The 56,928-nt window shown below is 70.9% G+C and carries 50 protein-coding genes, 3 pseudogenes and 1 CRISPR repeat array (1 of these 54 only partly in view); of the genes and pseudogenes, 25 read left to right on the forward strand and 28 right to left on the reverse strand.

The features are described from left to right. The 5 genes in view from ureC to OG413_RS31665 are tightly spaced (at most 52 nt apart) and all read right to left on the reverse strand, a layout consistent with a single transcriptional unit that may run on beyond the window. Positions 1–790 carry the beginning of an urease subunit alpha gene (ureC, locus tag OG413_RS31645; RefSeq protein WP_266811602.1) on the reverse strand. Its footprint begins 935 nt before the window's first position, so only the first 790 of its 1,725 coding nucleotides appear in the window; the start codon lies at positions 788–790; the stop codon falls past the left edge of the window. After that, positions 790–1,284 carry an urease subunit beta gene (locus tag OG413_RS31650; protein WP_266811604.1) on the reverse strand — a complete coding sequence of 165 codons (495 nt, stop codon included), beginning with the start codon at positions 1,282–1,284 and terminating at the stop codon, positions 790–792. The genes ureC and OG413_RS31650 overlap by 1 nt, the downstream gene beginning before the upstream one ends. Continuing rightward, complete coding sequence (locus OG413_RS31655) at positions 1,281–2,147, reverse strand: cobalamin biosynthesis protein CbiX (protein WP_266811606.1); 867 nt, start codon at positions 2,145–2,147, stop codon at positions 1,281–1,283. The genes OG413_RS31650 and OG413_RS31655 overlap by 4 nt, the downstream gene beginning before the upstream one ends. Positions 2,148–2,152: 5 nt before the next feature. Beyond that, positions 2,153–2,458 carry an urease subunit gamma gene (locus OG413_RS31660; RefSeq protein ID WP_266811608.1) on the reverse strand — a complete coding sequence of 102 codons (306 nt, stop codon included), beginning with the start codon at positions 2,456–2,458 and terminating at the stop codon, positions 2,153–2,155. Positions 2,459–2,510: 52 nt separating this feature from the next. Further along, the gene (locus OG413_RS31665) at positions 2,511–3,473 is read right to left on the reverse strand and encodes an urea transporter (RefSeq protein WP_266811609.1); all 963 of its coding nucleotides are present in this window, start codon (positions 3,471–3,473) and stop codon (positions 2,511–2,513) included. Positions 3,474–3,672: 199 nt separating this feature from the next. On the opposite strand from OG413_RS31665, the gene OG413_RS31670 reads away from it, so the two are divergent. Beyond that, the gene (locus OG413_RS31670; protein ID WP_266811611.1) at positions 3,673–4,140 is read left to right on the forward strand and encodes a CrcB family protein; all 468 of its coding nucleotides are present in this window, start codon (positions 3,673–3,675) and stop codon (positions 4,138–4,140) included. Further along, positions 4,140–4,514: a CrcB family protein gene (locus tag OG413_RS31675; protein ID WP_266811613.1), complete on the forward strand. Its 375-nt coding sequence runs from the start codon at positions 4,140–4,142 to the stop codon at positions 4,512–4,514. Before OG413_RS31670 ends, OG413_RS31675 begins: the two co-directional genes overlap by 1 nt. A gap of 86 nt (positions 4,515–4,600) precedes the next feature. Here the strand turns inward: OG413_RS31675 and OG413_RS31680 are convergent, their stop codons facing one another. After that, complete coding sequence (locus OG413_RS31680; protein ID WP_266811615.1) at positions 4,601–4,774, reverse strand: hypothetical protein; 174 nt, start codon at positions 4,772–4,774, stop codon at positions 4,601–4,603. 363 nt (positions 4,775–5,137) lie between these two features. Further along, positions 5,138–6,622 (reverse strand): SDR family NAD(P)-dependent oxidoreductase, encoded by a 1,485-nt coding sequence (locus OG413_RS31685; RefSeq protein ID WP_266811616.1) that lies wholly within the window; start codon positions 6,620–6,622, stop codon positions 5,138–5,140. Positions 6,623–6,845: 223 nt separating this feature from the next. Here OG413_RS31685 and OG413_RS31690 point away from each other — a divergent pair, with 223 nt between their 5' ends. From OG413_RS31690 to OG413_RS31700, 3 genes are all read left to right on the forward strand, one after another. Next, positions 6,846–7,697, forward strand: a complete 852-nt coding sequence (locus tag OG413_RS31690) for an RNA polymerase sigma factor SigF (RefSeq protein WP_266811618.1) — start codon at positions 6,846–6,848, stop codon at positions 7,695–7,697. Between the two features lie 270 nt (positions 7,698–7,967). Beyond that, on the forward strand, positions 7,968–9,224 hold the full coding sequence (locus tag OG413_RS31695) for a PP2C family protein-serine/threonine phosphatase (RefSeq protein ID WP_266813198.1): 1,257 nt from the start codon (positions 7,968–7,970) through the stop codon (positions 9,222–9,224). Between the two features lie 144 nt (positions 9,225–9,368). Then, a complete protein-coding gene (locus OG413_RS31700) occupies positions 9,369–9,824 on the forward strand; it encodes an ATP-binding protein (RefSeq protein ID WP_266811619.1) in 456 nt (151 codons plus the stop codon). Positions 9,825–9,888: 64 nt separating this feature from the next. Here the strand turns inward: OG413_RS31700 and OG413_RS31705 are convergent, their stop codons facing one another. Continuing rightward, a complete protein-coding gene (locus OG413_RS31705) occupies positions 9,889–10,581 on the reverse strand; it encodes a (2Fe-2S)-binding protein (protein ID WP_266811621.1) in 693 nt (230 codons plus the stop codon). A 229-nt stretch (positions 10,582–10,810) separates the two neighbouring features. Here OG413_RS31705 and OG413_RS31710 point away from each other — a divergent pair, with 229 nt between their 5' ends. Next, entirely contained in the window at positions 10,811–12,124 is a 1,314-nt protein-coding gene (locus tag OG413_RS31710) for a DMT family transporter (protein WP_266811623.1), read from the forward strand. A 71-nt stretch (positions 12,125–12,195) separates the two neighbouring features. On the opposite strand, the gene OG413_RS31715 is transcribed toward OG413_RS31710, so the two are convergent. After that, positions 12,196–13,563: a peptidoglycan DD-metalloendopeptidase family protein gene (locus tag OG413_RS31715; protein ID WP_266811625.1), complete on the reverse strand. Its 1,368-nt coding sequence runs from the start codon at positions 13,561–13,563 to the stop codon at positions 12,196–12,198. A gap of 273 nt (positions 13,564–13,836) precedes the next feature. On the opposite strand from OG413_RS31715, the gene OG413_RS31720 reads away from it, so the two are divergent. Continuing rightward, positions 13,837–14,370, forward strand: coding sequence for a hypothetical protein (locus OG413_RS31720; protein WP_266811626.1), 534 nt, complete (start codon positions 13,837–13,839; stop codon positions 14,368–14,370). Between the two features lie 87 nt (positions 14,371–14,457). On the opposite strand, the gene OG413_RS31725 is transcribed toward OG413_RS31720, so the two are convergent. The 3 genes from OG413_RS31725 to OG413_RS31735 all read right to left on the reverse strand — a co-directional run bounded on the left by OG413_RS31725 (position 14,458) and on the right by OG413_RS31735 (position 18,249). Beyond that, positions 14,458–15,090: a TetR-like C-terminal domain-containing protein gene (locus tag OG413_RS31725; protein WP_266811628.1), complete on the reverse strand. Its 633-nt coding sequence runs from the start codon at positions 15,088–15,090 to the stop codon at positions 14,458–14,460. Between the two features lie 246 nt (positions 15,091–15,336). Beyond that, a complete protein-coding gene (locus tag OG413_RS31730) occupies positions 15,337–16,485 on the reverse strand; it encodes a S1 family peptidase (RefSeq protein WP_266811630.1) in 1,149 nt (382 codons plus the stop codon). Positions 16,486–16,734: 249 nt separating this feature from the next. Further along, positions 16,735–18,249, reverse strand: coding sequence for a carboxylesterase/lipase family protein (locus OG413_RS31735; RefSeq protein ID WP_266813200.1), 1,515 nt, complete (start codon positions 18,247–18,249; stop codon positions 16,735–16,737). Positions 18,250–18,571: 322 nt separating this feature from the next. On the opposite strand from OG413_RS31735, the gene OG413_RS31740 reads away from it, so the two are divergent. Together OG413_RS31740 and OG413_RS31745 are read left to right on the forward strand one after the other, a co-directional pair. Next, positions 18,572–19,219, forward strand: a complete 648-nt coding sequence (locus OG413_RS31740; protein WP_266813201.1) for an HD domain-containing protein — start codon at positions 18,572–18,574, stop codon at positions 19,217–19,219. Then, positions 19,216–20,271, forward strand: coding sequence for a GlxA family transcriptional regulator (locus OG413_RS31745; protein ID WP_266811632.1), 1,056 nt, complete (start codon positions 19,216–19,218; stop codon positions 20,269–20,271). Before OG413_RS31740 ends, OG413_RS31745 begins: the two co-directional genes overlap by 4 nt. Positions 20,272–20,276: 5 nt before the next feature. Here OG413_RS31745 and OG413_RS31750 read toward each other — a convergent pair whose 3' ends face one another. Both OG413_RS31750 and OG413_RS31755 read right to left on the reverse strand, forming a co-directional pair. Then, a complete protein-coding gene (locus OG413_RS31750) occupies positions 20,277–21,752 on the reverse strand; it encodes a UDP-N-acetylmuramoyl-L-alanyl-D-glutamate--2,6-diaminopimelate ligase (RefSeq protein ID WP_266811633.1) in 1,476 nt (491 codons plus the stop codon). A gap of 223 nt (positions 21,753–21,975) precedes the next feature. Then, positions 21,976–22,128 carry a hypothetical protein gene (locus tag OG413_RS31755; RefSeq protein WP_158074409.1) on the reverse strand — a complete coding sequence of 51 codons (153 nt, stop codon included), beginning with the start codon at positions 22,126–22,128 and terminating at the stop codon, positions 21,976–21,978. Positions 22,129–22,728: 600 nt separating this feature from the next. Here OG413_RS31755 and OG413_RS31760 point away from each other — a divergent pair. Then, entirely contained in the window at positions 22,729–23,244 is a 516-nt protein-coding gene (locus OG413_RS31760; protein WP_266811636.1) for a DUF5709 domain-containing protein, read from the forward strand. A gap of 94 nt (positions 23,245–23,338) precedes the next feature. Further along, on the forward strand, positions 23,339–24,778 hold the full coding sequence (gndA, locus tag OG413_RS31765) for an NADP-dependent phosphogluconate dehydrogenase (RefSeq protein ID WP_266811638.1): 1,440 nt from the start codon (positions 23,339–23,341) through the stop codon (positions 24,776–24,778). Between the two features lie 165 nt (positions 24,779–24,943). On the opposite strand, the gene cas2e is transcribed toward gndA, so the two are convergent. The 8 genes from cas2e to OG413_RS31805 all read right to left on the reverse strand — a co-directional run bounded on the left by cas2e (position 24,944) and on the right by OG413_RS31805 (position 35,266). Beyond that, the gene (gene cas2e, locus OG413_RS31770) at positions 24,944–25,285 is read right to left on the reverse strand and encodes a type I-E CRISPR-associated endoribonuclease Cas2e (RefSeq protein WP_073721097.1); all 342 of its coding nucleotides are present in this window, start codon (positions 25,283–25,285) and stop codon (positions 24,944–24,946) included. A 36-nt stretch (positions 25,286–25,321) separates the two neighbouring features. Further along, a complete protein-coding gene (cas1e, locus tag OG413_RS31775) occupies positions 25,322–26,323 on the reverse strand; it encodes a type I-E CRISPR-associated endonuclease Cas1e (RefSeq protein WP_266811641.1) in 1,002 nt (333 codons plus the stop codon). Positions 26,324–26,331: 8 nt separating this feature from the next. Beyond that, a complete protein-coding gene (locus OG413_RS31780) occupies positions 26,332–27,120 on the reverse strand; it encodes a type I-E CRISPR-associated protein Cas6/Cse3/CasE (RefSeq protein ID WP_266811642.1) in 789 nt (262 codons plus the stop codon). Continuing rightward, complete coding sequence (gene cas5e, locus OG413_RS31785; protein ID WP_266811643.1) at positions 27,117–27,962, reverse strand: type I-E CRISPR-associated protein Cas5/CasD; 846 nt, start codon at positions 27,960–27,962, stop codon at positions 27,117–27,119. Before cas5e ends, OG413_RS31780 begins: the two co-directional genes overlap by 4 nt. Then, positions 27,959–29,173: a type I-E CRISPR-associated protein Cas7/Cse4/CasC gene (gene cas7e / locus OG413_RS31790; RefSeq protein ID WP_266811644.1), complete on the reverse strand. Its 1,215-nt coding sequence runs from the start codon at positions 29,171–29,173 to the stop codon at positions 27,959–27,961. The genes cas5e and cas7e overlap by 4 nt, the downstream gene beginning before the upstream one ends. Positions 29,174–29,301: 128 nt before the next feature. After that, entirely contained in the window at positions 29,302–30,150 is an 849-nt protein-coding gene (casB, locus tag OG413_RS31795; protein ID WP_266811646.1) for a type I-E CRISPR-associated protein Cse2/CasB, read from the reverse strand. Between the two features lie 120 nt (positions 30,151–30,270). Further along, on the reverse strand, positions 30,271–31,917 hold the full coding sequence (gene casA / locus OG413_RS31800) for a type I-E CRISPR-associated protein Cse1/CasA (protein WP_266811647.1): 1,647 nt from the start codon (positions 31,915–31,917) through the stop codon (positions 30,271–30,273). 364 nt (positions 31,918–32,281) lie between these two features. Next, entirely contained in the window at positions 32,282–35,266 is a 2,985-nt protein-coding gene (locus OG413_RS31805) for a CRISPR-associated endonuclease Cas3'' (RefSeq protein ID WP_323137948.1), read from the reverse strand. An 89-nt stretch (positions 35,267–35,355) separates the two neighbouring features. Beyond that, positions 35,356–38,495: direct repeats of the CRISPR family, unit length 29 nt; unit sequence GTTCTTCCCGCGCAGGCGGGGGTGGTCCG. Between the two features lie 40 nt (positions 38,496–38,535). On the opposite strand from OG413_RS31805, the gene OG413_RS31810 reads away from it, so the two are divergent. After that, positions 38,536–38,877: a hypothetical protein gene (locus OG413_RS31810; RefSeq protein WP_266811650.1), complete on the forward strand. Its 342-nt coding sequence runs from the start codon at positions 38,536–38,538 to the stop codon at positions 38,875–38,877. 412 nt (positions 38,878–39,289) lie between these two features. Then, positions 39,290–39,571 (forward strand): peptidase inhibitor family I36 protein, encoded by a 282-nt coding sequence (locus OG413_RS31815; RefSeq protein ID WP_266811652.1) that lies wholly within the window; start codon positions 39,290–39,292, stop codon positions 39,569–39,571. Positions 39,572–40,109: 538 nt separating this feature from the next. Here the strand turns inward: OG413_RS31815 and OG413_RS31820 are convergent. Both OG413_RS31820 and OG413_RS31825 read right to left on the reverse strand, forming a co-directional pair. After that, entirely contained in the window at positions 40,110–40,961 is an 852-nt protein-coding gene (locus tag OG413_RS31820; protein ID WP_266811653.1) for a helix-turn-helix transcriptional regulator, read from the reverse strand. Positions 40,962–40,971: 10 nt separating this feature from the next. After that, positions 40,972–41,723, reverse strand: a pseudogene (locus tag OG413_RS31825) (DUF6879 family protein). A 171-nt stretch (positions 41,724–41,894) separates the two neighbouring features. On the opposite strand from OG413_RS31825, the gene OG413_RS31830 reads away from it, so the two are divergent. From OG413_RS31830 to OG413_RS31855, 6 genes are all read left to right on the forward strand, one after another. After that, positions 41,895–42,137, forward strand: a complete 243-nt coding sequence (locus OG413_RS31830; RefSeq protein ID WP_266811655.1) for a hypothetical protein — start codon at positions 41,895–41,897, stop codon at positions 42,135–42,137. Then, a complete protein-coding gene (locus tag OG413_RS31835) occupies positions 42,128–42,376 on the forward strand; it encodes a hypothetical protein (protein ID WP_266811656.1) in 249 nt (82 codons plus the stop codon). The genes OG413_RS31830 and OG413_RS31835 overlap by 10 nt, the downstream gene beginning before the upstream one ends. Positions 42,377–42,527: 151 nt before the next feature. Further along, positions 42,528–42,707, forward strand: a complete 180-nt coding sequence (locus OG413_RS31840) for a hypothetical protein (RefSeq protein WP_266811657.1) — start codon at positions 42,528–42,530, stop codon at positions 42,705–42,707. 529 nt (positions 42,708–43,236) lie between these two features. After that, positions 43,237–43,815 carry a hypothetical protein gene (locus OG413_RS31845; protein WP_323137950.1) on the forward strand — a complete coding sequence of 193 codons (579 nt, stop codon included), beginning with the start codon at positions 43,237–43,239 and terminating at the stop codon, positions 43,813–43,815. Between the two features lie 1,428 nt (positions 43,816–45,243). Continuing rightward, positions 45,244–46,314, forward strand: a complete 1,071-nt coding sequence (locus OG413_RS31850; RefSeq protein WP_266811658.1) for a Dyp-type peroxidase — start codon at positions 45,244–45,246, stop codon at positions 46,312–46,314. Beyond that, positions 46,314–47,111 (forward strand): family 1 encapsulin nanocompartment shell protein, encoded by a 798-nt coding sequence (locus tag OG413_RS31855; RefSeq protein ID WP_266811659.1) that lies wholly within the window; start codon positions 46,314–46,316, stop codon positions 47,109–47,111. The genes OG413_RS31850 and OG413_RS31855 overlap by 1 nt, the downstream gene beginning before the upstream one ends. Before the next feature lie 25 nt (positions 47,112–47,136). On the opposite strand, the gene OG413_RS31860 is transcribed toward OG413_RS31855, so the two are convergent. After that, positions 47,137–48,573, reverse strand: coding sequence for a M64 family metallopeptidase (locus tag OG413_RS31860; protein WP_266811660.1), 1,437 nt, complete (start codon positions 48,571–48,573; stop codon positions 47,137–47,139). 214 nt (positions 48,574–48,787) lie between these two features. On the opposite strand from OG413_RS31860, the gene OG413_RS31865 reads away from it, so the two are divergent. From OG413_RS31865 to OG413_RS31875, 3 genes are all read left to right on the forward strand, one after another. Beyond that, positions 48,788–50,197, forward strand: coding sequence for a helix-turn-helix domain-containing protein (locus OG413_RS31865; RefSeq protein ID WP_266811661.1), 1,410 nt, complete (start codon positions 48,788–48,790; stop codon positions 50,195–50,197). Positions 50,198–50,308: 111 nt separating this feature from the next. Continuing rightward, positions 50,309–51,955: a helix-turn-helix domain-containing protein gene (locus OG413_RS31870; protein WP_266811663.1), complete on the forward strand. Its 1,647-nt coding sequence runs from the start codon at positions 50,309–50,311 to the stop codon at positions 51,953–51,955. Positions 51,956–52,064: 109 nt separating this feature from the next. Further along, complete coding sequence (locus OG413_RS31875) at positions 52,065–53,441, forward strand: diaminopimelate decarboxylase (protein WP_266811664.1); 1,377 nt, start codon at positions 52,065–52,067, stop codon at positions 53,439–53,441. A 441-nt stretch (positions 53,442–53,882) separates the two neighbouring features. Here OG413_RS31875 and OG413_RS31880 read toward each other — a convergent pair whose 3' ends face one another. The 3 genes from OG413_RS31880 to OG413_RS31890 form a co-directional block, all read right to left on the reverse strand. Next, positions 53,883–54,236: a GNAT family N-acetyltransferase gene (locus OG413_RS31880; protein ID WP_266811666.1), complete on the reverse strand. Its 354-nt coding sequence runs from the start codon at positions 54,234–54,236 to the stop codon at positions 53,883–53,885. A gap of 40 nt (positions 54,237–54,276) precedes the next feature. Continuing rightward, positions 54,277–54,702, reverse strand: coding sequence for an aspartate 1-decarboxylase (gene panD / locus OG413_RS31885; protein WP_266811668.1), 426 nt, complete (start codon positions 54,700–54,702; stop codon positions 54,277–54,279). Between the two features lie 169 nt (positions 54,703–54,871). Next, a complete protein-coding gene (locus OG413_RS31890) occupies positions 54,872–55,198 on the reverse strand; it encodes a nuclear transport factor 2 family protein (RefSeq protein WP_266811669.1) in 327 nt (108 codons plus the stop codon). 66 nt (positions 55,199–55,264) lie between these two features. Between OG413_RS31890 and OG413_RS31895 the strand changes: the two are divergent. From OG413_RS31895 to OG413_RS31905, 3 genes and pseudogenes are all read left to right on the forward strand, one after another. Continuing rightward, positions 55,265–55,447: pseudogene (locus OG413_RS31895) on the forward strand (hypothetical protein); the annotation flags it as partial. A 462-nt stretch (positions 55,448–55,909) separates the two neighbouring features. Beyond that, positions 55,910–56,041, forward strand: a pseudogene (locus OG413_RS31900) (chlorite dismutase family protein); the annotation flags it as partial. A gap of 222 nt (positions 56,042–56,263) precedes the next feature. Then, complete coding sequence (locus OG413_RS31905) at positions 56,264–56,833, forward strand: DUF4240 domain-containing protein (RefSeq protein WP_266813203.1); 570 nt, start codon at positions 56,264–56,266, stop codon at positions 56,831–56,833. The last annotated feature ends 95 nt before the right edge of the window (positions 56,834–56,928 follow it).

Below are 56,928 nucleotides of genomic sequence, written 5' to 3' on the forward strand. Positions count from 1 at the left end.
CGAAGAAACCGCTCTCGTTCAGGCTGTCCGTGTGGATGGACACCTGGATGTCGTACCGGTCCGCGACGTTGAGCGCGTTGTCGATGACGGCCGGGGTGGCGCCCCAGTCCTCGTGCACCTTCAGGGCGCAGGCTCCGGCTTCGATCTGCTCGTCGAGGGCCTCCGGCAGACTGCCGTTGCCCTTGCCCATGATGCCCAGGTTCACCGGCCAGCCCTCGGCCGCCTGGAGGAACCGGGCGATGTTGTAGGGGCCGGGGGTGCAGGTGGTGCCGTTGGTGCCGTCCGAGGGACCGGTGCCGCCACCGATGAGCGTGGTGATGCCGTTGGTCAGCGCCTGTTCGGCCTGCTGCGGGGCGATCAGATGGACATGGGTGTCGATGGCCCCGGCGGTGGCGATGAGGTGTTCGCCCGCGATGGCCTCGGTCCCCGGGCCGATGACGAGGTTCGGGTCGACGTTGTTCTGCGTCTGCGGGTTGCCGGACTTGCCGATCCCGGCGATCATCCCGTTCTTGATGCCGATGTCACATTTCACGACGCCCACCACCGGGTCGATGACCACGACATTGGTGATGACGGTGTCGAGCGCGCCCTGTGAACTGGTGGCCTGTGGGGAGGCTGCCATGCCGTCACGCATGGTCTTGCCGCCGCCGTAGAGGACTTCGTCGCCGTACTGACCCTCGCTGAAGTCCTTCTCGACCTCGACGACGAGGTTGGTGTCGGCGAGATGGAAGCGGTCGCCGACCGTCGGGCCGAACATGTCGGTGTACTGCTTGCGGGGCAGGATGGGCATCAGCGCGAACCCTTCTTCTTGGCCTTCGCGCTCCTGGCGCTCGGCGTGCTCTTCGCGCTCTTCGCGCTCGCCTTGCCGCGCGGGCTCTTCGCGCGCGGGGAGACCATGGCCTTCGGGGGCTGGTCAGCGCCCTGGAAGCCCCGCTCGATCGCCTTGCGGACGGCCTCGACCTTGGCCGGGTGGGAGGCGAGGCTGCCGTTGAGCAGTCCGCTGAAGCCGACGAGGCGGCCCGTTCCGGCGTACGCGCAGAGCTCGACCTCGCGCGAACCACCGGGTTCGATCCGTACGGAGGTGCCCGCCGGGATGTTGAGGTGCATGCCGAGGGCCGCCTGCCGGTCGAACGACAGCGCGGAGTTCACCTCGAAGAAGTGGTAGTGCGAACCGACCTGGACCGCGCGGTCGCCGGTGTTGCTGACGGTGAGCGTCACCGTGCGGCGCCCGGCGTTGATCTCGACCGGGTCCTCGCCATAGATGTACTTCTGTCGGAACGTCATGCGGAGCTCCTGAGAACGTGGCCCGCGCCGAGGGTCTGCGGGTGCCGGTGCGGGTGCGGGTGCTCGTGACGGTGGTCGTGCCCGTGATCGTGCCCGTCGTGCTCGTGGCCCGGTGCGTGCTCGTGGCCCGTGCCCGGCGGGTGGGTGTGGTGGTGGCCGTGATTGTCGGCCGCGCCCAGTCCGGCGGCGATGCCGTCGTCGCCGCGCTCGTGCCGGCGACGCAGCGCGTCGGCGACCCGTTCGGCGAGTACGCGTCGCAGTGCGGAGCGCGCCAGCGGCGGACCGGCGACCGTGACCTGCGCGTCCGGTACCTCAGGGGCCTCGGGCACCACGAAGGCGGCGGGCAGCAGCACCACCCGTGCGGCACCCAAGGACACACAGCGCCGGACTCCCGGCGCGAGGTCGGGATCACCACCGGTGAGGGCCACTTCGACCAGCGCGTGGTTGCCGTAGCTCCGTACGAGACTCGCGACGCGGTACAGCTCCGCGTCCTCGAACGGGCCGCCGGAGGGCGCCGTGACGAGCAGTGCGTCGGCGGCGGGCACCCGGCGCGCGGCGCCCCGCAGCCAGCCGACGAGGTGCTGGGCGGTACCGAAGGGCTCGGCGAGGACGGTCCCGGCTCGCTCGTCCTCGGGTACCGCCCGCAGGGTGCGCGCCGTCTCGGCGACGAGTTCGGGGTCGCGCCCGAGCGTCATCGGTACGACACAGCTCTCCTCGCCCCGCCGGCTCAGCCCGACGACGGTCCGGAACAGCTCCCGCCCGTTCGGCACCACGATCACGTCCGGGCCGATCAGCTCCGCCGACTCCCGCCCGTACGCCGCCTCGTGACCGCAGACGGCGATCACCCGGCATCGCTCGGCCACCGGGATCAGCCGCCGATGGGGTCGTGGCAGGAAACGAGCTTCGTACCGTCGACGAAGGACGCCTCGACCTGGAGCAGGCCGAGCATGTCGCGTACGCCGGGCATCGTGTCGTCCTCGCCGACGACATGACGGCCGAGTTCCATGCAGTCGGCCACGCTCCTTCCGTCGCGGGCGGCTTCGAGGATCGCCTCGGTGATCAGCGCCACCGACTCGCTGTAGTTGAGCTTGAGACCGCGGCCCTGGCGTTTGCGGGCCAGGTCGGCCACGACGTACACCAACAGCTTGTCGATCTCGCGGGGAGCGAGGTTCATCGTCGGTACCTTCCTCGGGGATGTACGGAACACGCGGGCGGGCGGTCGGGCTTCAGCCGCTCCGGCGGAAGCGCGGCAGGAGTGGCACGGCGGCCATGAGGACCCAGGTCGTGAGGATGAACGGCCAGGTGAAGGTGTGGCCGCCGAAGGGTTTGAACAGGGAGGTCAAAGAGGCCGTCAGCCCGGTGGTGGCCGCGGCCCCGAACAGCGCGTACGCCCCGTTCCAGACGGTGCCGGCCAGGAAGACGGCGCCGACCGCGACGGCCACGAGGACCGCGTTGTAGCCGTAGATTCCGTTGGCGATCAGATCGGCGGGAGCGCCCAGCGCCCAGGCGGTGAAGATGCCGACGACGCTGCCCGCCGCGGCGAACAGGACCACGCGCACCCCGGCGAGTGCCAGGCCCACGAGCATGGTGAGTCCGACGTACCACTTGTCGATCAGGAAGACCTGCGCGACGTTGCTGAAGAACGCGTGCCACAGGTCGTCCCAGGACAGTCCGGCATGCCCCGCGGTCGTGCTGGACACCGGCGCCGGGGCGCCGTGCCAGACCCGGCCGAAGGAAGGTGCCCCGAGCACCATGACGCCGGAGACCAGGCAGAACGGCGCGGTGAGCGCGGTGAGTCCGTAAGGCGCGAGGAACGTGGTGAGGGCCGCCATGAGGAGCACGCACATGATGGCGCCGACGACGGTGAGCACATAGGTGGCCGGGTGGTGGCCCAGCGAGGTGACGAGGGCGATGCCGGTGAGAGCGCCGCAGTAGCCCTGGAGGCCCTGGGCGATTCCCGAGCGGTCCACGCCGAGGGCATAGGCGGTCGCGGTGGCGAACAGGGTGCCGAGGGTGGCGAAGAGGCCCATCTCCCAGCCCGCCGCCCACAGTGCGAGCAGGATGACCGCACCGGTCCACGCTCCGGGCTGGAGGTCCACCTGGCCGACTCCGCGCACCGAGGCCAGTAAGTACGACAGGGGCTGTGGCGCCTGAGGCTCGTGACGCTGTTGCGCTTCGGCGGACGGCACGAGCAGCTCCGTAACTCGGCAGGGGACCGGCGGCGATGCCACCACCCGGTGGCAGGCGGGACAACCGATGCCAGATATATCCCATATGCATACTTGTGCTCCACCGGGGAGGCGGACCGATCCGCCGTTGGAGTGGAGAGCGCCAGGCCTGACGCACCGCCGCACACAGGCCGCGGACAGGGCCTCATACGGTCCCCAGATGTCCCTCAAGTCCCTTTTACTCGAACACCGTCACCCCGATCACGCTCCCGGGAGACAGGTCCCGGTGGTCGCCGCCGTCGCCGTCGGCGGGGCCATCGGCGCCGGGGCGCGTTACTGGGCGGAACGCCTGTGGCCGAACGGGGAATCGTCCTTCCCGTGGACCGTCCTGCTGATCAACGCCGCGGGCTGCCTGCTCATGGGCGTCCTGATGGTGGCCCTCAAGGAACGGTTCACCGGCGCCGCCGCGCTCCTGAGCCCCCTGCTGGGCACCGGCATGCTCGGCGGCTTCACCACGTTCTCCCACTACACGGACGACGTGCGGCAGTTGTTCGAGGAAGGTTCGCCGGGCTACGCGATCGGCTGCCTGGTCCTCACCGTGGTCGCGGCCCTCGCGGGCGTGACCGTGGGCGCGTTCGCCACACACGCGGCGCTGGGCCGCCGGAACGCCGCCGGCGGGACGACGTGATGCTCGACTGGCTGCTCGTCATGGCCGGGGGCATGGCGGGCGCCCCAATCCGCTATCTGACCGGCGTCGCGGTCAAGGCGCATACGCACTCGGCCTTCCCCTACGGCACCCTCGCGGCGAACGCGCCCGCCGCCCTGCTCCTCGGATTCTTCGCCGAGGCGGCGTCCGACGGAGATCTGGGGTCCCGGGTCCATCTGCTGGTCGCCACCGGCTTCTGCGGTGCGCTGTCGACCTGGTCGACCTTCTCGTACGAGCTGCTGACCCTGGCCTCCACACGCCGCGTCGCCACGGCCGGGGCCTATCTGTTCGTCAGCGTCGGCGCGGGCGTGGGGCTGTCCTTCGCCGGGGCCGCCCTGGCCCGCGCGGCCTGGTGACACGACCGCAGTGCGGGAAACACGGAGCCCCGCTCCCCGCAGTGCGGGAAACGGGGCTCCGCTCAATGCCGTGCGGGCTACGCGTGTCAGTCGACGCTGGGCAGGATGTGCGGCTCCGCGAGGTCGTCCTCGTAACCGGCCAGCCGGATCGGTGCCGACCTGGCCCAGACTTCGATGTTCCGGAGCTTCTCGGGCCGTGCGGCCCGCTCTCCGTGTCGTTCGGCAGGCCGCTTCTCGTGCTTCGTCAGTTCTGGTGTCACCGCGCACTCCTCTGTGTCGCGTAACCCCGGACAGTCGCGGCGCGACCACTCGGCCGTGGGCCGACTGCCCTCGGGGGCAGGGGCAGGAACAGTTCGGTCGCGGTGGCGCCGGCGTTGGGCGGGACGGCGGCCTGGTTGCAGACCTGTCCCAGGACGGTCGAGGAAGGTTCGTGGATCCCTCGGTGCCGTCCGTTCACTTCAGAGTAACCAAATGAGCGCCGTCGCGCTCGACGGAACGTGTGGCCTGGGTCACTTTCCGCCATCGGTGAGCTGCCGGCCCTGCGCCTGAACCGCCGGTCACCCGGTGATCCCGCCCGTTGGCGGGGGCAGCGTGGGCGGGGGCAGCGTGGGCGACGGGCGGGATCACCAGCCTGCGGGCGCGTAGTCCTTGAGGAAGCAGCCGTACAGCTCGTCGCCCTCTTCACCGCGCACGATCGGGTCGTAGACCCGGGCAGCGCCGTCGACCAGGTCGAGAGGAGCGTGGAAGCCCTCGTCGGCGAGGCGCATCTTGTCGGGGTGCGGACGCTCGTCCGTGATCCATCCGGTGTCGACGGCGGTCATCAGAATGCCGTCCTTCTCGAACATCTCCTGGGCGCTGGTGCGGGTCAGCATGTTCAACGCGGCCTTGGCCATGTTGGTGTGCGGGTGCCCCGCGCCCTTGTAGCCGCGGCTGAAGACCCCCTCCATCGCGGAGACGTTCACCACGTACGCGCGCTTCGCGGCCGTCGCCGCCATCGCCGGGCGGAGCCGGCTGATCAGGATGAACGGCGCGGTCGAGTTGCAGAGCTGGACTTCCAGGAGCTCGATCGGCTCGACCTCCTCGACCGTCTGGATCCAGCTGTTGGTGTCGTGCAGGTCCGGCACAAGGCCGCCCGCGTCGATCGCGGTGCCCGCGGCGATGCGCTCCAGCGACGCCGAGCCCGTGACCAGGGCCAGCTCGGTGACGTCCTGCGCGCTCAGCCCCTCCTTCCGGGCGGCGGGCAGCGCCGCGACCCGGTCCACGGTGCCGCTGCCGAAGGTGCCGATGACCTGGGCGGCGGGCAGTTCACCCGCGGGCAGCGGCGCCGACTCGGCGTTGACCAGCTCGCTGTACGCCTGCGGGGACCGGCGCACGGTCTGCGCGGCGTTGTTGATCAGAATGTCCAGGGGCCCCTCGGCCGCGACCGAGTCCGCCAGGGCCACGACCTGGGCGGGGTCCCGGAGGTCGATGCCGACGATCTTCAGCCGGTGGATCCACTCGTCGCTGTCCGGCATCGCCTTGAAGCGGCGGATCGCGTCGTTGGGGAATCGGGTGGTGATGGTGGTGTGCGCGCCGTCGCGCAGCAGTCTCAGCGCGATGTACATGCCGATCTTCGCCCGGCCGCCGGTGAGCAGCGCACGGCGCCCCGTGAGGTCGGTCCTGGCGTCGCGCCGGGCCCGGTTCTCCTTGGCGCACCGCTGGCAGAGCTGGTGGTAGAACGCGTCCACCTCGACGTACCGGGTCTTGCAGATGTAGCAGGACCGGGGCCGCTGGAGCACTCCGGCGATCTCGGCGGCGGCCGAGGACGACGGCAGGACGCCCTGTGTCTCGTCGTCGATGCGCTCGGCGGAGCCGGTCGCGGTGGCCTCGGTGACGGCCTTGTCGTGCGCGGTCTTCGCGGCCCGGCGCTCCTGGCGGCGGCGCTGCTTCACCGTGCGGTAGATACCGGCGGTGGCCCGGCGTACGGCGATGGCGTCCGGGTGGTCGACGTCGATGGTGTCGAGTTCGTCGAGCACGCTCAGGCAGACGGCCAGGCGCTCCGGGTCGATTCCGGCACCGAACTCATCGATTCCGGGAGCGAGCTCCGGACTGTCCTCTGTCACCGTCATTGCCGTTCCTCTGCCATTTGTCCCTGCGGGCCACATGTCACCGCAGGCCGATACACCCCGGTCAAGTCTGCCATGCGCCGGACGCTGCTCCATTCGTGGCTTTCCGGCTTGATTCGGCCGGTGTGTCCGGGCCGGATCGAGAAAAAACGCGTTCAGGTGGCATGGCCCCCGGATTGCCGGGCAGGCGCGGATCGACACATCCGACGGCAGGGAGGGCGACACCATGGCGGCCATGTCCGTGCGAACCACCGGAGCCGACCCGGGCACACTGCCCTGGATCGAGGAGACCGGAAAGGTCGCGCCTCAGGACGCCCGCGCGTTGTCGAAGGTCTTCTTCGACCGGCTCCAGGTCCTTGAGGAGGGCACGCACGAGTACCAGTACGCGCGCAACACCCTCATCGAGATGAACCTGTCGCTGGTCCGTTTCGCCGCCTCCCGGTTCCGCAATCGCGGCGGTGACGACACCGAGGACATCATCCAGGTCGGCACCATCGGGCTGATCAAGGCGATCGACCGCTTCGACCTCTCGCGCGAGGTCGAGTTCGCCACCTTCGCCGTGCCGTACATCGTCGGCGAGATCAAGCGCTTCTTCCGCGACACGACCTGGTCCGTGCATGTCCCGCGGCGGCTCCAGGAACTGCGGGTGGACCTCGCGAAGGCCAAGGAGCAGCTGTCGGCGGAGCTGGACCGCGAGCCCACGGTCAAGGAGCTCGCCGCGCGTCTGGACCTTCCCGAGGAAGAGATCATCGAGGGTCTGGTGGCGGCCAACGGCTACTCGGCCGGTTCCCTCGACACACCGTCGGCCGACAGCGACTCCGGTCAGGAGCAGCGGGCCTACGCGGATCTGCTGGGCGAGCGTGACCCCGCCATGGAGACCGTCGAGAATCTGCAAACCCTGGCGCCGCTCCTGGAGCAGCTGGACGCGCGTGAGCGCAGAATCGTCCAGATGCGGTTCGGGGACGAGATGACGCAGTCGCAGATCGGCGCGGAACTGGGGGTCTCCCAGATGCATGTGTCCCGGCTGCTGTCGCGGATCGTGCAGCGTCTGCGCAAGGGCATGTCCGTGGAGGCGTGACTCCGCCTCACCACCGCCGGTCCGTACGCCGCTTCCCGCCACCGCTCTCCGTCCGCCCCGCCCCGTCCCCTTCTTCATGCGCTGCCCCGTCCCGACCCGCCGCCTTTGTCCGTCACTGTTCCGCTCGTCCTCCCCGCCCGCCCGTCGCCCGAGCGCATCGGGTCGCATATGCTGCCCTGCGGTACGGCGCGGCGCGACCCGCGCCGCCGCGCGAGGGGGTGGAGGGTGGCCGAGCTCCCGGCAGACGCCGTGGTGGCTCACTCCGGCTCGGTGGGGCTTCCCGAGCAGTCCGGGGTGTGGCGGGCGGGCGGCGGTTCCGTCTGGGACGTCGACGCCGCGATCCTGCTGATCGAGGACGGCTCCGGGGACGCGGTCCTGATCGCGGAGATGCTGGCGGACAGCGAGCTGGATTCCGGCCTCACCTGGTGCAGGACCCTGGCTGAGGCGAGGCGGTTCCTGAGCACCTGCCGGACACCCAGCTGTGTGCTGCTCGATCTCCACCTTCCGGATGTGCACGGCCTCGATGCCGTCACCCAGCTCCTCGACTCCTCGCCGGACGCCGCGATCGTCGTGCTGACCGGCAGGGCCGAGGCCGACGCCGGTCTCTCCGCGGTGGCGGCCGGTGCACAGGACTATCTGGTCAAGGCCCGGCTCGATCCGGAATCGCTGGGCCGCGCGGTCCGCTACGCCCTCCAGCGCAAGCAGGTGGAACGAGCGGCGGCCGCGTTGCGCGTCAACCGGCTGACAGCGCAGGAGAACGCCCGCCTGGAGCGCGGTCTGCTGCCCGTGCCCCTCCTGCTGGACGGCAGTTTCCAGGCGGTGGCGCGGTACGAACCGGGGCGGGCCCACGGCCTGTTGAGCGGTGACTTCTACGACGTGGTGCAGACCGCCGACGGGACCGTGCACGCGGTGATCGGGGATGTCTCGGGGCACGGGGCGGCCGAGGCCGCGCTCGGTGTGTGTCTGCGGGTCGCCTGGCGCACGGCGGTCCTCTGCGGCACGGACCAGCGGGAACAGATGGGGCTGCTGGAACAGATGCTGGTCGCCGAGCGGGCCGATCCACGTGTCTTCGCCACCGTGAACTCGCTCGTCTTCTCCCCGGACCGCCGTCAGGTACGGGCGCTGCGGGCCGGGCACCCCGGGCTGCTGCTGCGCGACGGTCCGGACGTTCGCTGGATCGAACCCGCGCACGGGATGGCGCTGGGCCTGCTGCCCGGCACCTGCCGCTGGACCACCACGGTGGTGCCGCTGCCCGTGGACAGCCACATCGTGATGTTCACCGACGGGCTCTTCGAGGGGCACACGGGGCCGGATACGCGGCTCGGCGAGGACGGTCTGCTGGCGATGGCCCAGGAGTCCGGGACGCTGCCCGCCCGCGCATTCGTGGACACCCTCGTCGCCCGTGCGGCTCACGCCGCGTCCCCGTACGGCGGTCTCGCCGACGATGTGGCGGTGCTGCACCTGGGCTGGCTCGGCGACGGCGCCGAGGGCGGATCATCCGCCGGAAGCACGTCGGCGGCCAGGTGATGGAGCGGACCGGGACGGACCCCGTAGGATTTCGCCGTCACGGTCCGAGGCTGCCGGAATCCGGCCGGAGTGAGATGTCCGGACGCGGGTAGACGACCGGCGAGAAAACGTATTCGACCATCCGCAGCGTCCTGGCTGGAGAGCATGAACGAACAGGTCACCTCGCGACCGGCCGGCCGCTCCGAAGAGTCACGGCCCACCGAGGTTCTGCACAGCGCCGAGGTGTTCGGCGGCGAGCCGGGCTGCATTGCGCAGGCCCGTGCCCTGGCCGACCGTTTCCTGGCGCGGCTCACCGCCGAGTGGCTGGCGGTGCTGGGGGAGCACACCCGCAACGATCTGATGCTTGCGGTCAGTGAACTGGTCACCAACGCCGACCGGTACAGCCACGGCCCGTATCTGCTGGAGCTGGAGGGCACCGCCGAGCGCATCAGCGTCACGGTGTACGACAGCAGCACGGCGCTGCCGGTGATCTACGCGCCCGACCCGACCCGGCCGGGCGGCCACGGCATGGAGATCGTCTTCGCCGTGTGCGACCGGCTGACCGCCGAGCGGGTGCCGGTCGGCAAGCGCATCCGGGCGGAGTTCGAGCTGAGCAGCTGAACGCCGCGGCCCGCCGGTTTCAGCGCCGCCGGTTCAACGCGGGCAGGTTTCAACGCGGCCGGTTTCAACGCGCGGCGGGCGGCGCGTCGAAGACGCAGTCGCCGCACAGACCGCCGTCCGGGCAGCGGTAGTACAGGCAGCAGCTGCGCCGCCGGAACGCCGGACCGTGCGGAGCCCCGGTGGCCCGCAGGTCCGGGTGGTCGAAGAGCTCGGCCGCCAGCGCGCGGGCCCGCGCGGCGACGTCCGGGCGGGAGTTGACGCGCGACCAGGCGACGAGTTCGCGCACGGCACCGGCGAGCGCCGAGCCCGCGTTGCCCCACAGCAGCCGCGAGGAGATGTTCCCGTCGCGGCGCATCGCCTCGGCGAGCGGTACGAGGTGCCCGTACTGGACGGCTTCACGGAGCCGCTCGGCGGTGCCCGGCAGCGCGGCGGGGTCCGGCAGCCAGAGGTCGTCGGGCGAGGTACGTCCCGGGTCCCACCGCAGGGCGCCGGGCGCGATGTCCGGGAAGCGTCCGGACAGCGCGGCCGGCCCCAGCGCGACGGACCAGAGCCGGGCCGCGAGACCGAGGTGGGCGATGGAGGCGGCGACCCGGCGCTCGGGCGCCCGGAGCCGGGCGGCGACCGTGTCGATACGGGCCGTGAGCGGTGCCGTCTCCCCCGCGTACAGCCGCGCCAGCGGGCGGTGCGCGCCCTCGGACACCGGGACGGTGCTGAGCGCGAAGAATCCGCCCACCGACGCCGCTCGGGTCAGATCCATGCTCGGCTCCCCTGGGACCACCACGGCCCGTCCGTCCGGTTCCGGCCACTCGATGTGCCGGATCAGTGGCTCACCGTATCCGCAGAGGTACAACTTCTGAGCCCCGGGGGCAGGAGGACTACCGTCAGGAGGAGGACGTAGGGCTTACGTCCGTACTACTAGAGCAGTACGCCAAATCGCCGCCTCAAGGACGACGACGCGGCGGCCTTGACGGGACATCGTGGTGTACATGAGTTCCCTCGCGCTGTCTGTGCTGCTGTCACTGATCTCCGCGGTCGCCTATGCGGCCGGGGCGATCGTCCAGGAGCGCGTGGCCGCGGCCGGTGACGGCCGCTCGTACGCACCCCTGCGCAACGCCGCCTGGTGGGCGGCGGTGGCCCTCAACGGGGTCGGCGCGCTCCTGCATGTGGTGGCCCTGGCCTACGGACCGCTGAGCCTCGTCCAGCCGCTCGGCGCCCTCACGATCGTGTTCGCCCTGCCGATGGCGGCACTTTTCGTACGCCGCAGGGCGGGCGCCACCGCCTGGCGCGGCGCGATCATGGCGACGGTCGGACTGGCCGGTCTGCTGGCGCTGACCGGGAACGCGGCGTCGCACACGCTGGGCGGGCCGGAGCAGCTGATGCTGGCGACCGTGACGTTCGGCGCGGTGGTGGCGCTCTTCCTCCTCGCCCAGGGGCTGCACCGGCCGATGCTGCGCAGCGTGGTCCTGGCCACCGGCGCCGGGGTCGCGTTCGGTATGGCGTCGGTGTTCACCAAAACCGTGGCCATGGAGTGGACGTCCGGCTCATTGCGCTCGGGTCTGCCGCCGCTGCTGGTGATCGCGGGGCTCGCGGCAGCGGGCCTGCTGCTGTCCCAGGCCGCGTACCGCGGGGCCGGGCTGACCGCTCCGCTGGCGACGGTGACCGTGGTGAACCCGGTGGTCGCCGCCACGGTCGGCATCACGCTGTTCGGCGAGCACTTCCGCTACGGATGGACGGGCACCCTGCTGGCGCTCTCCTGCGGTGCGCTGGCCGCAGGTGGCCTGATCCTGCTGACGACGGAACGGCTCGGCGCCGAGCGCGCGAGGGCGGTGACGGGGACGGGGACGGCGGAGTGGACAGGGGCGCAGACGGACCTCGCGGAGGCCGGGAAGGCCGGCGAGGGCATGAGGAGCACCGCGGACGCCGGGGGCGGCGAGAGGGCCGCTGAGGGCCCGGGGAGCAATGAGGGCGCCGCCTCCGGTACGGCGTCCGTGCCGCCGGTGACGGTGAGAGGTGCCGCGCCGGGAAGCCGGTCGGTCCTCCGCCTGCCCGAGCCGCCCCGGCCCGCCTCCACCGATTACGCCGGAACCGGTAGGGCGAAGACCGCTGCCTCCGCCGACTCCGCTGCCTCCGGGGAGGGGGCCCCTTCGACAGGGCCGTTTCCGGCGCCGCACTCCCTGCCGCTGTCCGTGACCGTGCCGCTGGGACGTGGCGCGCGGCGCGTGGTGTTCGGCGACGCCCTGCCCGCCGCGGGCCGCGCACGCCACGAGGAGTTAGCCGCCGCTGTCGGCACGGAGACATAGCGCACCGGAACAGGAACGCACCGCGCGGACGCGCACCGGAACAGGAACGCACCGCGCGGACGCGGACCGTCTCAGACGTTGACGCCGCCCGCCCTGAGGTAGGCCAGCGGGTCGACGTCCGACCCGTAGCCGGGGCCCAGACGGATCTCGAAGTGCAGGTGCGGGCCCGTGCTGTTGCCCGTGGAGCCCGAGCGGGCGATGCGCTGCCCGCTGGAGACCTTCTGCCCCTCGCGCACATGGAGCGCGGAGAGATGCGCGTACTGGCTGTACTTGCCGTCGCTGTGCCGGATGACGACCTGGTAGCCGTACGCTCCCGCCCAGCCGGCCGAGACGACCTTCCCCGAGGCGACGGACTTCACCGACGTGCCGGTGGGGACCGGGAAGTCGACGCCCGTGTGGTAGCCGCTGGACCATGAGCCGGCCTGCCGGTACTGGGTTCCGGTACGGGCGGACACGGGGGCGCTGAGGCCGGAGTGCTTCTCCGCGCGCTCCGGGGCCCGGTGCTCCTTCTTCGGCTCCGGCTTCCTCTTCGGTTCGGCCTTGCTCTTCTGCTCGGGCCTGCTCTTCGGTGCGGGCTCGGCGGCCTGCCTGACGGGCGCCTTGGTCCCCGCCGCGGCCGCCTGCTTCGGCTTCTCCTCCGGCGCGGCCGACTGCTCGGGCTTCGCCTGCTCGGCCTTCTCCGCCTGCTTCTTCGGCTTCGGGACGGGCTTCGCCCGCTCCGTAAGGGAGCCGCCGTCGGCTGTCGGCTTCGCCCCGGCCTTCGGCGCACGGGCCACGTCGAGGCTCAGCCGCTGGCCGGGGAAGATGAGGTCCGGATCGCCGCCGACGACCGTGCGGTTCGCCGCGTAGAGCCGCTGCCAGCCGCCCTGGAGTCGTTCGGTGGCCGCGATCCCGGAGAGCGAGTCACCGCTCGCCACGGTGTACGACTCGTGCTTGCCGGGCACCGTCGTCGGTGAGGTGGACACCTTGCCGGTCTGCGACTGTCTCGGCGGGGCGGCCTTCTTCGGGGCCTGGACCGGCCTGCCGCCCCCGGCCTGCGGAGAGATATCGGGGGCGTCGCCGCCGCGCGTGAGGCCCGCGCTCACCGAACACGTGGGCCAGGCGCCGGGCCCCTGCCCGTCCAGCACCTTCTCGGCGACGGCGATCTGCTGGTCCTTGGTCGCCAGATCGGCGCGCCGCGCGAAGGCGGTGCCGCCGTACGCCGCCCAGGTGGAACCGGTGAACTGGAGGCCGCCGTAGTGGCCGTTGGCGGTGTTGATGTGCCAGTTGCCGCTCGACTCGCAGGCGGCGACCTTCTCCCAGACATCGGCGGAAGCGGCCCCGGCGGAGGCGGCGGTGATGAGCGGGAGCGCAAGGCCCGCACTCCCCGCCGTCACCGTGAGCGAGGCTCGGTTGATCCGACTGGGCTGATACCGGCGGTGCCGTCCGTTTGCGGCCATGACTTGGCTCCCCCACTGACAGGTAGGACACGTCGCAAGCGGCCAACTTAGGCCCACCTGAAGGACGGTGACAAGGGACCGAATTGTCTCGGCCGCCTCCGGCGCGTCCATGGCCGGTTTCCGCCCCCGCCGGGAGAGCGGGCACCGGTCAACAGCCCTGTGCGGGAAGGCCGTACGGCGGTCGGGGCGGACCGGCACGTCACGGCCCTCACACCCCGCCCATGACGGCGCCCCGCGTCGGCCGCGTCGCGACGGTACGGCTTGAACACCGTCATGGACTCACCGATCTGGGCCGCGCTGCCTGCCACCGCGCGCTCCGCCGTGGACGCTCTGCTCGAGCAGGACCGCCGGCTGTGGGCGGTGTCACGCATGCGCGAGGAGTCCCCGGCCGGGTCGGTTCCGGGCCTGCGCGAGGCCCTCGAAGTGGTGGCCGAGCGCTATCGGGAACTGGGCCTGCGGTTCGAGCGCCACCCGACGCCTCCGCTCGACCCTGCGGTGCTCGCCGACACGGTGGCGGTGCCGCCGGGCCGTCCGGTGGCCTTCGAGGCGGAGTGGGACGGCGATACGGACGGCTGGTTCGTTGACCTGCTCGTCCGCACGGAGGATCCGGCCGCGGAACACCGGCTGGCGACCATCCGGCACGGCAGCGGCCTGCGGCTCTTCAACGGTACGGTCCCGCCGTGGCCCGAGGCGCGGGAGGCGGACTCCGTCGGCCGCGCCCTGGCCGGGCGGCTGGGAGTGCCGTTCCGATTCGCCCACCCCGATCACCCCGGCGACAGCACCCCGGACGGCCCGAACGGCTCATGACCGGACCCGTCGCGACCGAGGCTCGCCCGGCCTGTGCGCCACGGTCGGTGCGCGGTCAGTGGCCCGCGCGGCACGGCGCGATGACACTCATCCCCGTACCCGCGTCCGCTCTCGGGCGGTCCCGTCGTCCTCGTCGCCACCGTCCGCGTGCGTCGTGGACGGCCAGCTCTCCAGGACGACATGCAGCGCTTCGACGGACCGCTCCCAGGACGCGTCCACGCCGCGGGCCGCCCGGAAGGCACCGTCCGCCTCCAGGTCGCTGAAACCGTGCAGCGTGCTGCGCAGCAGCCGTACCGCGTCGGTCGGATCGGGCTCGGTCAGCCGGTAGGCGCGCATCATCGCGTAGAAGGTCCCGACGGTCCGGTGAAGGGCGCCGGACTCTGCGGCATCGGCCGGATCGATCCTCATCCGGGTGGCCCGGTAGCGACCGGGCCGCTCCGTCGCGAACTTCCGGTAGGCATCGGCGAATCCGACCAGGGCGTCCTTCCCCGCGCGTCCCGCCACCGCCTCGCTCAGCCGGTCGGCGAACTCGCCCGCGGCCAGCAACGCCACTCTGGTACGCAGGTCCCGCAGGTTCTTCACGTGGGAGTACAGACTGGCGTCCTTGACGCCGAAGCCACGTGCCAGCGCGGAGACGGTGACGTTGTCGAAGCCGATGGAGTCGGCCAGATCGGCAGCGGCCGCCACCACACGTTCGGTCGTGAGACCTGCGCGAACCATCCGCCACCTCCACGGGGGCTCCCTCTGCTCACCTGGGAACTCTAGGCATTCTCCTAACATACAGAGGAAGAGCGCCGCTTCTCCGGGATCTCCGGGCGGCACGGAGCAGGTGGAGCGGACGGACGGGGACGGGGCAGCACGGAGCGGGACGGAGCGCAGCCCCGCCCCGGAGGCCGCTCCACCGCGCTCGGCTCCCCGGACGGACGGGAACCCGCGTCGCCCGACGGCGACGCGGGGCCCGGTGGATCAGGCGGTGTGCAGCGTCAGCCCGTAGCGATTGAGGATCTCGTTGATCGGCTGGTGCCAGGTCTCACCGCCGCCGCTGCAGTTGCCCCAGCCGCCCGAGGTGACGCCCTGCGCCTGGTCCCCGCTGATGAAGGAGCCGCCGGAGTCGCCCGGTTCGGCGCAGACGCTGGTCTTGGTCATCTGATAGACGGCGCCCTGGCTGTAGTTGACGGTCTCGTTCTTGGCCAGCACATTGCCGCAGTGCCAGTGCGAGGTGGAGCCCGAGCGGCAGATCGAGGCGCCGACGGGAGCCTCGGCCGAGCCGCGGACCAGCTGGTCGGAGATGGTGCCCCAGCCGAGGACCACGGGAACGGTCCACCAGCCGTTGCCCACGCTCACCCAGGCGTAGTCGTCGCCCGGGAAGGACGACCCCTGGAAGTTGCCGATCGCCGAGCCGTCCCAGCCGCTGACGCCCGCGCCCGCCTGACCGCAGTGTCCGGCCGTGACGAAGCCGCCGTGCACCGAGAAGCCTATGGAGCACCGGACGTTGCCCGTGTAGTACGGGTCGCCGCCGACCGTTCCCGCGGCGAAGGTCCGCGGGGCTGCGGCCGTCTGCTTCACCGTGACGGGACCGGCCTTGCGGGCCTGCGCGACAAAGGTTCGGACATCGTTGTCAGCACGTGCGGACGCGACGACGTTCACGACGACGCTGCTCGCCTCGGGATCGACGTGCCAGCTGCTCACGCCGCGCGGTGCGGACAGGGCGTCGATGCGCTGCTTGGTGGCGTCGAGGCGCTGCGCCGTGTGCTCGACCAGCCGCGTCTCGGCGCCGGTCGCCCGTACGGCACGGATCTTCCCGCCGTCGGTGACGGCGACGGTCAGCTTGCCGCTGTCCGCGTCGAACCAGGAGCCGCCGTACGAGGATCCGGCCGCACGCCGCGCCTTCGGCTCCAGCGCCGTCGCCGTCTTCTCGTCGGCCAGCCTCGCCCGTGCCTGACTTTCCGTCAGTCCGAGGTCCTGCCGCATCGCCGAGAGCAGGCCGGCGGAGGCGGGAGCGGTGCCGGTGGAGGGAGAATCCGCCGCGGAGGCCGAGGGCAGACCGACGGCCGCCCAGGCGCCGAGGAGGAGGAGCGCGGACAGTCCGGTCCGCACAACTGTTGCGTGTCTCAAGGGAATGACCCTTCCTGTTGTCCAGCATCGTGGGGTGGAACAGGAGGCGTCCGGGAGCGCATCCGGAACAGTCGATTGGGAGCGCTCTCAGATGTACCGCAACGGACTGTAGCCCAGAACGATAGGCAGGTCCATGCCAATGGAAGGGGTGCCGGGATGAGAGGGGTGCCGGACGCGGGGCGCACGCGGCGCGAAGGTTGAGCAGGCCGGACCCCGGACTTTGCCCGACCGGTGTCACCCCCGCCCCCGTCAGGGAGCCAGCAACGGGAAGCCGGACGTGCGCCACAGGTCGCGGAAGTCCCCGCTCGCCGCGGCGCCCTCGTCCTCCCCATCCGTGCGCCAGAGCCGCACCGGCCGGGAGGGGGTGTCGGCCCGCGGCCAGCCGGGCTCGCCGTGCGTGGCGAAACCGGCCCAGGCGCTCATCATGCGGCGCGACAGTTCGTGGTCGTCCTCCCCCGGCGGGCCTCCGATCAGGAAGTGGACGCTCTCCTCCTCCAGGTTGCCGAAGGCGAACGGGATGTCCGCGCAGTGCCAGGCGCGCACCCGTTGCCCCCGGCCTCCGCGTTGCCGGGCGAAGCGCGACAGGAACACGGTGCCGCCCGCGTCCGCGTGGGAGTCGGCGAGCCTGTTGCTGTACTCGGCGAAGAGCAGGTCCGCGTGGACGGCCAGATAGAGGTCGAGTACGGATGCTTCCGGCATGCGGAGCCGATAGCCGTCGACGAGCGCGGTGGACAGCCCGAAGTCCTGCGCGAAGGCGGTCAGTTGCTCCTCGGAGGTGATCTTCGCGCTGCTGCCCACGGCATCCAGGAGCCAGTACTCCTCCGTGGTGTGGCAGACCAGCAGGTCCACCTCACGGGTGAGTCCGGCCGCCGAGGCGGTGATCGGGTCGGCGGGAAGGGTGTGCCCGTCGGCGACCGGCCCGTAGATCGCCGGATCGTAGTGGCGCTGCCCGGAGGCGGGGTCTCGCCGGTACCGGTCGACGACCTGGTCACCGGCGGCGACGAGGGCCTGCGGCGACGCGGAGAGCAGTCCCGCGCGGGTGGCCGGCACACCCGCCGCGGCGGCGACTTCGGCGGTGGTGCGCGCGGCTTCCGCCACGGACGCGCAGGCGTTGACGGCACTGTGGAGGATGGCGCGGCGGAACAGCCCGTGTGCCCGGTCCATCGCCGTCAGGCAGGCGACCGAGGTGGCTCCCGAGGACTGACCCGCCACCGTGACATCGCCGGGTGCGCCGCCGAAAGCGGCGATGTTCTCGCGTACCCACTCCAGGGCCGCGATCTGGTCGAGGAGCCCGCGGTTGTCGGGGCAGGGCGTCTCGCCCTCGCCGGCCGGAACATGTCCGAAACCCTCGAACCCCAGACGGTAGTTGAGGGTCACGACGACGAGGCCCGTACCGGCGAGCGCCGTGCCGTCGAAGTCCGGCTGCGCGGAGGAGCCGAAGACGTAGGCACCGCCGTGGATCCAGACCAGGACCGGCAGCCCGTCACCTTCGGTGCCGGGGGTCCAGATGTTGAGGTTGAGCACGTCCTCGTCCCCGGGTGACCAGGTCGGCGAGCCCGGAAGTTCGGCGGACTGGGGGGCCACGGGGCCGAACGCCACGCAGTCCCGGACCCCGGCCCAGGGCCGCGCCGGGCGGGGTTCCCGGAACCGGTCGACGCCGAACGGCGGGGCGGCGTACGGGATGCCGAGCACGGCGACGACCGCGTGGTCAGGCACGGCCGTCCGCCCCCGTACCCGTCCGGACTTCGTCGCGTACACGTGCACCGTCACCCTCCAGTCCGTGACCGGGGGTCGAATGTCCGGGCACGGGTTCAGCATGTCAGCGGGCCGGCCGGGTGGGCCAACACCAAGATCACCACGATTGACCCGCCCCTGATGTGAATCAAAGGGCCCGCCCGCGGGTGTCCGAATCTGTGGGATGTATGGCCCAGTGGCCATGGCGCCGCATCCGCCGTGCGCCGATGCTGGAGTGGTCCGGTCGCGACGCCGCGACGGACCGCCCGGAGAGGTCCCCGGCCGGGTCGCCTCCATTGACGGACCGAACGGCCGCCGACACGGCCCACGACACGGAAGGCCGGTGAGCACCATGCCGATCGACGCACCCCTCGCAGCCGGTGTCCACGTACCCGACACCAAGCTCGCGCGCGAAGCGACCGAGCTGGTACGTGACACCACGAGCGAACTCATCTATCACCACTCGCGCCGCGTCTTCTGGTTCGGCGCCCTTCAGGGCCGTAACCGCGACCTCGGTTTCGATCCCGAGCTGCTCTACATCGGTGCGATGTTCCACGACCTCGGGCTCGGCGAGCGGTTCCGCTCCAGCGGCAGGCGCTTCGAGGTGGACAGCGCGGACGAGGCGCGCCGTTTCCTCCAGGCGCATCACGTGCCCGAGGACAGCATCCGGCGGGTGTGGACGGCCATCGCCCTGCATACGACACCGGGGATTCCGTCGCACATGGAACCCGAGGTGGCCCTGGTGACCGCCGGTGTGGAGTACGACGTGCTGGGCATCGGCTACGGGGACATCTCCGAGGCCGACCGGGCGGAGATCGTCGCCCTCCACCCGCGTCCGCACTTCAAGCGGGACATTCTCGCCGCGTTCACGGACGGGATCAGGCCCAAGCCGGAGACGACGTTCGGCAATGTCAAGGCCGATGTGCTGGAGCACTTCGTTCCCGGCTTCGAACGCGGTGACTTCGTGCGCACGATCCTCGACTCCCCCTGGCCCGAGTGACCGCCGCCGTCACCGGCCCGGCGCATCTGGTGGCCGTGGTGGCGTTCGACGGGGTGCAGCTCCTGGACGTCACCGGGCCCGCGGAGGTGTTCACGACGGCCCGTGCGTTCGGAGCCGGGTACGAGGTCAGGATCGTCTCCGTCACCGGTGCGGACGCCGTGACGTCCGCCGGGGTACGGATCGGGGTGGACGGGACCCTGGACGGGCTGCCGGGGCGGCCCGGGACCCTGCTGGTGCCGGGCCGGCGGGAATGGCGTCGGGCGGTGGCGGACCGCGAACTGGTCGTCCGGGTCAGGGAGTTGGCCGTTCGGTCCGGGCGGGTCGCCTCGGTCTGCGCGGGCGCGTTCCTGCTGGCCGAGGCCGGGGTGCTGGACGGCCGCCGCGCGGCCACGCACTGGCGGCTGGCCGGGGAGCTGGCGGGGGCCTACCCGGGGGTGACGGTCGAAACGGACCCGCTGTTCGTACGCGACGGCAACGTCATCACCTCCGCGGGGGTCACCGCGGGCATGGATCTGGCGCTCGCCCTGGTCGAGGAGGACCACGGGGCCGCCCTGGCCCGCGAGGTCGCACGCGAACTGGTCGTGTTCATGGCCCGTCCTGGCGGCCAGTCCCAGTTCAGCGCGCGGCTGCGACCCACGGAGGCGCGGCACCCCGTGGTCCGGTGGGCCATGGACGCCATCGGCGCCGACCCGGGCGCGCCGCACAGCATGAGCGTGCTGGCCCGGCGGGCCGGGGTCTCCGCCCGGCACCTGAGCCGGCTCTTCCGTACGGACACGGGCATGACGCCCGGCCAGTACGTCGAGTCCGTACGGCTGGAGGCGGCCCGGAATCTGCTCGCCTCGGGCACCGATCCGGTCCAGACGGTGGCCGAGCAGGCGGGGTTCGGGTCGGCGGAGACCATGCGGCGGACGTTCCAGCACACGCTGGGCGTCTCGCCGACGTCGTACCGCGCCCGGTTCCGTACGACGGTGACGGCGACCGCCAGAGCTCCGACGCGGACGGCTACAGCTACAGCTACAGCTACAGCTACAGAAAAGGCTGCGGCCACGTAGGGGATCTACGCCCCCATCAGCTCACGCACCGTCGCCATGTCGCTGAAGGGCACCAGTTCGTCGCCGACGATCTGGTACGGCTCGCTGCCCTTGCCCGCGATGAGCACGATGTCGTCCGGGCCCGCCTCCGCCAGGGCGAAGGCGATGGCCCGGCGCCGGTCGGCGAAGCGTTCGAACGGGGTGCCGGTCGCCGTCAGGCCCGGGGTGATCTGGTCCAGGATGGCCTGCGGGTCCTCGTACCGCGGGTTGTCCGAGGTGAGGACGCACAGGTCGGAGTGGGTACCGGCGATGGTCCCCATGTCGGCACGCTTCGTGGTGTCGCGGTCCCCGCCGCAGCCGAAGACCGTGATGACCCGGCCACGGGCGAAACCCCGGATCGTGGTCAGGACCTTGTTGAGGGAATCCGGCGAGTGGGCGTAGTCCACGATCACCGAGGTGCCCTGCGGGGTGTGGAGGCGTTCGAACCGGCCCGGAATCTGCGGCATCCTTTCGAGCGCCTCGACCAGCCCGGCCAGGTCGTGCCCCAGGAGGTGGCAGGCCGCCACGGTCGCCAGCGCGTTGGACACCGAGAACCGTCCCGGCGAGGGGATCGCCGCCGGGTACTTGCGCCCGTCGTGGTGCAGGGTGAAGCGGGTGCCCGCGGCGTCGACGAGGAGGTCGGTGGCCCGGTAGTCCGCCTCGGCGTCCAGGGCGTACGTGGTCACCGCACCCGGCATCATCGCCTTGATCCCGGCGCCCACGGCGTCGTCGGCGTTGATCACCGCGCGCCGGCAGAGGCCCTGGAAGAGGCGGAGTTTGGCGTCCCGGTAGTTCTCCATCGTCCCGTGGTCGTCGAGGTGGTCCTGCGTCAGGTTCGTGAAGACGCCGACGTCGATGAACGTACGGTCCACCCGGTGGTTCAGCAGACCCATCGAGGTGGCCTCCAGGACGACCGTGCCGGTCCCCCGGTCCCGCATGCGTCCGAGCAGATACTGCAGGTCCGGCGATTCGGGCGTGGTCAGCACCGACGGCGGCATCGGGATCAGTTCGTCCCCGATCCGGCTCCCGGCCGTGCCGATGACGCCCACCCGCGCGCCCTCCGCGATCCGGAGCACCGACTCGACCATGTACGACACGGACGTCTTCCCGTTGGTGCCGGTGATCGCCACCAGGTCCATCCCGCGTCCCGGTTCACCGAAGTACCGTGCGGCGATGACCGCGGCCGCCTTCCGGGCGTCCGGTACGCGCACGGCGCACACGCCCTCCGCGGCCGCCGGGAGCGGCGGTGCCTGCTCGTCGACCAGGACGGCCACCGCACCGCGGGCGACCGCCGGTGCCACGGATTCCGGGCCACCGGCGAGGTGGCCCGGCACCGCGACGAACAGCGAGCCCGGAGTGACCCGGTCCGCGTCGAACGTGGTTCCGGCGGTGATGTCCGTCTTCTCCGGCGCGCCCTGGAGCACGTGGTGTTCCTGCCCGGCCAGTAGTTCGCTCAGCTTCACGTTGATCCCTTCGAAGTCGGCTCGGGCCCGGTCGTGCGGCCGTCGCCGGGCAGCAGCACGGGCGGTACGCCGAATGCTGCGGTGATGCTGTGGAGCCGGTGACGTGGATCTCGCGCGCGGCGATCGCCGGGCGCGACGGTTCAAGCCCGGCGGAGGCGCTGCCGGGTACGTGGAGAGACAGCGGGTCAGGGGCGGTGCCCCGGACAGGAACCGCTGAAGATCGCTAACCGTGGCCGTGCAGAGCGGTGCGGCCCGTTCCGGGGGCACCGTCGGCGGGCGCGATCGCCGCCGCGGGGGCTGCCGGAGCGGCAGCGGCCGGGCGCAGCACGGAGGTGGCCTCTTGCAGGCACTTCCTCACATCAGCGGTGCGACCCATGGACCGAGTGTACGTCCGGCCGGGCGCTGCCGAGCCCGCGCGGGACGTGCGACGGGGAGGCCCGGCGCGGGTCCACCAGGGGTGTCCTGGTGGACCGCACCACGGTCGGGGCCTTCTTCGACGACGGCCGCTTCACCCACTCCCGGTCAGCCAGAGTTCAGGAGGAGTTCAGGAGGCGTCGTCCATCAGGCGGACCGTGCCGAGGATCTTTCGCACCGCCGACTCGGGCACCTCGTCCGCGACCCCTCGCACCCCGACGAAGGTCCAGCGGTGTCTCTTCGGGGTCGCTGCCGCCGGGCGCGGGCGGCGGCGGGTCCGACGGGGGGTGATCGGCCCCGGGCGACTGGTGTCCTGACCACATGGGCGGCAACCCCAAGGGCTGTCCCGTAGAGGGTGCCCGGCCGGTCGTGGCGGGCCCCTGAGCTGCGGAGGAAGGGACGGGCGGCCCGCCGCGGGCGGGACGGGCGCTGAATCTTCCCTTTGCGGCGGCCGCCCGACCGGAGTGGAATTGCGTACAGGGGACGGTAGAGCCCTCGCGCTGTTCGGCATCAAGCTGCCCGCACCGCCGAAGGTGGTGACGACGGGCAGAAAGGACACACCATGAGCGACACCGACCGGGGGGACGACGTCTACCAGCCCCAGGAGCCGGAAGCCTCCGACCCCGCCGACCTGCTCGATGCCGAGGACACCCTGGACACCACCGGAGTCACTGATGTCCTGGACGAGGGGTACTCGCCGCCCGACCGTCCGTGGGCGGTCGACGACCAGGGCACGACGGCGGCCGAGCAGCACTCCGGAGAATCCCTCGACAGCCGTCTGACCAGGGAGCGCCCCGAGATCTCCGACTCCACCGACGACGGCCCCGGTGACCTGACGGACGGGGACGGCGAGCTCTGGGACACCGAGGTGGGCACCGACCGCGCGGGGCGCCTCACCCAGCAGGCGGACGGCAGTGTGCCGTCCACACTGACCGCGCAGGACGTCGGGATCGACGGGGCGGCGGCATCGGCCGAGGAAGGGGCCATGCATGTGATCCCGGACGACGAGGACGACGGTCTGCCCGGCGAAGAACCGCTCCCCACCGGAGAGGACACAGCCGCCTCACCGGCACCGTGAGGCGGGCACGGGTACCCGTTGAACGCGCTGTCCTCCCGGCCCCTGTCCATACTGGATCCATCCCGGCATCCCCAAAATTTGCAGGAGCACACAGATGAGCGGCACTGCGCAGATCGGCGTCACAGGGCTCGCGGTGATGGGCCGCAACCTCGCCCGGAACTTCGCGCGCAACGGCTTCACCGTTGCCGTGCACAATCGCACCACCGCGAAGACGGACGCCCTGGTCAAGGAATTCGGCGACGAGGGCACCTTCGTCGCCGCGCGTACGCCGGAGGAGTTCGTCGCCGCCCTGGAGCGCCCCCGCCGCTTGGTGATCATGGTGAAGGCCGGGGATCCCACCGACGCGGTGATCCAGGAGTTCGCCCCGCTGCTGGACGAGGGCGACATCGTCATCGACGGCGGCAACGCTCACTTCGAGGACACGCGACGGCGCGAGAAGGAGCTGCGCGAGCGCGGGATCCACTTCGTCGGAGCGGGGATCTCCGGCGGTGAGGAAGGAGCGCTGAACGGGCCGAGCATCATGCCCGGCGGCTCCGCCGAGTCGTACGAGTCGCTGGGGCCGATGCTGGAGAAGATCGCCGCGAAGGCCGAGGACGGCACCCCGTGCACCACCCACATCGGCCCGGACGGTGCCGGGCACTTCGTGAAGATGGTCCACAACGGCATCGAGTACGCGGACATGCAGCTGATCGCCGAGGCGTACGACCTGATGCGGGCCGTCGCGGGCTACTCCCCCACGCGGATCGCCGAGACGTTCCGCAGCTGGAACACGGGGCGCCTCGACTCGTATCTGATCGAGATCACGGCGGAGGTCCTCGCCCACACCGACGCGGCCACCGGCAGGCCCTTCGTCGACATCGTGCAGGACCGGGCCGAGCAGAAGGGCACCGGCCGCTGGACCGTCCAGATCGCGCTGGATCTCGGTGTACCGGTCTCCGGTATCGCCGAGGCGGTCTTCGCCCGCTCCGTCTCCGGCCACGCCGCTCTCCGTGATGCCTCACGCCACCTCGCCGGACCGACCGCCCGCAAGCTCGGCGAGGACGAGGCGGCGGCATTCGCCGCCCAGGTCGAGCAGGCACTGTATGCCTCGAAGATCGTCGCCTACACCCAGGGTTTCCACGAGATCGCGGCCGGCAGCGAGCAATACGAATGGAACATCGACCTCGGCAAGGTCGCCGCGATCTGGCGCGGCGGATGCATCATCCGGGCCGCGTTCCTCGACAGAATCACCAGCGCCTACGAAACCCGGCCTCGGATGCCGAGCCTCCTCTCCGACGAGAGCTTCGCCCAGGAGATCGCCGCCGCACAGAACGACTGGCGCACCGTGATCGCCACCGCCGTCACCCAGGGCGTCCCCACCCCCGCCTTCGCCGCCACCCTCGCCTACTACGACTCCCTGCGCGCCGAACGCCTCCCCGCCGCCCTCACCCAAGGCCAGCGCGACTACTTCGGCGCACACACCTACCACCGCATCGACCGCGACGGCGCCTTCCACACCCTCTGGGGCGGCGACAAAACCGAAGCCGAACGCTGACCGCCACCCGCGAAAGCTGATGCCGGGGCGGATTCGCCCCAGATGCGATCACGGGACGCTGAAGAGATCAGAGATGGTGGTGTGGTCCGGCGTTCGGTCTACTGGCAGCACCGGCACCTGATGCGCCGTGCGGGTTGTTTCAAGTCCATGATTGCGGCCACTTCCTCAGTCGGCCGCCAATGGGTTGCGCTCGGCCGTTCCCAGGGGCGGGGCCTGTTCGTCTCGGGGCCGGAAGGCGATGAGGGCGAGGCCGTCGAAGTCGATGGGAGTGCGGCGGCGCTCGCCGGCGGTGAGTATGGCGAAGCCTTGTTCGTTGGCTTCTGGGTGGAGGAGAACGGCAGCGCCGGGACCGATGGATGCGGCGACAACGGCCCAGAGTTCGTTGCGGACGCGGCCGGAGAGGGTTCCGACGTAGAGGCCGGGAGTGGGTTCGATCATCCAGCGGGTGAGGGCGCCGCGTACGTGGTCGGGGACGGCGGTGGTAGCCAGGACGGTCATGGTCGGCATGGCAGGCCCTGTTCTGCGGTGGAATGACTGGTGCCGTCATGGAGCATCGGGGGTCTCCTGAGTGGCGTAGTTGACGCCTGCGGGGACAGATCCGGTGGTGGGATCCCAGAGGTTGACCATTTCGACAGCGTGGCCGTCGGCGAGGGGTTCGGCTTCGTCGGGGGCGAGGAGCGTCTGGACGTCGGCAACGATGCGGGGCAAAAGTTTGAACAGGCGAAGCTGTTCGCGGAAGCTGCGGCGGGCAGCGGCATCGGAGTTGGGTGAGTCGTGGAGGGAGAAGGCGAGGGGGACGGTGAGTTCGGCTTTGTAGAGGTCGGCGATGTCGTAGACGAAGGCTGATTGGGTGCCTTGGTGGACGAAACCGAGGGCGGGCGAGCAGCCGAGGGCGACGAGGGCGGAGTGCACAATTCCGTACAGGCAGGTGCTGGCCGAGGACAGGGCAAGGTTGACGGGGTCCTGGGTGTCCCAGGAATCGGGGTCGTAGGCGCGGCGGAAGCGGCCGATGCGGTGCTGCTGGGCCAGGAGCTTGTACAGCGCCTTCATCCGCTGGCCCTCCATGCCGCGTAGCTGCTCCAGGGTGGTGGCCGCGGGGACAGTGATCTGGAAGCGGGACAGGTACATCTGCCGCGCGACCGCGAGTCTGCGGTCGGGGTCGCTCCACTGATGGACCTGGTGTTCGAGCCAGCGAGTGGTGAGGGAAGTGGGGACGGTGCCGGAGTAGCAGCGCACGCCGCCGGAGCCGGTGCAGACCACGGTGGTGCCGTGGCGGGCGAACGTCGCGAGCGCGGGCTGGGTGATGGAGGTGCCAGGGCCCAGCAGCACGCAGCTGAGGGAGGCGGTGGGCAGGTAGACGCGGGTGACGTCCCCGTCGTCGCTGGTGGTTTCGGCGCAGACGCCGGTGTCGTCCTGGACGATACGAACGATGTCGGCGTAGAGGAAGGACAGCGAGTCGCCAACGCGAGGAAGCATGGCCAGGGTGGGTGAGGCGACGCGGCGGCGGGCGGAGGTCGGAGTGTGGGCGCGGCGGTTGGAGGTCATGGCCGACATCACGCCCATGGGGTGGCGGGTGCGAGGCTGAGCAGCCCGCAGCCGTAGGACTTGCTGCGTCCGATACCGCTCAGGAGGGCGGAGCGCAGCGCGGCGGGGTCGGTCACCAGGGCGGTTCCTTCGAAGAGGGTGACCGCCCGGTCGACGCGGCGGTCGGCGCGGCTCCCGGCACCGGCTCCCGTGCCGGGGGCAGTCGATGGAGCAGGTGCTGGGGCCAGGTTCGAGGTGGTGGTGTGCCAGGTGGTGGCGGTGTCGGCGGACCGGGACACCAAGGTGCGCGGGGCCAGGCCGGCGGTGGCGGCACGGTCGGTCCACCACTGGTCGGCTTCCGGTCCGTGCAGAGGGATGACTTGTTTCCAACGGCCGGCGGTGCTGTTGGGGCCGCAGCGGCGCACGGCGTTGGCAGCGAGCCGGTAGCGGACGAGAAGCCCTGGGCACAGTGCGCCGAGCAGCGTGCCCATGGAGCGGACCTCGGCGCGGGCGTAGCCGGCGGGGAGCCGGTCGGCGGACGGACGCGTACGGGTTTGGACCAGGAGGACGGGCTCGCCCACGCCGTCGGTCTCCAGCCGGAAGAGGACTCCGGCCTGGGCTCGGGGAGCCTCGCCGAGGTGGTCTGGAACAAGGGTCATGACGGTGCGGTGAAGGTCGGAGACGTTGCGCAGGTCGCGCTGGACGGCGCGGTTGCGGGGGTTGAGCAGCAGCCGGGTCAGCCACGCTCCTCCGCCGGCCGGATCGGCGGCCGGCTGGGCAAGCACGGCGGCTGTCGTCGCGGTGTCGGTGGGTGTCACGACGTGGCTCCTTGCGGGCGCAGGTAGTCGGTGACGGCGTCGAGGTAGGCGGCGCCGTAGCCGGAGCAGAGTGTTACCGGCAGGGGCCGGGTGGTGCTGTGGGCGGGCCGTGCCCGGTAGACGCGGTCGCGAGCGGTGAGACGGACCGGTTCATCGTTGAGCACGGTCACCGTGACGGGCGTCGGCGGGCCGTCCGGCTGTGCGGAACTCACCGGGTCGGCGTGGGTCGGGAAAGGCTGGTCGCTGGTAAATCGGACGTCCACCGTGCCTGACGGCGGCGGCGTGTGTGGGGGGCGCCGGGCCAGCGGAACTCGGCTCAGCTCGGCGGCCGGGTCCGCGAGGTCGACGCCGAGCAGCAGCAAGGCGCCGGGAGGGCAGGATCGACGACCGAGGTGGAGCGGCCAGCGTGGTGCGGCCACGGCATCGACGCAACGTTGGGCGAGGCTCCCGTCGGTGAAATCGGCCGCGACGGTGAACGCGGCGTCGGACAGGTAGTGGCGGGTGGAAACGATGGTTGCCCCGTGCGCACTGCGGCGGGCACCCTTCGCGGTGGGTACGGTCAAGTGCTGGGGGTAGCCGCCCCCGACCGTGTGGAAGTCGCCCATAACCGCGCCGGGGCGGTCCACACGTACCGTGAAACGGACCTGGGTGAGCCGGGCGAACAGCGCCTCGCGGTCCTCTCCGTCCGCGATGGCCTGGGCACGGGGGATGCCCAGGGCAGAGGCGAGGAGGCCGATCAGTCCGGAGCGGGTCGGGTGAGGGGCGGTGTCGCGGTGAGTGAAGGCGCTGTGCTCGCCCCATGACTGCAGGGGCGCGGCAAGGTGGAGGAGGAACCCGGTCACGCGGTGGCCGCCTTGTCGGCAGGGTAGGCGACGTCGACCGCGCCGGCGATCAGTTCGGGGTAGGAGGCGGCCACAGCGCCCAGGCCGGGCAGCGGCTTCTCGTCCAGGCCCGCATGAGCGGCGTAGGGGAGTTCGCCGGTGCCCAACAGTCGGTTGATACGGGCCGCGTACTCGCTCAGCGCCTGTCGGGACGGCCCTCCCCAGCCATGCTCCCTGGCCCGTACCGGCTCCTCGAACGCGGCGGCCAGGGACAGCGGCCGGTCGGGTCGCACCGCGACATGGACCAGGTCCGGGTGGGTGTGCGGCGCTGTGGACGTCTTCTTCGCACCGGGCACGGTCCCGATGAACGCGGTGGCGAAGGCAGTGGCGAGGTCGCGCAGGGTGCCGGAGTCGCGGAGACAGGCCGCGTCGTGTTCGGTCTGCGGTGCGGCGGGGCGGTCTTGCGGGCTGGTCAGGGAGGCTACGTTCGAGGCGAGGTCGCGCAGGTCGAGGGTGGCGTAGCGGTAGTAGACACCGGTGCTGAACTCGCCGGTGTTCATGTGTGCGCTGCCCGCGTCCTCGGCCCACTGGTTGACGTCGTCCACCGCGGTGAAGAAGTCTGCCTGTACGGAGGTGGTGTGCGTGGTGAACGCGTGCGCCACCTGCACCGCGCCGTCGACACCCGCTCCGGGGATTTCCGCGAGCATCCGGCCGAACAGCGCGATGGACCCGTTACGGGAGCGCAGGATCTCGTGGACGGCGTCCTTGGGCAGCAGCGGCTTGGTCGCGGCAGCTTTGCCCAGGGCCTTGGCCAGTGACTCCCGGTGCTTTTCGGCGATGTCCGCGAGAGCGGGCGCGGCGCTGTCGGGCAGGAACAGCAGGGACGCGGTGGTGCGGTCGCCCTTCTCCAGGGCGAGTTTGGTCTCTGCCGAGCGAATGATCTGCGCGCCCGCCAGCGCGGCCAGGTCCTCCGGCCATCCCCGCTTGACCAGCTCCCGGAAGACCTGCTCGGGCAGCCGCCGGGTGCGCAGCGCCTTCTCGCCGATGGCCTCCTCCACTGCCAGGCGCACTGGACGCTTCCACGCCTGGCTGGATACGCGGGTACGGATGGTGCCGCCGAAGGTCAGTGACTTGGGCGAGCCGAGGTCGTCGCGGTTGACGTTGTTGTAGGGGAGGGTCTGAACGACGTGCAGGTCCAGGAAGCGGGGCGCCGGGGCGGGTGCGGTGGGCATCGCGGGAATCCTTCTGGTGAGAGCGGAGACGGCGTACGGGTCGAGGCGTACGCGTTAAGGAGCGCGGGAGCAGGCCAGGGGCAGCGTCAGCACATGGGGCTGCAGAGGGGCCATCGTGATGGCCGGTGCTACATGCCGGGGGCTGGAGGTCGTTCCTCTGCCGCCGCCTCCTGGCGGCGCAACGACCGGTAGAACGCCTGGAGCCAGCGGGTGGCGACCATGTCGTGTCCGTAACGCCATCCGGTGAGGTCCCGCAGCAGGCAGGCGTAGTCCGGCGTGACGCCGGACGATCCCAGCCAGCGGAAAACACTGGGCAGCATCCGGTGGGCGCCGTCGAGGTCCTGGCGCACGAGCAAGTGCAGCCGTGACTCGGCTGCGCCCGACTTGAACTGGTCGGGGCTGCGCCGGCCAACAGCGTCCGCGAAGCTTTCACCGAGGCTGGTTCCGCGTGAACGGAACGCCGTACTGGCTCCATCCACACCGGACTTGCGCGGGGCGAGGGCGGTGCCCTCGCCGTGATCATCCGCAGTGACCGCAGTGACCGCAGTGACCGCACCGGAGTATCCGTCTCCCCGCAGGGATCCTCTCGCGCCGAGTTCCGCCGCGTTCGCGTCTGCGGCGTCGGACAGGCGTTGGGCCCGCGGACGGGCGGCGATGAGCGCGGCGACCGCATAGTAGGCACGCTCCTTGTCCGCGTAGCCTCGGCCCTCGGTGTCCTCCCGGATCAGACCGGACCGCAGCAAAGCCGCGTGCATACGGGCGGGAACTTCGGTGACCGGCCTGCCCAGCCCCGCCCGCAGCGCGGACTGCGCCCCCGGCGACTCCCGGCACAGCCTCCGCACCCGGTCTGCGAACTCGTCGTACTTGACCAGCTCGGGGTTCCGTGGCTTGGGCTGCTGCTCAGTGGATGTTCCAGTCCCGTCCATGGCCTGGGAGTCGGTCGGGGGGTCGTCCTGCACGTAGTTTGTTGCGCTCATTGCTGCCGCCGTGGGTCTGGTGGTCGGGATGCTGCTGCGTTCGTAGGATGGTCCGTTGCACACGGCGCGGTCGCCGTCTCCGGCTCGTACGGTTCGATGGTCGGGCGCCGCCGGTGGTGCTCAGGCGGGCGAATCCGCAGACCCTGCGGGGCCCAGGGGCGGCCGGGCGCGCAGCAGGCTCCTCACCAGTCCGCGCGCCTCCTCGCGGGCCTTGCCACCGCGAGGCGTGGAGGCGATCTGAAGGGTCACCGCGTCGTACTCGCGCAGCGCGATCCGCCCGAACTCCTGATCGCTCCCCGCGAAGTCCCGGGCATGGAGTGACTGCCAGAACCGCTGCTCGGCGGCGGGCCAGTAGGCGGCCAGCGCGAGTGCGGGCCAGGGTCCGCCACGCTTGCGCCGGTCCTTGGCGGTGCCCCCGGAACGGTCGCTCTCGAATGGGGTGGTGTAGGCGCGCCAAGCCGTCTGCAGCGCGTACTCCAGTCGGCCGGCTGCCTTCTCCGCCGCGTCGCGGCCCGCCTTGAGGTCGAGCCTCAGTACATTGTCCGCCTCGTCGTCCGACACCCGGAGCAGGGCGAACAGCGGTGGGGTGAAGCTGGTGAAGTACGTACGGTCGCGGGTCTGGCCGTCCTGGTCGAAACCGAGGCACTGCACACGCAGCGAGTCCTCGACCTCCTGCGGCAGCTCGCTGTTCAGGTCACTCAGCACGGAGGGACGGTGGCCGGAATCGTCGCGGGTCTCGGTGACCAGCGCGTCCAGGTCACGCCACAACGCCCGGTCCGCGTTCGCCTCCCGGGGTCGTTTGAGCAGGTCCTTGCCCTCATCCCACAGAAGGTACGGGTCCTCGTGCGGGGGCCGGTTGACGCGCAGCGCCCACGTGATGTGCGCATCCACTACGCTGCGGCCCTCGGGGCCGGGGGTGAGGAGGAGTGCGTGCCGGTACTGCTCGGTGAGCGCCGACAGAGGACCCGTCGGCGCTGTCGGCACGGCGAGCGGGTCGGGCAGCTCATCGCGCTCCCAAGGGCAGGCATCGGGTACGGCGTCCCGCTCCCCGGGCCACCTGTCCGGATACGGAAGGCCCAGCAGCAACGTCTCGAACAGGGAACGCCCCAAGGGATGGTACGAGAGCACCTTGCGCAACGGACCGGCGTAGGAGTTACCGAATCGCTGCCCCGCCACGGTCCGCGGCGTGCACTGACCGGCAGGCCCGTAGTAGAGCTGCGCCAGCAGGTGCGGCACCGCTTCGGCGGACGGTAGCGGCACCTGCTCAGCATCAGTGAAGTGCCCGAAGAACACTTGGTTGCTACCCGCCGGTCGCGCCATCACCAGCTTGTTGACGCCCGAGCTGCTCGGACACTCAGCACGCAGCCTCGGGTCCTGCATCCATGGCCGCTCGGTATCGAAGAGCCGGAACCGGTCGGCATAGCGGGTGAAGTATGCCTCCACAGCCTCTTGTACGAACCGCCCACCACCATCCAGCAGTTCGTACCGCCGGTCGGCCCACTCCCCCATATTGTCCGCCTCGTGGAGACCGGTGATCCGCCCGGCAATGGCGTACAGCACCCGCATCAGTCCGGAAGCAGCCGGCGGCAGCGCGACAGAGAGACCGCTGATACGGTGCGCCTCCAGCATCACCCCCGAGAGACCGAGACTGCGAGGGACGGCCGGCTCATCGGCGGTGGGCAGCATCGAGACGGGGGCCCATGGCTCGGTGAGCAGGTCGTAGAAGTGGGACGGCTCGGCCTGCGCAGTAGGTCTTTCGGTAGACACGAGCTGGTCACTCCGGTTCTCACGTCGAACGGATACGCCCTGAGGCTGCCGCGTACTGTGGTGCGCGTCTCCGCACGAGCGGAGGTGGACCGATCCTGCTGAGCGGGCCGGTCAACCGCTGAGGCCGCTCCCCGCGCGAGCGGGGCGCTACGGGTCCCCATGACGGGTGTCAGGTGGCCCCGTGGCGGGCGGCGCACTACGGGTCCCCATGGCTGGATGCCGGTAGACCCGCAGCAGACCTTGGCCTTGAGGCGATATCGACGTTAGCGCCGATCGCGCTTCAAACAAGGCGAGTTGAGCAATCCTGGGAAAGGTCCTTATGGCTGTGCCCCGATCTGATAGGGCGGCCTGGATCTCTTGCCTGTCAGGCGAGCCGCTCGGTCACCAGACCCAACTCGTGGTGGAGCGTCAGTCGCCGCTTGCCCAGCGCGGGCCCGGCCGGCCCGTCCGGGCCGGTGGTGTGCGGCAGCAGGACGACTCCTGCGAGCTTGGGTTCGTCCTGCCACCCGGCCGGTGGTTCGTTGGCGGCCGTGCAGGCCAGTCGCCAGTCGCCGTGTGCCAGGGGCACGACGTAGCCCAGAAGTTCACGCACCAGGGTCCTGGAGAAGCGTCCACCCGAGGCATCACCGTCTTCCGGGAACCTCACACGGTGATTTTCGTCCAGCCATCGCCGTTGCTCGGGGTCCTCGAATACGGGCAGGGTCAGGACAGCGTCCACGCCCAGCCGCGTCGCGATGATGTCTTCATCGGCGTCGCTGCTGGTGAGTTGCTCAAGTGAGCTGACATCGCCCGGTTTCGGGATGGTCACCAGCTTCGCCAGTCCCTCGCGCGCCATGGTTTCGGTAAGCCGATCGATGTCCTCCTTCAGCAGGAGTTCGGGGGTCTTGGACGCGAATTCCGCGTCGTAGACGCCGTCGACAAGTTCCTGGACATCGCCGGGCACTTCGACGGGCTTTCCCGCCCTGGCTTCGAGCGGTTCGAGAGTGCGACGCAATAGCGACGGCGCGTACACGTCACCCCACGACTTCGGGACGAGGAGCAGCCCGTTGCCATCAACCGGGACGAGTACCGCCAGCCGTGGGCCACGGCTCCACGACGGACGGTACGGAGCGGTCGTCCGGTGCCGCCAGACCCGTCCAGCCCGCTGCAGCAACAGTGCCATCGGTGCGAGGTCGGAAACGATCAGGTCGAAGTCCATGTCCAAGGACTGCTCGATCACCTGAGTGGCCACCAGGATTGTGCCGCGCGGCGGTGCGGGACGCCGCACGCCCTCCTTGCCCACACGTCCGAACCACTTTTCGGCCTCCTGGGTGATCGCACTCCTGCGCCGGGCCGGGAACCGCGCGTGCAACAGCCGCAGCTTGGGTCCCACCTGCGACGCGGTGCCTTGCGCCGGGCTCGCAGGTTCGTCTGCGTATGCCACCCGGTCGTCCCAGCCCTGATATTCCGGCCCGTACCGCTGGCGGAGGTGGTCGCGGAAAACGCTGAACGTCCGCTGAGCCTCGCCGACCGTCGTACAGATCACGGCCACACAACCGCCCGCGTCCACAACGGGCTTCAGCTCCCGGAGTAGCGCAGCCAGTCGGCCGTCCTTGACCGCAGGATCATAGGTATGGGCCACGGGCAGCAGGTCGATATCGAGGCTGGACGGCCGGTTGGTGCCGATCGGCCCGCCCGGCAGCGTGACTGCGGCGGTGGCGGCGTCTGCGTACAGCCAGCCCGGATACGAAGGCGCGGCCAACTCGTACGAACCCGGCTTCCGTCCGGCGCCTGTCAGATATGCCTCTGCCATTCCGGCGGCCGTACGCCCGGTCAGCGTCGCCGACAGCAGGATCACCGGGACCCGCATAGCTCCGAGCCAGACCAACAGCCGCAGCAGCAGTGCATGGGTGAACGCGTCGTGCGCGTGCGCCTCATCAACTACCACCGTCTTGCCCGCCAGGCCCAACTGCCGCAGCGCGTTGTGCCGCAGCGGCAGCACCGCCATGAGCGCCTGATCGACCGTGCCGACAGACAGCGGAGCCAGCACTCCCCGGCCGCGCGTGCGCAGCCACCGGCCCGCCGACAGCGACACCCCGCTCTTTGATACGTCATGTTCGTCGGTCAGTGTCCGCGGCTCCGGCAGCCCATCCGGCGCGTACTGCTCATTCAGATCGGCGGCGCCATGCAGCAGCGTCAACGCCGCGTCGCCCAGCAGATTTCCTCTACCGAACGCAGCCACCCGTCCGTAGAGCTGATCGGCTGTCGCCCTGGTCGGGAGCAGGAACGCCACCCCTGGGCACCCCGCCGCCCGGCCCATCGAGGCAGCCGCAGCGAGCGCCACCTCGGTCTTACCCTCACCCGGCGGCGCCGTCACCAGCAGGACACCCGGCCCTCCCTCGAACACTCCCGCTTCCGTCAACTCCGTGTCCACACTGACCTGCAACGGATGCGGCTGCTCGATCTCCGGAAAGCGCTGCCGGAAGCCTCCTACGGTGAACCGTGCGCGGTCCAGGCCAGCGCCCCTCAACAGGGCTGGCGCCTCCGCCGCCGCACGGGCGGCGTGCGCACGCAACGCGTCCAACCTACCCAGCCCGCCATCGGCCGTGGCAACGGTCTGCTGCCGCAACACGAAGTCGTCCTGACTGGCCAACCAGTCCGCCACTACCACGAGCCCCGCCACCACGACCGCCACCTGGACCGACAGCCCCGCGCCGTCCGGCACTACCGCTGGATGCCCCAACACCTCCCGCAGCGCCGCCGCATGCTCTCGCCGCTGCACCGCCCAGCCCCCGGCACCCAGCTCCGGAAGATCTCTGAGCGGATCGAACACGTTTCGCATCTGCGGCAATTGCGGATACCGGCCGTGATGCCCGCCCAGCATCTGCGCCACCCGCACCACCAACCGGCCCCCAGCCCGCCCACTGCCCTCTGGGTACCCCTGCCCCGCGAGCAGCGAAGGCAATACCCGCGCACTCGCCACCTGATGCCTCAGCGACAAGGAACCGTTGTCTCCCGCCAGACGACTCGCGAACGCACCATCGGCCAGCAGCGCCGCAGACGACGCGTGTCTGAGCGCATCCCGCTGAAACTGGAATCCTCGTTGAATCTTCCCCACATCGTGCAACCCGGCCCAGAACGCGACCAACGACCGCGCCCCGTCCGACTCGACCCCCAGCTCCCCCACGATCGCCTCTTGCTGCGACCTAGCCAGGAACCCATCCCACAGCGCCCCGGCCACCACCCCGGTATCCAGCAGATGCCCAATCAGTGGATAGGGCTCCACGAGCCCGTGCTCCTTCCCCCACACCCGAACATCGACCATCTCTCCCCCTCCGCCAAGCTCATCGGTCAGACCTGGGCATTCCATCACCGACCTCTGACACACTGACCGGTATGAGCCAGCGGCGACCAAGTCAAGAGATGGCAAAGCCTCTGAAAACCCGCAGCTCGTAAAGGGTTCTTCCCGCGCAGGCGGGGGTGGTCCCCTGCCGGACGGCTACCGGGCCAGTGTCGAGCCGTTCTTCCCGCGCAGGCGGGGGTGGTCCGGCTGTGGCGCGCGCCGCCCGCCCGAGCGCGGGGTTCTTCCCGCGCAGGCGGGGGTGGTCCGCGGTCGGTCCCGACGGTGGGTCGGCGCCGGTCGTTCTTCCCGCGCAGGCGGGGGTGGTCCGTCGTCGCGCTCCTGGACCAGTGGGGCTTGATCGTTCTTCCCGCGCAGGCGGGGGTGGTCCGGATGGTCCGGGCGACCTTGACGGCTGCGGGCAGTTCTTCCCGCGCAGGCGGGGGTGGTCCGACGCGCCGCACCGGCTCCGGTCGCGAGGGCGTGTTCTTCCCGCGCAGGCGGGGGTGGTCCGAGCGACAGCGCACTCGCCGGGCTGCTGCCCGAGTTCTTCCCGCGCAGGCGGGGGTGGTCCGCCGTCTGCCCCGGCAGGTGCGGCGGCGGGCCCGTTCTTCCCGCGCAGGCGGGGGTGGTCCGCCGCTGTTCAAGGCGGCCGACGACGTCGAGGCGTTCTTCCCGCGCAGGCGGGGGTGGTCCGGCGCGGCAACGCGGTCCTGAAGGCCCTCACCGGTTCTTCCCGCGCAGGCGGGGGTGGTCCGCGCCTTGTCGATGAGCAGAACACCGTGTGGCAGTTCTTCCCGCGCAGGCGGGGGTGGTCCGGTCCTCGCCGACGCCAACCGCCAGGCGCAGGAGTTCTTCCCGCGCAGGCGGGGGTGGTCCGCCTCCCCCTGACCCACCCGGCGGAGCCCGACCGTTCTTCCCGCGCAGGCGGGGGTGGTCCGACGGCACTCCAGCTGGCGCGGCCGCCGGGGGCGTTCTTCCCGCGCAGGCGGGGGTGGTCCGACGCCGCCGGCCGGAACGGTCAGCGGGGTGACGTTCTTCCCGCGCAGGCGGGGGTGGTCCGGTCAGGGCCACCCAGACGAGGAGAACGACGACGTTCTTCCCGCGCAGGCGGGGGTGGTCCGATGTCGAGCCGCACCAGGTCGGCCGGAGCGACGTTCTTCCCGCGCAGGCGGGGGTGGTCCCTGGTCCGGGTCGTACGCGCGCCGTTCCAGCTAGTTCTTCCCGCGCAGGCGGGGGTGGTCCGCGGGCTGGCACCACCACACCGCACTGACCATCGTTCTTCCCGCGCAGGCGGGGGTGGTCCGGGTTCCGTGTCCGCCTCACGGAGGCGCGTCACGTTCTTCCCGCGCAGGCGGGGGTGGTCCGAGGCCAGACGACCACGGGGCGGATACCCGGTGGTTCTTCCCGCGCAGGCGGGGGTGGTCCGCAGAGGAATACGCTCGGGCCCTGTACGAGTCGGTTCTTCCCGCGCAGGCGGGGGTGGTCCGCCTTCGGTGCAGGCGCGCTTCACCTCGGGAGCGTTCTTCCCGCGCAGGCGGGGGTGGTCCGGCGCCGGAGCAGCTGCTGGCGCCGTCGCTGCCGTTCTTCCCGCGCAGGCGGGGGTGGTCCGCCACGGCGGAGCGGCTGCTCGCCGACGCGCGCGTTCTTCCCGCGCAGGCGGGGGTGGTCCGATCCGGTCCGGCGCCCGGCAGGGCACCGTCTGGTTCTTCCCGCGCAGGCGGGGGTGGTCCGTCTCGAACCCTTTCATCGCGGTCCGACGCGGCGTTCTTCCCGCGCAGGCGGGGGTGGTCCGTCGGACGAGTTCGGCGACGTGTTCAACGGTCTGTTCTTCCCGCGCAGGCGGGGGTGGTCCGGAGGGCGAGGTCGTCCTGCTCCGCTGGTCCTCGTTCTTCCCGCGCAGGCGGGGGTGGTCCGAGGTAGCGCCCCGGACGGGGCGCTGAGCGCCCGTTCTTCCCGCGCAGGCGGGGGTGGTCCGCCACGCGGGCGGCCGAGGCAGCAGCCGCCGCCGTTCTTCCCGCGCAGGCGGGGGTGGTCCGACATGGCGCCGAACGCGCCGATGAACGTCACGGTTCTTCCCGCGCAGGCGGGGGTGGTCCGTGGGCGGGCGGGGGGCGCCTGCTGCCGCGATCGTTCTTCCCGCGCAGGCGGGGGTGGTCCGAGGGTTCTGGAACACCGGCTCTAGATAGGGCGGTTCTTCCCGCGCAGGCGGGGGTGGTCCGCTCATCGGGTACGTGTGCGCGGACCCAGAGTGGTTCTTCCCGCGCAGGCGGGGGTGGTCCCACGCCCGCGACGGGGCGCAGGAGCCAGAACGCGTTCTTCCCGCGCAGGCGGGGGTTGTCCGCTGTACCGAGAGCGGGAGGCGAACGGGCACCCGTTCTTCCCGCGCAGGCGGGGGTGGTCCGAGTGGTTCCAGTTCCTGCGCGACCGCACAGAGGTTCTTCCCGCGCAGGCGGGGGTGGTCCGCGGCGCGTCTGCCGACCGCGACGCCCGCTGAGGTTCTTCCCGCGCAGGCGGGGGTGGTCCGTACAGGTGTTCTCCACCGGTCGCGGTCCGGACGTTCTTCCCGCGCAGGCGGGGGTGGTCCGCTGCCACTGTGGGTGGAACAGCTCCGCTTCCAGTTCTTCCCGCGCAGGCGGGGGTGGTCCGGCAAGAAGCCGTCGCTTCCGAGGCTGCCGTCCGTTCTTCCCGCGCAGGCGGGGGTGGTCCGGACGGCCAGGGCCGGCCGCTCTGGGTGCCGATGTTCTTCCCGCGCAGGCGGGGGTGGTCCGTCGAGTCCTGACGCAGTGGAGTGTGCCGGTGAGTTCTTCCCGCGCAGGCGGGGGTGGTCCGGACTGTTCCAGAGGCCCACACCGGCAGCACTCGTTCTTCCCGCGCAGGCGGGGGTGGTCCGCTTCCTCTCCGCCCGCGCGAGGGCCTCCAGAAGTTCTTCCCGCGCAGGCGGGGGTGGTCCTCGGCTGACGGGCGCTCTGCGGCCCTGCGGGGAGTTCTTCCCGCGCAGGCGGGGGTGGTCCGAGCCGGCCGGTCACCGGGCGAGAATCGCCGGGGTTCTTCCCGCGCAGGCGGGGGTGGTCCGGCGCCACGCGGCCGGACGGTAACAACGCGGTGGTTCTTCCCGCGCAGGCGGGGGTGGTCCGCAGGCATCGACCGGCGACCACCGTGCGGACTCGTTCTTCCCGCGCAGGCGGGGGTGGTCCGTTGCGCTACGCTGCCCGGCATGCCAACCGACAGTTCTTCCCGCGCAGGCGGGGGTGGTCCGGGCCGGGTCTCACCGAGACCGTCAGAGTCAGGGACCGCCGGTGAGCGAGGGCACCACCGGTGTGATCGCCGTGGACACCGTCGTCGTCTGGTCTGTTGCCGCAGGGGCCATCGTCGCGGGGCTCGGCCTGCTCTGGCAGATGACCCGCGGAGTCCGTCGTGTCCTGGGCCGGGTCGATGAGTTCGTGGATGACTGGCAGGGGGTGCCGCCCCGGCCCGGCGTGTCCGGCCGCCCGGGTGTGATGTCCCGTCTGGACGGCATCGAGGAGCGGCTTGGCCGGGTCGAGCACGAGCTGCATCCCAACTCGGGCGGCAGCCTGCGGGACGCGGTGGACCGGGTCGATGTACGGACGCGGCAGATCGCCGCCGATGCCAGCGAATGAACGCGCCCCCTGCCCCGGCCTCTGTTGGGGCAGGGGCCGTTCGCCGCCACCACCCGCCACAAGAACAAGGACTTCGACGGTACCAACACCATCCACTTTCGCGCCTGCCTCGGGCATTGGACTACCAAACTGATCGATGCGGACAAGTGTTCCGCCTGGCGGTCCATGGGCACCTGACATTCACAACGGCGCCCCGATTCGCTCCAACCGATCGGCACACCCCTTTTCGCCTTCCGGCGGAGGAGCATTTCCGTCTCATGCTCGTTTGGGTGGAGTTTGCAATTCTTCGTTGTGCGGATGCGTGGGCGGTGGTGCTCTGGAATGGCTTCCCCAGGGCGGGGGAGCAGTCGAACAGTAGGCCGTCATAACGGTGAAGACGTATGCGAGAAGGTGCGGATCAGTAGCAGCGACATTGGCCAGCGCGGCTGTGCTGGTGGTGGGTCTGGCCACGAGCGCTCAGGCTGCGACGGGAGCTCTGACCTGGACGGGCCAGCAGGGCAGCGGGTGGCAGTGGACCAACCCGCCCAGCGGAGTCTGCGAAACGTTCAACAACACGGTCACCACCAGCGTGGGCAACCACACGAACCAGCGCGTCACTCTGTACCCAAGCTTCAACTGCACCGGCGCGTCCCTCAGTTCGTGCGCCGGGTGCACCACGGATGTGTCGACGCAGTTCTACAGCTTCAAGTTCTAGCCGCTCTGGCGGACGGAACGCTCTGCGCGGTGAAAGCCGCTTTGGCCCGGCAGGGACAACCCTGCCGAGCCCTCTGCTGTCGTACAGGGCATCGGGGGCCGATTGGTAGCCAATGCGGCCTTCAACTGCCGCCGCCCGATCCGGACGCCCTGGTGTGCCGCCGTGATGGGGCACCGCCGGCCCCGAGTACGTCGCCGTCGTCATTGGCGCTGCATCCCAGCCGCCGGAAGTACCCGTGACCCTGCGGCGGCAGGGTGCCCGCCGGTAGAATTCGAGGCAGTGAAGTCAGCGGTTCTTCTGGTCCGGGGCGCGTAAACCCGCAGGTCAGGAACTGTGATCCCCGCAGGAGCGGGGATGGTCCCTTGCAGCCCTCGACTTCGGACGCTTCGGCGCGATGGTCCCCGTACACGCGGGGATGGTCCCTTCCGTCAGCAGATGGAGGACGCAGAGCTCAAATGGTCCCCGCGCTGCGGGGTTGCCCCCTTCGCCTTCGGGCGGAGGGGGCTGTTTCGTGTGTCTGAGTGTCGTTTTTGATCGGTTAGTAGGCGCGGACGCTTCGCTGGACCCGCATGATCACGTTCTGGGCGTCGGCTCCGTACACCGCAGATTCCCTTAGTGTGTCCCAAACGTGCAGGTAGGAGGCCACGATAGCGGCGTCATCCAACCAGAGTTCCGCGTGCCAGTCCTCGGCAATGACAAGCCGCTCGTCCAAGATCCAGAACCCATTTGCTGCCGGGATCCGCAGCGAGGCGCTGAGCGGGACGATTCCCAGCTCCACAGTGTCCATCCCGATCACGCCCGCAATTCGGTCGAGTTGGGCAGTGAGGACCGACGGCGGGCACACCAGCGCGTGAAGGGCTGCTTCCCACACCAGCACATGCAGCCGGTGGCCTGCCGCGTAGAGCCACTCTTGGCGACGCATGCGAGACCGGACAGCGTCGTCGGTGTCGTGCGTCGACCCGTACAGCTCTGCGTACCGTAGGAAGATCGCACGTGCGTAGTCCGCGGTCTGGAGCATGCCGGGGACGACTGACTCTTCCCACGCCCGGATGACGGTAGATCGGTCGACTTCGAGGTTCCAGTTGTCTTGTACGGGCCGGTGCCCGGCGGCGAGCTGGCGACGCCATGAGCGGATGTGGGACTCGAAGCCCTTGAGCCGGGCGTCCAGTTCCTCGAAGTCCCGCGGTTGGCCGACGCCTTCAGCCCACGCCCGCAGGTCGTCGGTGGTGGCGGTCTGCCGGCCGCCTTCCAGTTTGTAGACCTTGGAGTGCGTCCAGCCGAGCCGCTCGGCGAGCTGGGTACCGGTGAGCCGTCCGGCCGGGGCCTGAAGGCGCAATTCCTTCAGGCGTGTTCCGAGGGCCTCTCGGGCCCGCTGGTAGTCGGTGCTCACCGGTGCCGATCTAGCCCTTCGTGTCCAGCTGTGCCGCGAACTGGTCGTACGGGATGGACGCGTGTACGGCGGCGTCCCGCACCTGGGAGTAGCGCAGAACTTCGGTGGGCTCGGTGATGATCTCGACGTCATGGAAGACGTCCGCGTCGTCGAAGCGGAGGATCGCCACCAGGCGGCTGTCGAAGACCCAGAAGTCCTCGGTGGGCAGGTGCGCGCGATCGGCGTCCTCGCGCCACAGGTTCCGCGCGTCTTCACCGGTCGCCGCGTTGCAGCGGGCGTAGCTGAAGAGGAATCGCTGGCCCTCAGTCGGTGGATGGTCGACGACGCGCACTCGGCCCACACACTTGCCCGCGTCCGTTTGCCGGCGGATGTTCATGCACCAGTCGCTGTCGAGGTCCAGGGGCGCGGACCCAGTCCGGAGGAGCTCCGCGAACTCTTCGTCCTCGCGGTCCGAGGCGTAGCCCCGGCGGGTCTCCAGGTACCACGCCGAGTGCTCAAAGGTCCTGAAGAGCTGGCCGAACTCCTCCAGGTTGATCAGTTTGGGCACACGGTCCATCTCTTTCGGCCCGTGGTTGACAAGGAGTTCGTGCGGGACGACCACCGCCACGTCGCCGGGCCGAAGTGCTGAAGCTGGGTGAGGTCCTCGGGATCGGTGAGGGGTGTTCCCTGGACGATGACCTCTCCGGAGTCGAGGTCATCGTGGATCGCCGGGCATCCACCGTTCCTGCTGTCCGTACCGTTGAATCGCATTCGTCGTGCCATGTCGTCTCCTCGGAACGGGGCTGGTTGCCACCAGCATCACCGCGCTTACGGCCCTCTTCTACATCGTGCCGCCCCCTCTGCGAGACCACATGAGAATATTCGGCCAGCTTTCGAGAACATTTGAGAACATCGCCTAGCCTGTGCCAACGGGCCACTCCTACCGTCCCGTTCATGGCACAAGGACCCGAGCTGTATGACGCTGTGTGCGTCGATCCGTTCACCGCTGTGGAAGTTCTCCGGGCGGCACTCGACCAGGCCGGGATTGTCCTGCCGTCCCGGTCTGTGGAACCGGCGACACCCGCCCTCGCACTCGTTGGTCTCGGTCGCGTCCATGCGGACGTGGCTATGCGACTGGCTGACGCACTTCAGCGCGGCCGAAGCTGCCGGGCAGAGCGAGGTGTGGCATGTCGATGACGATGAAGGTGACCCGCAAGAGGCCTGAGATGCCGCTGCGTGAGAACCTTTCCGATGTCCAACAGCGTGGCGCGGCGTGTGTGTGGTGCGCGGCGCCGCTCGGCACCGACCTGGGCGTCGACCTGGGCGTCGACCTGGGCGAGCAGCGGGTCACCCCCGCCACCGGTGCCGCGTACTCCTGGTTCCCCCGTGAGTGCGTGGACGCCCTGGCGTGCTCCGGGCGGAAGGCGGAGCGATGATGACATCGACGCAGCAGCGGAGCAGGTACCAGCCCCCGGACCCTGCGTATCAGGCGTACCTCGGGCACACCCTGACGTGCGACGCCTGCCGTACGGGAACGAACTGCGCGACGTTCATACGGCTCGGCCGCGCGTGGAAGAGGGTGCGCCGATGAACACGCCGATCGGGTACGGATACTGCTGGGCCGAGCGCCCCGATTCGTACGCCCGCTGCACCCAGCCCCCCGGCCACACAGGCCCCCACTACGACTGGCGTGCCCCCAGCGACCACAGGGAATGGCCCAACACCCAGGCCACCACCCCGAACCGCACGGGGAGGGAAGCCGAATGAAATGCCACCACAACGGCGGCTCCCACGAATTCCCCGTCGAGACCGAGGACATGGCCTGGTGCCCCGATCACCGGGTCACGCTCCTGTGGCACGGCGATCCGATCACGAACATCGAGATGGCTGAGGCCGCGGCCGCGTACTCCCGGCTGGATGACGTCCTGGACGTGGCCGAGCAGCTCCGCGGCGACACACACAGCACCCACTGCCGACGGCCGCTCAACCGCACCGGGCAGACGGCCACGACCACTGCCAGCGCCCCGGCTGCGCATGCCCCTGCCACACCACCTGAATGGAACCACCATGCACAGCGCAACGATTCCCACCACGCCCTCGAACGAGGAAGGCAGGCAGGGATGCGCCGGATGCAACACCACGAAAGGTGTATGCCGCGACCCGAACCGGCACGGACTCAGGTGACTGTGGCGTCCACGGTCCCGGTCACACCTACAACTCCCGCCGCTGCCGCAGCGACCTCCCAAGAAACCCCGGCCGGGGCGGGCCGATCCTCAACCAGCAGAAGGAGATCAGCATGAGCGTAGGCCGGTTACCCGTCATCGCCCGCGGGCTCATCCCCGACGAGCGGTTCACCAGCTGCCGCAGCACCGTCAGGGACGCCAACCCTGACATGTCCCAGGAGATGGCCGGCCGGATCGTCGAAGAGGGGCTGAAGTTCGTGGCCGCCTGCTCCCGCAACCCGGACGCCGGCTTTGCCCCGTCGCGCATCGTGGACGAGGGGTGGCACGCGCTGCTCCTGCACACCGCGATGTACGCCGAGCTGTGCGAGGAGCTGGGCGGGAACTTCGTCCACCACTTCCCCGGGTACGACCCGACAAACTACGACCCGGTGATCCTGGACCGCACCCGCCAGGCCATCGTGGATCTGGGGTACGTCGCTGACGCGGAGCTGTGGGGGCCGCCGTCCGACGAGGCACTCGCCTCCGTGGCCGCGCAGTGTCAGCACGCTCCGGACTGCACGATCGTCATCATCCCGAAGCCGAAGGGCTGGCCTGCTGGGCAGGAGGTGCCTCATGGCGCAAGAGTGGATCGACCCCCGGTACGCGGAACTGGTCGCGGCGTGGAAGGCAGCACAGACGCCAGACTCACGTGACCCGGCCGCACCGCCGGGGCGCGCATTCCTCGCCTCACCGGTTCCCGAGACGCGACAGGACTGAACCGTTTACCTCCCAACAGAGGCAAACGAAGTGCCCCGGCCACTCGCGCGGCCGGGGCACTTTGTTCTTCCCGTGCAGGCGGGGGTGGTCCGTTCGAGCGCCAGTGGGAGCGGTGCGTGGCGTAGTTCTTCCCGCGCAGGCGGGGTGGTCCGGCCGGCCGAGGACGGGACTGCCGTGCGCAGTGGCCCTGACGTCGTTCACTCGTAGTAGTGCTGATCCCGGTCTCGGTCTATGCAGCGGCCCACTCCAGCCCGATCGTGGAGGCGCCGCAGCTGATGGAGGCCGGGTTTCCTGCTCCCCGTTCTCGCTGCTCGGGCGAAGGCGGGCCCGGGGAGGAACCGGCTCCGAGACCCTCCGGGCCGTCGAACACGTCATCGGGAAGGTCTGGATACCTGGGGTAGCGAACCGGTGCCGCCTGAGTCCGGGCACGGTGGGGCGTACGGGAGCTGGGGGACGAAGCGGCTCCACTGCTGGGGCCGAGAGCGCCTGTGCTGCCGGCACAGATGCGTCGGATCGCTTCGTCGACGGTCAGGCTCCACACGCCGACGACACCATCGTCGCTCGTGACAGCGAGGGTGTGCCCGTCGGGAGCGAACCTCCCTCTCCGTCGACGGCCATTCAAGCCACAAATGACCCAACTCGATACTCTGGTAGACGGGTTCAGCCGATGAGGGCAGCCGTAGAAGGTCAAGATCGTGAGACAGAGTGGGCCGATCCAGCACGTCGCGCGCGCAGTCGGCGATGGCGAGCCGGCCCTAATGGACCCGATGATCGTGGTGACCGTCTCCCCTATGGCGGCGGCGTGGTGGGCGTAGGCGCTGATGTGGTCGAGCAGTTCGCTGCGGTGGCGGTGCTGGGTGAACGTGGGCGAGCTGATGATGATCCGGCAGATTTTGTGGGCTTCGAGACGGTCGATGTAGTCCGTGAGCATGTCGAGGGGCGCGTGCCGACGGTCCGGCAGCAGGGGCTCTGCCCCTCCGCAAGCAGGTGCTGATCGCCGAAGCCGAATATGAACCAGACAGCCCACGCAAGTGGATCGACTGATTCGCGGCCTCGAAGAAGATGCTCCACAAGCATCACTCCACCTACCGGGCAAAACTGTGGTGGGGACGAACGGAACAATCGTGGATGTGGCGGATCGGTGCCGCGGGTGCGGCGCCGCAGTGCGGGGCGGGACCCACGCGCAACCGCGACGGGCCGCCCCGCCACAGAGGTCCCGGCGTGACCCGGCCGGGTCACCCGGCGTGCGGGTGGGCCGTGGGTGTGGGTAAGTAGCAGCGAGCCCCGCAGTCCCCACGTACCGCAGACGCCCTCACCCCACCCTGACGTACCGCCGACGCCCTCACCAACGCTGGAGTGCGCGCATGCCCGACGCCGTCCCGGACCCGGTCGCGGTCCAGCCCGTAGTCGCCCCGCTCACGAGCGCCGCGTTGATTCTGGTCGGCACGATCGAACCGGGGGGCGAGGGCGCCGTACGCGACGTGCTGCCGGACGTCGCGGCGGTCTCCCGCTCGATCGGCTTCCGCTACCCGGAAGCGGAGCTGGCCTGTGTGACGGCTTTCGGCTCCGCGGCCTGGGACCGGCTGTTCGCGGGGCCGCGTCCGGCACGGTTGCACCCGTTCCAGGAGCTGCGGGGCCCGCGCCACCATGCCCCGGCGACCCCGGGCGATGTGCTCTTCCATGTCCGGGCCGAGCGGATGGACATCTGTTACGAGTGGGCGCGTCAGCTGCTCGAACGGCTCGACGGAGCGGTACGGATCGTCGACGAGACCCAGGGCTTCCGCTATCTCGACCACCGGGACCTGCTCGGCTTCGTGGACGGCACCGAGAACCCGGTGGGTGACGACGCGCGGTCCGCCGCCCTGGTCGGCGAAGACGATCCCGGTTTCGCGGGCGGCAGTTACGTCATCGTGCAGAAGTATCTGCACGACCTGACGGCCTGGAACGCGTTGCCCGTCCAGGAGCAGGAACGGGTCATCGGCCGCACCAAGTTCGACGACGTCGAACTGTCCGACGACGTGAAGCCCGCCGACTCCCATGTCGCGCTCAACACGATCACCGACCCGGACGGCACGGAGCGCGACATCCTGCGCGCGAACATGCCCTTCGGCAGCTTCGGGCAGGGCGAGTTCGGCACGTACTTCATCGGTTACGCGGCCGACCCCGACGTGACCGAGCGCATGCTCCGCAATATGTTCCTCGGCGATCCGCCCGGTACCCACGACCGCATCCTCGACTTCTCCACCGCGGTCACCGGCACGCTCTTCTACGCCCCCGGCGCCGATTTCCTCGACGCCCCGCCGCCCTCGCCCGCGCTTGCCGGGACCGCGGCCCAGCCGGAGCCGGTGACCGCGCCGGTACGGCGGGCCCCGGCCCCGGCGGTCCCGGACGACGGTTCGCTGCGCATCGGCAGCCTGCAAGAAAGCGCCCAGTGATGAACAACCTCCACCGCGAACTCGCGCCCGTCACGGAAGCCGCCTGGGACCAGATCGAAGAGGAGGCCCGGCGCACCTTCAGCCGCCATCTCGCGGGCCGCCGGGTGGTCGATGTCACCGACCCGGACGGACCGGCGCTGGCCGCGATCGGCGACGGCCACCTCCGTGACATCGACCCGCCCACGCCCGACGTACTGGCACGGGCCCGCACCTCGACGCCGGTCATCGAGTGGAAGGTGCCGTTCACGGTGACCCGGGCGGCGGTGGACGATGTCGAGCGGGGCTCCGACGACAGTGACTGGCAGCCGGTCAAGGACGCGGCCCGCACCTGTGCGTTCGCCGAGGACATGGCCATCATCGACGGCTACCCGGCGGCCGGGATCACCGGCCTGCGGGACGGCTCCTCGCACACCCCGCTGCCGCTGCCCGCCGACGCGCGGGACTACCCGGCGGCGGTCAGCCAGGCGCTGACGCAGCTGCGGCTCGCGGGGGTCGACGGACCGTACCGGCTGCTGCTCGGCGCCGACGCGTTCACCGAGGCCACCGAGACCTCCGACCACGGCTATCCGGTGGCCACCCATCTGGGACGCCTGCTGGACGACCAGATCCTGTGGGCGCCCGCCGTCACGGGCGGGGTACTGCTCTCCACGCGTGGTGGCGACTTCGAACTGCGGCTGGGCCAGGACCTGTCGATCGGTTACCAGGACCACGACGCCACCAGCATCCGGCTCTACTTCCATCAGGCGTTCACCTTCCGGATGCTGACGCCGGAGGCCGTTGTCCCGCTCATCGCCTGAGCGGGACAACGGCCCTCGGGCCGGATCAGCGGCGGTGGCCGGTGGCCTTGACCGTCCAGCTGAGCTCGTCGCCGCTCAGGGCCCGTACGGCGGGGTCGCGGATCGCGTCCGTACGGTCCACGAAGGTGACGGTCACCGTGTGGCGGCGGCCGTCGTGGCGCACGCCGAGCGCGAGGGGGGTGACGGTCGTACGGCCCCGCGCGGAGACCTTCTCCTTGCCGTCGACGTACCAGCGCAGGTCGGGCTCGGCCAGGGCCTTGCCCGCCCCGGGCCGGCCGTGCCGGTCCGTGCCGCCGAGGCCCGCGGTGCTCACCGTGATCCGGTGGCCGGGCGCGAGCGTGCTGCCCGCCGCGCGGGTGCTGCTCAGCGCGCTGCCCGCGCGGTAGAAGCCCGCGATCATCGCCTCGCGGCCGGGCAGGTTGAACTCGGTGTTGCTCAGCTCGCGCATCAGGGAGCTGGCGGTGGGCCGGTAGATGCCCAGCGGATAGTACGAACTGCCCTCGAAGGTGCCGACCGTGCCGCCCGCCGGGTCGGTCTGTCCCAGCCAGCGGTACCACTTGGCGCGCTTCTCGGTCAGCTGCGCGGGGGTGTAGGTGGTGGAGTTGATGTCGGCGGGCTCGCCACCGGTCCAGGTGCCGTAGGAGTCGTAGGTGTACTCGTCGGCCAGAAGTCCGACGGAGTGGCCTATCTCGTGGGCGGCTATGAGGCTGGAGGAGGCGTTGTCGGAGGAGAGGGTGGAGACCCCGTTGAACGGGTAGCCCTCGGCGGTGAGTCCGGAGTAGCCGGCGCCGCCGTACTTGGTGGCGTTGGAGAGGACGACCACGAGGTCGGCGGCGGGGGCCTTGGCCGCGTACGACGCCACCTTGTCGATGTCGGCGCAGATCAGCCGCTCGATGCCGTCGCACCAGAAGCCGCTGCCGAGGGCGGTGTCCCGGACCACGTCGGCGGTCGGGTCGCCACTGATGCCGGACTCCTTGGAGACGGCGTCGACGGTCCAGACGTTGAACAGGCCCTGGTAACTCTTGTACGGCTCGATGGCCGTGATGTCGGCCCACTTGGCGGTGGCGTCCGCGTGGAAGTCGCCCTGCTGGTCGGCCGTGTAGCCGTCGCCGACGATGACGACGTCGAGGCGGTCCTCGCTGGGTCCGGTCACGGACTGCCGTCCGAGCGTGCCGTCCGCGCTCGCCTCGGCGGCGGTGAGCGGCGTCGCGCCGCGGCGGGCCTTCGCGCTCCGGGCGGGCCCGTCGGACGGAACCTGGGCGGTGTGTCCGGTGCCGCCGGCCCGGGGGAAGTACTCGACCGTGAGGCCGCCCGGTCCGCCTCCGGAGCCCGGGGCCGTCGCGGCCGGATCCTCAAAGGACGCGGTGGCGGAGGCCGGGGACACGGCGGCGGCCAGCAGACCGGCGAGTGCCAGACCGGCCACGGCGCCCGCGGTGCGACGCCTGGCGAGGCGTATGCGCATGGACAACTCCTTCGAATCCGTGCGGCCTTCGGGCAGGCGCGCAGGGCAAGTGGGCACACCCGTGACATAACTCGGATGTTAAGTAGAATTAATGTGCGGCTTAACCTAAGGGCGGAAGCGCCGCGTAACAAGGGCCCCGAGCGCGCGGGTTGATACTCGTAAGCGGGCCAATGACCGTGTCCAGGTCGCAGGACGACGCGAAGAGGGTGACGCAGTGGCCGAACAGCACACGACGGGGCGGGGGTCCGGGCGCGGTCCGTCGGACGATCCCGGAGCCGTCGGCCGACGCGTCCAGCGCCTGCGCGCGGAGCGCGGTCTCACCCAGCGGCAGCTGGCCGAGCCGTCCTACACCCCCGCGTACATCTCCACCCTGGAGGCGGGCCGGGTCCGGCCCTCGGAGGCGGCCGTACGTCATCTCGCCGAGCGGCTCGGAGTCAGTTACGAGGAGCTGGCCACGGGACGCCCCGCCGCCCTGGCCACCGGGCTGCGCGAACGGCTCGTCGAGGCCCAGCGCACCCTGGCCACCGGCGCGGCCGAGGACGCCGCCGCGTCCTACCGGGCGCTGCTCGCCGAGGCCGGGCGGCTGGGTCTCGACGGCGAACGCGCCACCGCGCTGCTGGGCCTGGGCCAGTGCGCCCTGGAGACCGGAGATCTGCCCGCCGCCCGGCGGCATTTCGAGGCGGCCGAGAAGCTGCTCGCCGACGCACCTCTCCCCCAGCGCGCCCCGGCCGTCCGCGGCCGCGCGGTCGCCCATCTGCTGGCGGGCGAACTGCGCTACGCCTGCTACCTGCTGGAGAGCGCCGTCGACGAGCTCAACGCCTCCGGGCTCCAGGACCCGAACGCCCTCCTGCTCCTCTACACGGCATCGATCGCGCCCTACATGGACATGGGCGCGCACGCCCGCGCCGCGCAGGCCGGTGAACTTGCCCTGGCCCTGGCCCCCCGCGTCTCCGACCCGGAACTGGTCGCCGGCCTGCACCGTCAGGTCGCCCGCACCCTGATCGCCGCAGGCCGTACGGCGGAGGCCGACGCCTCCCTGGCCAGGGCCGCCGAGATCTACCAGCAGCTCCAGATCCGCACCGAGATGGCGCACTGCCACTGGATGCGCGGCTATGTGCGCGCCCAGGACGGCGACCTGTCCGGCGCCGAGAGCGAACTGCGCGCGGCCCGCGACATGCTGGCGTCCAAACGGGCCGCCCTGTACACCGCGCAGGTCGAGGTGGAGCTGGCCGATGTGCTGCGCAGGCAGGGCAGATCACACGAGGCCGAGGAACTGCTGCACCGGCTGCTCGGCGAACTGCACCCGGACCGGGGCTCGGTCCACGCGGGCGGCGCGCACCGGCTGCTCGGCCTGATCTGCGAGGAGAACGGCGAGCGGGAAGCGGCCGAGGAGCATTACGTCACCGCGCTCGCCCTGCTGGAGCGGGCGGGCGCGGCGGGAGATCTCGCGGACATCTGCCGTCTGCTGGGCGATCTGCTGCGCGGGGCGGGCCGTACGGAGGCGGCGATGGACGCGTACCGCACCGGGCTGGGCCACCGGGCGTCCCCCGGCAGCACCACGCTCGGCCCGGCGCCGGTGGTGCCGCGGCCGGTCCCGGGCAGGGCGGCACCGGAGACCGGCTGACGGAACGTCAGGTCGACGCCGCCGACCCTGCCGACCCTGCCGACTCCGCCGACCCCGCCGACTCCTGTCCGACCTGCCCGCCCCGCCCTCCCCGCTCGTATGCTCGGTGCCATGAACAGCGGACCGCCCCACGGCGTCCCGGCGTCCGGCGGCACGCTCCGGGAGATCCTGGAGTTCGACGACAGCGGAACGCTGCGGCTGCTGCTGGCGCCCTCCGGGCAGGACATCGAGGTCAGGGGCGTGGCGTTCGGCGACGAGGAGGCGAACCGGTCCGCCGAGGCGCACATCGTCCTGGCGGTCGGGGCCTCGGCGGCTCTGGCCGAGGCGGCGGAGCCGGTGCGCCGGGCGGCCCGGCAAAGTGCGTGTGCCGTGGTGCTGCGCGAGGCGGAGGGTGCGGCGACAGCGCCGGAAGTGCTGGCCGCGGCCGAGGAGTCGGGGATCGCGCTGCTGGCCCGCGCCGTGTGGACGGACTGGACCGACACGGCGACGCTGCTGCGCTCCGCGCTGGCGTACGGCTGGGCGGGCCGGAACGACGGCGTGGCGGCGGACGACGGTCCGGCGGGCGGGCTGAGCGCGCTCGCCGCCTCCATCGCCGAGTCCACCGGCGGCTCGATCACCATCGAGGACACCCGGTTCCGGGTGCTGGCCCACTCCGCCACCCGGCCGGAGGCCGACGGCGTCCGCCGGTCCACGATCCTGGGCGGCCGGGTGCCCGAGTGGCGTGTGGCCGAGCTGCGCCGCAGCGGAATTCTGCGGAACCTGTGGACCTCGCGGGAGGTCATCCACCGCCCGGCGGACGGCGACAGCCCGGAGCGCCTGATCATCGCCGTGCGCAGCGGCCCCGAAGTGCTCGGCTCGATCTGGGCGGCCGCGGACGGCCGCCCGCTGTCCCCCCGGGCCGGGGAAGCGCTGCGCCGCGCCGCCGGGGCCGCCGCGCCGCATCTGGTACGGCACCGGCTGCGCGAGAGCGGTGCCGTACGCCGCCGGGACCACGCCCTGCGCGGACTTCTGTACGGGCGGGGGGAGCGCCGTACACATGCCTGGTCGCTGGGCCTGGCACCGGACGAGCCGTGCGCGGTGCTGGCCGTGGTGCCCGATCCCGGCGCCGGTTCACCGTCGCGGGCCGACCGCGCCCTGGACGTGCTCGCCCTCCAGGCCGCCTCGTACCGCCGCACGGTGCTGGTGCTGCGCGAACGGGCGCGGCTGCTGGTCCTGTTGCCCGCCGATCGCGGGCAGGACCGGGAAGCGCTCGCGCTGGCCCGGTTGCTGGACCGGGTCGCGACGTCGTTGCCCGGCGGCGTTCCCGTCCGGATCGGGGCCGGGTCCGTGGCCGCGTCCGCCCTGGGCGCCGCCGACTCGTGCGAGGAGGCCGTACTCGTCGTACGGGTGCTGCGCGAACGCGAGCGACGCGGCGGCGACCGCGTTCCGCTCCGGCATGCCGGAGCCTCGGAGGTGGGCACGGCCCTCGATGTCCTGCGCATGCTGGACGCCGTACGGCCCCTGTGGGACTCGGGCAACGGGCCGGTCCACGATCTCGTGCGCGCCGATCTCGCGACCGGCGGCGAACTGGTCCGCTCGATCGCCGCCCACCTCGACGCCTCGGGCGATGTGACGCGGGCGGCGCAACGGCTCACCGTGCATCCCAACACCCTGCGCTACCGGCTGCGTCGTGTGCGGGAGCGCTTCGGTGTCGATGTGGACGACCCGGACACCCGGCTGCTCCTCGCACTGGCCGTGCGCCTGACGGGTGACGTTTGAGCGGTTCGGTACGTTTCCGTACGGCGGTTGCCCGTGCGGCCATGGATTGCCGCCAGTCTTGTCCTTCTCGACAAAGACCTGTGGGGCCACCATCACCGACTCTCGCCGTATGACACAGACTTCCTTCCAGGACACCGGTACGCGGCCCGCCGCCAGGTTCGACGACGCCGTCCGCGCGGCCGTCGAACAGGGGCTGCTGGGCGAGCGCGGCACCGTCGCGGGCTTCATCGACATCGATGGCGTACGCGAGAGTGCCGCCGCGCTGCACAGCGCGTTCGCCGGGACGCCCGGTGTGCTCCACACGTTCGCGGCGAAGGCCGCCTCCCTGATTCCCGTACTGCGACTGCTGGCCGACTGCGGGATGGGGTGCGAGGTGGCCAGCCCCGGTGAGCTGCGGCTCGCCCTGGACGCCGGGTTCGCACCCTCGGCCATCGTCCTGGACTCCCCCGTAAAGACGCGTGAGGAGATCCGGCTGGCGCTCGCGCTGGGCGTGGCCTTCAACGCCGACAGCCTCCAGGAGCTGCGGCGGATCGACGAACTGCGCTCCCGTGACACCGAGTCCGTCCTCGGACTGCGGGTCAATCCGCAGGTGGGCGGTGGTTCCATCGGGGCGATGAGCACGGCGACGGCCACCTCCAAGTTCGGGGTGGCGCTGCGCGACGCGGGGGCCCGCGGGGCCGTCGTCCAGGCGTTCGCGGACCGGCCGTGGCTGACCCGGCTGCATGCTCATGTCGGCTCCCAGGGCTGCCCGTTGGAACTCATCGCGGCCGGGATCGCCGAGACGTACCGGCTGGCCGAGGAGATCAACGAGCGGCTGGGGACCCGGCGGATCACCAGTCTGGACATCGGCGGCGGGCTCTCGGTCAACTTCGACGACGACACGGTCCGCCCCACCTGGGCCGACTACGTGGCCGCCCTCATGGACGCGGAGCCCGGTCTCTTCGACGGCCGCTATGCGCTCGTCACCGAGTTCGGCCGGTCCCTGCTCGCCAAGAACGGCTTCATCGGCGCCCTGGTGGAGTACACGAAGGACGCGGGCGGACGCCGTATCGCGCTCACCCATGCGGGTGCGCAGACCGCCACCCGTACCGTCTTCATGCCCGACGCCTGGCCGTTGCGGGTCGGGGCGTTCGGCGCGGACGGGCGCCCGAAGGAGGGGCCCGCGCTGGCTCAGGACATCGCGGGGCCGTGCTGCTTCGCGGGGGACGTGGTGGCGCACGGCCGGGAGCTGCCGGAGCTGGGCGAGGGCGACTTCGTCGTGCTGTACGACACGGGGGCCTACTACTTCTCCACCCCGTGGGCGTACAACAGCCTGCCGCGGCCCGCCGTGTACGGCTTCCGGGCCGCGGCGGCCGACGGTTCCGCCAACGTGGTGTTCGTCCCGGTGCGGGACGCACAGACGCTGGACTCGATCGCGGCGGAGAGCGGTCTCGCCCATGCCGACGCGCTGATCGGGCCCGGAGGTGCGGCTTCCCGGCCCTCGTGAGGGTCCTCATGACTGGTCGCGCGACCTGTCACGTGACGGACCCGGACCGCGCGGCGGCCCGCGGGACGCTCAGGGGCTCAACGTCTCACCCGGCCGGCTGGGGCGAGGGCTCCGGCTCCGGTACGGGGTCGGGGTCGGGCCTCGGCGGCTGCGGAATCGGGTCCGGCGACGGCCCCGGAGGCATGGGGCCGGGGCCCGGCGGTACGGGCGGCGGGCCGGGCAGGGGCGCGGGCGGACCGGGCACGGGTGCGGGCGACGGCGGTACGGGATCGGGGTACGGGTGGGTCATCTCGGACCTCCAAAGCGTCGGACAACGTACGGGTGGAGCTCATCTCCACCGTCTCCCGGTGCGGCTGCCCGCGCCCGTCGAGTCCACACATGCGCGCCACGGATACCTCCACCCGCGCCTGCCCGGCCGCCCACGTGGGGTGTCCTCCCAGGTCAGAACAGCTCGGGGTGGGACTTGAGCTGCCGCTCCGCCTCCTGGACCAGCTCGGCGGGGGCCACGGGCGCCTGCTCGGGGTGGCGCTGCGCCCATTTCGCCGCGTACGGGCAGAGCGGAACGACGGGGACTCCCTCACGGGTCGCCATGACGTAGAACTCCTGGACGAGGGCGCCCGCGATGCCCTTGCCCTCGTGACCCGGCTCGACGACGGTGTGCACGGCGACGAGGGCACCGGGCGCCGGGTCCATCACGAAGTACGCGATGACTCCGGCCGCCTTGCCGTCCTCGTAGGCCACGAGATCGCCGTGGGCCCGGTCGTCCCGGATCTCTACCGCGGAGTTCTCTGCCATGGCGGGGCTCCCTGCTGTGTGCGGGCGTGGACGGGGCGGGTCAGCCGGCCGCGGGCACCGCGTGCGGGCTGCGTTCCGTACGGGTCCCAGGAACGGGCGCGGAGGTGTCGTCGCCGAGCGCGACGATCCGGTTGTCCGCGTCGACGTGGACCACTCTCGGGGTCAGGGCGCGGGCCTCGGCGTCGTCGACCTGCGCGTAGCTGATCAGGATGACCAGGTCGCCGGGGTGCACGAGGTGGGCTGCCGCGCCATTGATGCCGATGACACCCGAACCGCGCTCACCCTCGATGACGTACGTCTCCAGGCGTGCGCCGTTGTCGATGTCGACAATATGCACCAGTTCACCGGGCAGCAGATCGGCGGCTTCCATCAGCTCGCCGTCGATGGTCACGGATCCGACATAGTGCAGGTCGGCCTGGGTCACGGTGGCCCGGTGAATCTTGGACTTGAACATCGTACGCATCATCGAGAAACTCCCGGAGTTATGCTCCCTGCCTGCGTTTTCGCAGGTCAAGGGCGTTTCCTACCTTACAACGAGTCGCGTGCCGGGGCAGCGCTCCCCAGGCTTTCCAGGGCTCATGCCGACCACGTGCCGACGACGCGCTCGACGGCGCCCGATCAGGAAGGTTCGGCAGTCAGCGGAGGAAGTCGACGTGGTCGATCAGGCCGTCGCGGACCCGGTAGGCGACCAGCACACGGAGGGGGTCGTCCGTGATGCCGTGGGCGATCTCGTGGTCCACCACCCAGTCGCCCTCGGTGAGTCGGCCGACGATCTCGGCCCGGCAGCGGCCCTTGGCGAACATGTCGGCGTACGCCTCCCGCACGGCGTCGCGCCCGAGCAGGCGGTCGCCGCCGCGGCGGTTGACGCAGACGTCGGGGGCGTACGTCGCCGCGAAGGCTTCGAGGTCATGGCTGTTGTAGGCGGCGAGCTGGCGTTCGACGATGGTCTCTGGGGTGGTCATCAGTTGATCATGCAGAATGCTCCCTCACTCGTCCAGGGAAAACCGGGACTGCCTGCCGATCGGGACATTTCCCACTTCGTACGACCTCCCGTTCCGTATCCGCCTGTAGCGGCAGTTCGGCTCCATGAGGGCGGAGGCCCTGAAGTTCTGCGTTACGACGAGGTGCCGATTCCCGAGCCGGGGCCGGGCGAGGTGCTCCTTCGCGTGCACGCGGTCGGCGTCAGTCCCCTCGACGTGTCCCTGCGCGACATCACGCGCGGGGCCGACGTCGGACTCGCGACGCTGCTGCGTCTGACCAGCGGTGCGTCACCCGCTCCGTGGTGGAGATCGTGGGCGCGGAGACACCCGGTGCCCCGGTTCGGCCGATCGGCCAGGAGTTGCCTCGGGAGACCGGACGCCGGAGCGCGTCGCGCTCCATGAGCCGCGCCCGCCTGTCCCGCGGGGCGAGCGCGCGCTCGCCCCGCGGCCGAATCATGGACGAAGGTGAGCGTGACGGGCGGGCGAAGTCCTGCTCGGCCCCGTAGGGCAGCAACTGCCCCAACTCTGCCCGTTCACGCCACGGTTGGAGTCGTCCATGCTGGGCGACGAGTCGGTGGCGCTGGGTGCGGTGCGGCATGCGGTGGACCGGCTTGAGAACGAACTGTTCACCGTGGGCGAGATGCGGAGCTGACCCTGGAACATCGCGCCGGACCGCTCCGGACCCGCGGCCCCACCGCGGACGACCCGCAGGACGCCCACCGGTCATTCCGGCGCACCGCCATCGGCCTGCGCCTGGAGCCGGTGTGGTCGCGACTCGCCCTCCACAGGCCCGCCGAATTCGACAAGAGCCACATCCCCGCATTCCCTGGCCGCCTGGTACTCCAGCCGTAAATCGTGATCACGCTGGCGCTGCGGGAATTCTCGATCAACGGTGTGACGGCGGATCAGCTCGCCCCTGAACGCGGCCCTTGGGTGGTGCCGTGGCGCCACCATGGGTGCATGGTCGTTGTCCGGCGGTGAGCTGGCCTGGCGCCCGTTGCGCCGCAGGCCTCGGGGTCTCGAAGCGCCTGGCATACTCAGGCCGTGATGGATGTCGAGGAGTTCTGGGCCCTGATAGGGGAGGCGTGCGCCGAGGTTGACGCGCTGGAACTGGACTTCGACGATCGGCGCGACGCGTTCGGGCACGCGTGCGAGGAGCAGCTTGTGAACCGCACGCCTGCCGAGATCATCCAGTTTTCCCTGCGCCAGTGGCAGCTGCGCGACCATGCCTACCGGTACGACCTGTGGGCGGCGGCGTTCCTCATCGAAGGCTGGTGGTCCGACGACGCGTTTATGGACTTCCGCGACGGCCTCATCTCGCTCGGCCGACACTGGTACGAGCGCGCGCTCGCGGATCCGGACTCTCTCGCTGACCATCCGGCGGTGCGGGACGGCGGGGACGTGCTCATCGGGAACGAGGACTTCAGCCAGGTGGCCCACCGGGCCTACCAACGTCTCACCGATGAATCGGACGGGCTCAACGAGGCGCTAGAGGCTTCCCCAGAAGCCGGCCCGCTCAGCGCCATGACCGAGCCAGCCGGAGCTCGGTGGGACGTCGCCGACGACAATGAGATGCGCCGCCGCCTGCCAAGCCTCGCCGGAATCTATCTGGACTGATACTGCAGCGGTGGATCCTGATCACGCTGGCGGGGCCGTGCGGACATGGATGCGGACGCCGTTGGTCATCAGTGTATGAAGACAAACGATCGCGC

The sequence above is a fragment of the Streptomyces sp. NBC_01433 genome (genome assembly GCF_026340105.1).
Lineage (GTDB): Bacteria > Actinomycetota > Actinomycetes > Streptomycetales > Streptomycetaceae > Streptomyces.

Bases quoted from the DNA above. Each gene is read 5' to 3' on its own strand.
- OG413_RS31690 (WP_266811618.1), top strand. From the start codon at position 6,846: ATGGCGGCCATGTCCGTGCGAACCACCGGAGCCGACCCGGGCACACTG.
- OG413_RS31905 (WP_266813203.1), top strand. From the start codon at position 56,264: ATGGATGTCGAGGAGTTCTGGGCCCTGATAGGGGAGGCGTGCGCCGAG.
- OG413_RS31840 (WP_266811657.1), top strand. From the start codon at position 42,528: ATGAACACGCCGATCGGGTACGGATACTGCTGGGCCGAGCGCCCCGAT.
- OG413_RS31755 (WP_158074409.1), bottom strand. From the start codon at position 22,128: ATGGGTCGCACCGCTGATGTGAGGAAGTGCCTGCAAGAGGCCACCTCC.
- OG413_RS31860 (WP_266811660.1), bottom strand. From the start codon at position 48,573: ATGCGCATACGCCTCGCCAGGCGTCGCACCGCGGGCGCCGTGGCCGGT.
- OG413_RS31855 (WP_266811659.1), top strand. From the start codon at position 46,314: ATGAACAACCTCCACCGCGAACTCGCGCCCGTCACGGAAGCCGCCTGG.
- OG413_RS31650 (WP_266811604.1), bottom strand. From the start codon at position 1,284: ATGACGTTCCGACAGAAGTACATCTATGGCGAGGACCCGGTCGAGATC.
- cas7e (WP_266811644.1), bottom strand. From the start codon at position 29,173: ATGCCCACCGCACCCGCCCCGGCGCCCCGCTTCCTGGACCTGCACGTC.
- OG413_RS31875 (WP_266811664.1), top strand. From the start codon at position 52,065: ATGACACAGACTTCCTTCCAGGACACCGGTACGCGGCCCGCCGCCAGG.
- casB (WP_266811646.1), bottom strand. From the start codon at position 30,150: ATGAGCGCAACAAACTACGTGCAGGACGACCCCCCGACCGACTCCCAG.
- OG413_RS31845 (WP_323137950.1), top strand. From the start codon at position 43,237: ATGAGCGTAGGCCGGTTACCCGTCATCGCCCGCGGGCTCATCCCCGAC.
- OG413_RS31675 (WP_266811613.1), top strand. From the start codon at position 4,140: ATGCTCGACTGGCTGCTCGTCATGGCCGGGGGCATGGCGGGCGCCCCA.
- OG413_RS31660 (WP_266811608.1), bottom strand. From the start codon at position 2,458: ATGAACCTCGCTCCCCGCGAGATCGACAAGCTGTTGGTGTACGTCGTG.
- gndA (WP_266811638.1), top strand. From the start codon at position 23,339: ATGAGCGGCACTGCGCAGATCGGCGTCACAGGGCTCGCGGTGATGGGC.
- OG413_RS31710 (WP_266811623.1), top strand. From the start codon at position 10,811: ATGAGTTCCCTCGCGCTGTCTGTGCTGCTGTCACTGATCTCCGCGGTC.
- OG413_RS31720 (WP_266811626.1), top strand. From the start codon at position 13,837: ATGGACTCACCGATCTGGGCCGCGCTGCCTGCCACCGCGCGCTCCGCC.
- OG413_RS31830 (WP_266811655.1), top strand. From the start codon at position 41,895: ATGGCACAAGGACCCGAGCTGTATGACGCTGTGTGCGTCGATCCGTTC.
- OG413_RS31740 (WP_266813201.1), top strand. From the start codon at position 18,572: ATGCCGATCGACGCACCCCTCGCAGCCGGTGTCCACGTACCCGACACC.
- cas2e (WP_073721097.1), bottom strand. From the start codon at position 25,285: ATGCCGACCATGACCGTCCTGGCTACCACCGCCGTCCCCGACCACGTA.
- OG413_RS31805 (WP_323137948.1), bottom strand. From the start codon at position 35,266: ATGGAATGCCCAGGTCTGACCGATGAGCTTGGCGGAGGGGGAGAGATG.
- OG413_RS31685 (WP_266811616.1), bottom strand. From the start codon at position 6,622: ATGACGGTGACAGAGGACAGTCCGGAGCTCGCTCCCGGAATCGATGAG.
- OG413_RS31850 (WP_266811658.1), top strand. From the start codon at position 45,244: ATGCCCGACGCCGTCCCGGACCCGGTCGCGGTCCAGCCCGTAGTCGCC.
- OG413_RS31725 (WP_266811628.1), bottom strand. From the start codon at position 15,090: ATGGTTCGCGCAGGTCTCACGACCGAACGTGTGGTGGCGGCCGCTGCC.
- OG413_RS31870 (WP_266811663.1), top strand. From the start codon at position 50,309: ATGAACAGCGGACCGCCCCACGGCGTCCCGGCGTCCGGCGGCACGCTC.
- panD (WP_266811668.1), bottom strand. From the start codon at position 54,702: ATGATGCGTACGATGTTCAAGTCCAAGATTCACCGGGCCACCGTGACC.
- cas1e (WP_266811641.1), bottom strand. From the start codon at position 26,323: ATGACCTCCAACCGCCGCGCCCACACTCCGACCTCCGCCCGCCGCCGC.
- OG413_RS31700 (WP_266811619.1), top strand. From the start codon at position 9,369: ATGAACGAACAGGTCACCTCGCGACCGGCCGGCCGCTCCGAAGAGTCA.
- OG413_RS31670 (WP_266811611.1), top strand. From the start codon at position 3,673: ATGTCCCTCAAGTCCCTTTTACTCGAACACCGTCACCCCGATCACGCT.
- OG413_RS31890 (WP_266811669.1), bottom strand. From the start codon at position 55,198: ATGACCACCCCAGAGACCATCGTCGAACGCCAGCTCGCCGCCTACAAC.
- OG413_RS31705 (WP_266811621.1), bottom strand. From the start codon at position 10,581: ATGGATCTGACCCGAGCGGCGTCGGTGGGCGGATTCTTCGCGCTCAGC.
- OG413_RS31880 (WP_266811666.1), bottom strand. From the start codon at position 54,236: ATGGCAGAGAACTCCGCGGTAGAGATCCGGGACGACCGGGCCCACGGC.
- OG413_RS31760 (WP_266811636.1), top strand. From the start codon at position 22,729: ATGAGCGACACCGACCGGGGGGACGACGTCTACCAGCCCCAGGAGCCG.
- OG413_RS31835 (WP_266811656.1), top strand. From the start codon at position 42,128: ATGTCGATGACGATGAAGGTGACCCGCAAGAGGCCTGAGATGCCGCTG.
- OG413_RS31715 (WP_266811625.1), bottom strand. From the start codon at position 13,563: ATGGCCGCAAACGGACGGCACCGCCGGTATCAGCCCAGTCGGATCAAC.